The sequence below is a fragment of the Aliivibrio sp. S2TY2 genome (assembly GCF_028765525.1).
Lineage (GTDB): Bacteria > Pseudomonadota > Gammaproteobacteria > Enterobacterales > Vibrionaceae > Aliivibrio > Aliivibrio finisterrensis_A.
Map to the genome: position 1 here is coordinate 288,358 of NZ_JARACS010000002.1, position 57,671 is coordinate 346,028.

Annotated in this window: 59 protein-coding genes (2 of these 59 only partly in view); 22 read left to right on the forward strand and 37 right to left on the reverse strand. The window is 38.8% G+C overall.

All coding sequences use genetic code 11. From position 1 onward, the window contains the following. Positions 1-85: the final stretch of a helix-turn-helix transcriptional regulator gene (locus PVK63_RS05095; protein ID WP_151653776.1), read on the forward strand. Its footprint begins 659 nt before the window's first position; the window shows 85 of its 744 coding nt (coding positions 660-744); the start codon falls outside the window, past its left edge; the stop codon is at positions 83-85. Between the two features lie 61 nt (positions 86-146). On the opposite strand, the gene luxG is transcribed toward PVK63_RS05095, so the two are convergent. The 6 genes from luxG to luxC all read right to left on the reverse strand — a co-directional run bounded on the left by luxG (position 147) and on the right by luxC (position 6,573). Continuing rightward, positions 147-857, reverse strand: coding sequence for a flavin mononucleotide reductase LuxG (gene luxG, locus PVK63_RS05100; RefSeq protein ID WP_151653774.1), 711 nt, complete (start codon positions 855-857; stop codon positions 147-149). Between the two features lie 20 nt (positions 858-877). Continuing rightward, positions 878-1,999: a long-chain-fatty-acid--protein ligase LuxE gene (gene luxE / locus PVK63_RS05105; protein WP_274439951.1), complete on the reverse strand. Its 1,122-nt coding sequence runs from the start codon at positions 1,997-1,999 to the stop codon at positions 878-880. Positions 2,000-2,072: 73 nt separating this feature from the next. Beyond that, on the reverse strand, positions 2,073-3,053 hold the full coding sequence (gene luxB / locus PVK63_RS05110) for a luciferase subunit beta (RefSeq protein ID WP_274439952.1): 981 nt from the start codon (positions 3,051-3,053) through the stop codon (positions 2,073-2,075). A gap of 40 nt (positions 3,054-3,093) precedes the next feature. Then, on the reverse strand, positions 3,094-4,158 hold the full coding sequence (luxA, locus tag PVK63_RS05115; protein WP_151653768.1) for a luciferase subunit alpha: 1,065 nt from the start codon (positions 4,156-4,158) through the stop codon (positions 3,094-3,096). 39 nt (positions 4,159-4,197) lie between these two features. After that, the gene (locus tag PVK63_RS05120) at positions 4,198-5,121 is read right to left on the reverse strand and encodes an acyl transferase (protein WP_274439953.1); all 924 of its coding nucleotides are present in this window, start codon (positions 5,119-5,121) and stop codon (positions 4,198-4,200) included. Between the two features lie 15 nt (positions 5,122-5,136). Beyond that, a complete protein-coding gene (gene luxC, locus PVK63_RS05125) occupies positions 5,137-6,573 on the reverse strand; it encodes a long-chain-fatty-acyl-CoA reductase LuxC (protein WP_274439954.1) in 1,437 nt (478 codons plus the stop codon). 210 nt (positions 6,574-6,783) lie between these two features. Here luxC and PVK63_RS05130 point away from each other — a divergent pair, with 210 nt between their 5' ends. After that, on the forward strand, positions 6,784-7,524 hold the full coding sequence (locus PVK63_RS05130) for a LuxR family transcriptional regulator (protein WP_274439955.1): 741 nt from the start codon (positions 6,784-6,786) through the stop codon (positions 7,522-7,524). A gap of 69 nt (positions 7,525-7,593) precedes the next feature. Here the strand turns inward: PVK63_RS05130 and PVK63_RS05135 are convergent, their stop codons facing one another. Both PVK63_RS05135 and PVK63_RS05140 read right to left on the reverse strand, forming a co-directional pair. After that, positions 7,594-8,406 (reverse strand): mechanosensitive ion channel family protein, encoded by an 813-nt coding sequence (locus tag PVK63_RS05135; protein WP_151654106.1) that lies wholly within the window; start codon positions 8,404-8,406, stop codon positions 7,594-7,596. Positions 8,407-8,584: 178 nt separating this feature from the next. Then, complete coding sequence (locus tag PVK63_RS05140; RefSeq protein ID WP_274439957.1) at positions 8,585-8,779, reverse strand: hypothetical protein; 195 nt, start codon at positions 8,777-8,779, stop codon at positions 8,585-8,587. 317 nt (positions 8,780-9,096) lie between these two features. On the opposite strand from PVK63_RS05140, the gene PVK63_RS05145 reads away from it, so the two are divergent. From PVK63_RS05145 to PVK63_RS05155, 3 genes are read left to right on the forward strand one after another with little or no spacing between them, the layout of a single operon-like run. After that, positions 9,097-9,834 carry a nucleoside recognition domain-containing protein gene (locus PVK63_RS05145; protein WP_130043571.1) on the forward strand — a complete coding sequence of 246 codons (738 nt, stop codon included), beginning with the start codon at positions 9,097-9,099 and terminating at the stop codon, positions 9,832-9,834. Then, positions 9,834-10,301 carry a YjiG family protein gene (locus PVK63_RS05150; protein ID WP_130043570.1) on the forward strand — a complete coding sequence of 156 codons (468 nt, stop codon included), beginning with the start codon at positions 9,834-9,836 and terminating at the stop codon, positions 10,299-10,301. The genes PVK63_RS05145 and PVK63_RS05150 overlap by 1 nt, the downstream gene beginning before the upstream one ends. Positions 10,302-10,310: 9 nt before the next feature. Continuing rightward, the gene (locus PVK63_RS05155) at positions 10,311-11,435 is read left to right on the forward strand and encodes a M20 family metallopeptidase (protein ID WP_274439958.1); all 1,125 of its coding nucleotides are present in this window, start codon (positions 10,311-10,313) and stop codon (positions 11,433-11,435) included. A gap of 73 nt (positions 11,436-11,508) precedes the next feature. Here the strand turns inward: PVK63_RS05155 and PVK63_RS05160 are convergent, their stop codons facing one another. After that, positions 11,509-12,309, reverse strand: a complete 801-nt coding sequence (locus PVK63_RS05160) for a helix-turn-helix domain-containing protein (protein WP_274439961.1) — start codon at positions 12,307-12,309, stop codon at positions 11,509-11,511. Between the two features lie 33 nt (positions 12,310-12,342). Next, entirely contained in the window at positions 12,343-12,861 is a 519-nt protein-coding gene (locus PVK63_RS05165; RefSeq protein ID WP_130043561.1) for a YbhB/YbcL family Raf kinase inhibitor-like protein, read from the reverse strand. Positions 12,862-13,217: 356 nt separating this feature from the next. Here PVK63_RS05165 and PVK63_RS05170 point away from each other — a divergent pair, with 356 nt between their 5' ends. Genes PVK63_RS05170 through PVK63_RS05180 form a run of 3 tightly spaced genes read left to right on the forward strand, consistent with a single transcriptional unit; the run spans position 13,218 to position 15,336 of the window. Then, entirely contained in the window at positions 13,218-13,607 is a 390-nt protein-coding gene (locus PVK63_RS05170) for a nitrous oxide-stimulated promoter family protein (protein WP_274439962.1), read from the forward strand. Then, positions 13,604-14,485 carry a LysR family transcriptional regulator gene (locus PVK63_RS05175; protein ID WP_130086237.1) on the forward strand — a complete coding sequence of 294 codons (882 nt, stop codon included), beginning with the start codon at positions 13,604-13,606 and terminating at the stop codon, positions 14,483-14,485. The genes PVK63_RS05170 and PVK63_RS05175 overlap by 4 nt, the downstream gene beginning before the upstream one ends. Positions 14,486-14,499: 14 nt before the next feature. Then, entirely contained in the window at positions 14,500-15,336 is an 837-nt protein-coding gene (locus tag PVK63_RS05180) for an SGNH/GDSL hydrolase family protein (RefSeq protein WP_274439964.1), read from the forward strand. 88 nt (positions 15,337-15,424) lie between these two features. Here PVK63_RS05180 and PVK63_RS05185 read toward each other — a convergent pair whose 3' ends face one another. Together PVK63_RS05185 and PVK63_RS05190 are read right to left on the reverse strand one after the other, a co-directional pair. Continuing rightward, on the reverse strand, positions 15,425-16,084 hold the full coding sequence (locus PVK63_RS05185) for an HAD family hydrolase (protein WP_274439965.1): 660 nt from the start codon (positions 16,082-16,084) through the stop codon (positions 15,425-15,427). A 175-nt stretch (positions 16,085-16,259) separates the two neighbouring features. Beyond that, positions 16,260-16,874, reverse strand: coding sequence for a LysE family translocator (locus tag PVK63_RS05190; protein WP_130086234.1), 615 nt, complete (start codon positions 16,872-16,874; stop codon positions 16,260-16,262). Between the two features lie 77 nt (positions 16,875-16,951). On the opposite strand from PVK63_RS05190, the gene PVK63_RS05195 reads away from it, so the two are divergent. Then, a complete protein-coding gene (locus PVK63_RS05195) occupies positions 16,952-17,476 on the forward strand; it encodes an outer membrane beta-barrel protein (protein WP_274439967.1) in 525 nt (174 codons plus the stop codon). A 74-nt stretch (positions 17,477-17,550) separates the two neighbouring features. Here the strand turns inward: PVK63_RS05195 and fruA are convergent, their stop codons facing one another. The 3 genes from fruA to fruB are packed head-to-tail and all read right to left on the reverse strand — an operon-like array spanning position 17,551 to position 21,446. Next, positions 17,551-19,293 carry a PTS fructose transporter subunit IIBC gene (gene fruA, locus PVK63_RS05200; RefSeq protein ID WP_130086232.1) on the reverse strand — a complete coding sequence of 581 codons (1,743 nt, stop codon included), beginning with the start codon at positions 19,291-19,293 and terminating at the stop codon, positions 17,551-17,553. A 29-nt stretch (positions 19,294-19,322) separates the two neighbouring features. Next, positions 19,323-20,306, reverse strand: a complete 984-nt coding sequence (gene pfkB / locus PVK63_RS05205) for a 1-phosphofructokinase (protein WP_274439969.1) — start codon at positions 20,304-20,306, stop codon at positions 19,323-19,325. 3 nt (positions 20,307-20,309) lie between these two features. Beyond that, a complete protein-coding gene (gene fruB, locus PVK63_RS05210) occupies positions 20,310-21,446 on the reverse strand; it encodes a fused PTS fructose transporter subunit IIA/HPr protein (protein WP_274439970.1) in 1,137 nt (378 codons plus the stop codon). A 294-nt stretch (positions 21,447-21,740) separates the two neighbouring features. Between fruB and cra the strand changes: the two genes are divergently transcribed. Next, positions 21,741-22,718, forward strand: coding sequence for a catabolite repressor/activator (gene cra, locus PVK63_RS05215; protein ID WP_274439971.1), 978 nt, complete (start codon positions 21,741-21,743; stop codon positions 22,716-22,718). Between the two features lie 61 nt (positions 22,719-22,779). Here the strand turns inward: cra and PVK63_RS05220 are convergent, their stop codons facing one another. The 5 genes from PVK63_RS05220 to PVK63_RS05240 all read right to left on the reverse strand — a co-directional run bounded on the left by PVK63_RS05220 (position 22,780) and on the right by PVK63_RS05240 (position 27,923). Beyond that, positions 22,780-23,172, reverse strand: coding sequence for a hypothetical protein (locus tag PVK63_RS05220; protein ID WP_207216106.1), 393 nt, complete (start codon positions 23,170-23,172; stop codon positions 22,780-22,782). Then, positions 23,173-24,330 carry a hypothetical protein gene (locus PVK63_RS05225; RefSeq protein WP_274439972.1) on the reverse strand — a complete coding sequence of 386 codons (1,158 nt, stop codon included), beginning with the start codon at positions 24,328-24,330 and terminating at the stop codon, positions 23,173-23,175. Beyond that, positions 24,327-25,178: a DUF4123 domain-containing protein gene (locus PVK63_RS05230; protein WP_130043550.1), complete on the reverse strand. Its 852-nt coding sequence runs from the start codon at positions 25,176-25,178 to the stop codon at positions 24,327-24,329. Before PVK63_RS05230 ends, PVK63_RS05225 begins: the two co-directional genes overlap by 4 nt. After that, complete coding sequence (locus PVK63_RS05235) at positions 25,157-27,259, reverse strand: type VI secretion system Vgr family protein (RefSeq protein ID WP_274439973.1); 2,103 nt, start codon at positions 27,257-27,259, stop codon at positions 25,157-25,159. Before PVK63_RS05235 ends, PVK63_RS05230 begins: the two co-directional genes overlap by 22 nt. Before the next feature lie 145 nt (positions 27,260-27,404). Further along, positions 27,405-27,923, reverse strand: coding sequence for an Hcp family type VI secretion system effector (locus PVK63_RS05240; RefSeq protein WP_045104268.1), 519 nt, complete (start codon positions 27,921-27,923; stop codon positions 27,405-27,407). Positions 27,924-28,305: 382 nt separating this feature from the next. Between PVK63_RS05240 and PVK63_RS05245 the strand changes: the two genes are divergently transcribed. From PVK63_RS05245 to PVK63_RS05260, 4 genes are read left to right on the forward strand one after another with little or no spacing between them, the layout of a single operon-like run. Beyond that, entirely contained in the window at positions 28,306-29,022 is a 717-nt protein-coding gene (locus PVK63_RS05245; protein ID WP_443111680.1) for a DUF1538 family protein, read from the forward strand. Next, positions 29,019-29,810 carry a DUF1538 domain-containing protein gene (locus PVK63_RS05250; protein ID WP_130043547.1) on the forward strand — a complete coding sequence of 264 codons (792 nt, stop codon included), beginning with the start codon at positions 29,019-29,021 and terminating at the stop codon, positions 29,808-29,810. Before PVK63_RS05245 ends, PVK63_RS05250 begins: the two co-directional genes overlap by 4 nt. 23 nt (positions 29,811-29,833) lie before the next feature. Next, the gene (locus PVK63_RS05255) at positions 29,834-30,184 is read left to right on the forward strand and encodes a P-II family nitrogen regulator (protein ID WP_130043546.1); all 351 of its coding nucleotides are present in this window, start codon (positions 29,834-29,836) and stop codon (positions 30,182-30,184) included. Next, positions 30,181-30,579 (forward strand): CBS domain-containing protein, encoded by a 399-nt coding sequence (locus PVK63_RS05260; RefSeq protein WP_130043545.1) that lies wholly within the window; start codon positions 30,181-30,183, stop codon positions 30,577-30,579. The genes PVK63_RS05255 and PVK63_RS05260 overlap by 4 nt, the downstream gene beginning before the upstream one ends. A 54-nt stretch (positions 30,580-30,633) precedes the next feature. Here PVK63_RS05260 and PVK63_RS05265 read toward each other — a convergent pair whose 3' ends face one another. After that, complete coding sequence (locus PVK63_RS05265; protein ID WP_274439975.1) at positions 30,634-31,770, reverse strand: DUF3103 domain-containing protein; 1,137 nt, start codon at positions 31,768-31,770, stop codon at positions 30,634-30,636. Positions 31,771-32,004: 234 nt separating this feature from the next. Here PVK63_RS05265 and PVK63_RS05270 point away from each other — a divergent pair, with 234 nt between their 5' ends. Beyond that, positions 32,005-32,481: a transcriptional regulator gene (locus tag PVK63_RS05270; protein WP_274439976.1), complete on the forward strand. Its 477-nt coding sequence runs from the start codon at positions 32,005-32,007 to the stop codon at positions 32,479-32,481. A 52-nt stretch (positions 32,482-32,533) separates the two neighbouring features. Here the strand turns inward: PVK63_RS05270 and PVK63_RS05275 are convergent, their stop codons facing one another. The 7 genes from PVK63_RS05275 to PVK63_RS05305 all read right to left on the reverse strand — a co-directional run bounded on the left by PVK63_RS05275 (position 32,534) and on the right by PVK63_RS05305 (position 39,567). Then, positions 32,534-33,715 (reverse strand): hypothetical protein, encoded by a 1,182-nt coding sequence (locus tag PVK63_RS05275; protein WP_274439977.1) that lies wholly within the window; start codon positions 33,713-33,715, stop codon positions 32,534-32,536. After that, positions 33,712-34,332, reverse strand: coding sequence for an energy transducer TonB (locus PVK63_RS05280; protein ID WP_274439979.1), 621 nt, complete (start codon positions 34,330-34,332; stop codon positions 33,712-33,714). Before PVK63_RS05280 ends, PVK63_RS05275 begins: the two co-directional genes overlap by 4 nt. Continuing rightward, positions 34,332-34,736 carry an ExbD/TolR family protein gene (locus tag PVK63_RS05285; protein WP_274439980.1) on the reverse strand — a complete coding sequence of 135 codons (405 nt, stop codon included), beginning with the start codon at positions 34,734-34,736 and terminating at the stop codon, positions 34,332-34,334. The genes PVK63_RS05280 and PVK63_RS05285 overlap by 1 nt, the downstream gene beginning before the upstream one ends. Then, entirely contained in the window at positions 34,733-35,242 is a 510-nt protein-coding gene (locus PVK63_RS05290; RefSeq protein WP_130043539.1) for a MotA/TolQ/ExbB proton channel family protein, read from the reverse strand. Before PVK63_RS05290 ends, PVK63_RS05285 begins: the two co-directional genes overlap by 4 nt. Continuing rightward, entirely contained in the window at positions 35,242-36,597 is a 1,356-nt protein-coding gene (locus tag PVK63_RS05295; protein ID WP_274439983.1) for a MotA/TolQ/ExbB proton channel family protein, read from the reverse strand. The genes PVK63_RS05290 and PVK63_RS05295 overlap by 1 nt, the downstream gene beginning before the upstream one ends. A 1-nt stretch (position 36,598) precedes the next feature. Next, on the reverse strand, positions 36,599-37,366 hold the full coding sequence (locus PVK63_RS05300; RefSeq protein ID WP_274439984.1) for a DUF3450 domain-containing protein: 768 nt from the start codon (positions 37,364-37,366) through the stop codon (positions 36,599-36,601). Between the two features lie 101 nt (positions 37,367-37,467). Then, positions 37,468-39,567, reverse strand: coding sequence for a TonB-dependent siderophore receptor (locus PVK63_RS05305; protein WP_274439985.1), 2,100 nt, complete (start codon positions 39,565-39,567; stop codon positions 37,468-37,470). Positions 39,568-39,925: 358 nt separating this feature from the next. On the opposite strand from PVK63_RS05305, the gene PVK63_RS05310 reads away from it, so the two are divergent. After that, positions 39,926-41,017, forward strand: coding sequence for a NapC/NirT family cytochrome c (locus tag PVK63_RS05310; protein WP_130043535.1), 1,092 nt, complete (start codon positions 39,926-39,928; stop codon positions 41,015-41,017). Positions 41,018-41,027: 10 nt separating this feature from the next. Further along, the gene (locus PVK63_RS05315) at positions 41,028-43,481 is read left to right on the forward strand and encodes a molybdopterin guanine dinucleotide-containing S/N-oxide reductase (protein WP_274439986.1); all 2,454 of its coding nucleotides are present in this window, start codon (positions 41,028-41,030) and stop codon (positions 43,479-43,481) included. A gap of 74 nt (positions 43,482-43,555) precedes the next feature. On the opposite strand, the gene PVK63_RS05320 is transcribed toward PVK63_RS05315, so the two are convergent. The 7 genes from PVK63_RS05320 to PVK63_RS05350 all read right to left on the reverse strand — a co-directional run bounded on the left by PVK63_RS05320 (position 43,556) and on the right by PVK63_RS05350 (position 51,373). Further along, complete coding sequence (locus PVK63_RS05320; protein WP_130086215.1) at positions 43,556-44,089, reverse strand: porin family protein; 534 nt, start codon at positions 44,087-44,089, stop codon at positions 43,556-43,558. Positions 44,090-44,283: 194 nt separating this feature from the next. Further along, entirely contained in the window at positions 44,284-45,675 is a 1,392-nt protein-coding gene (locus tag PVK63_RS05325; protein ID WP_130086214.1) for a histidine kinase sensor domain-containing protein, read from the reverse strand. Positions 45,676-45,691: 16 nt separating this feature from the next. Beyond that, positions 45,692-46,357, reverse strand: a complete 666-nt coding sequence (locus tag PVK63_RS05330; protein ID WP_130046693.1) for a response regulator transcription factor — start codon at positions 46,355-46,357, stop codon at positions 45,692-45,694. 91 nt (positions 46,358-46,448) lie between these two features. After that, positions 46,449-47,495: a potassium channel family protein gene (locus PVK63_RS05335; RefSeq protein WP_130086213.1), complete on the reverse strand. Its 1,047-nt coding sequence runs from the start codon at positions 47,493-47,495 to the stop codon at positions 46,449-46,451. A gap of 50 nt (positions 47,496-47,545) precedes the next feature. Then, on the reverse strand, positions 47,546-48,472 hold the full coding sequence (locus tag PVK63_RS05340; RefSeq protein ID WP_130086212.1) for an aminoimidazole riboside kinase: 927 nt from the start codon (positions 48,470-48,472) through the stop codon (positions 47,546-47,548). Between the two features lie 56 nt (positions 48,473-48,528). Next, positions 48,529-49,902 (reverse strand): PTS transporter subunit EIIC, encoded by a 1,374-nt coding sequence (locus PVK63_RS05345; protein WP_130086211.1) that lies wholly within the window; start codon positions 49,900-49,902, stop codon positions 48,529-48,531. 10 nt (positions 49,903-49,912) lie between these two features. Further along, on the reverse strand, positions 49,913-51,373 hold the full coding sequence (locus PVK63_RS05350; protein ID WP_130086210.1) for a glycoside hydrolase family 32 protein: 1,461 nt from the start codon (positions 51,371-51,373) through the stop codon (positions 49,913-49,915). A gap of 198 nt (positions 51,374-51,571) precedes the next feature. Between PVK63_RS05350 and PVK63_RS05355 the strand changes: the two genes are divergently transcribed. Next, the gene (locus PVK63_RS05355) at positions 51,572-52,588 is read left to right on the forward strand and encodes a LacI family DNA-binding transcriptional regulator (protein ID WP_130086209.1); all 1,017 of its coding nucleotides are present in this window, start codon (positions 51,572-51,574) and stop codon (positions 52,586-52,588) included. A 7-nt stretch (positions 52,589-52,595) separates the two neighbouring features. On the opposite strand, the gene PVK63_RS05360 is transcribed toward PVK63_RS05355, so the two are convergent. Together PVK63_RS05360 and PVK63_RS05365 are read right to left on the reverse strand one after the other, a co-directional pair. Further along, positions 52,596-53,069, reverse strand: coding sequence for a methylated-DNA--[protein]-cysteine S-methyltransferase (locus tag PVK63_RS05360; RefSeq protein WP_130086208.1), 474 nt, complete (start codon positions 53,067-53,069; stop codon positions 52,596-52,598). A gap of 14 nt (positions 53,070-53,083) precedes the next feature. Beyond that, positions 53,084-53,377, reverse strand: coding sequence for an ArsR/SmtB family transcription factor (locus tag PVK63_RS05365; RefSeq protein ID WP_130086207.1), 294 nt, complete (start codon positions 53,375-53,377; stop codon positions 53,084-53,086). 106 nt (positions 53,378-53,483) lie between these two features. Between PVK63_RS05365 and PVK63_RS05370 the strand changes: the two genes are divergently transcribed. From PVK63_RS05370 to PVK63_RS05385, 4 genes are all read left to right on the forward strand, one after another. Further along, the gene (locus tag PVK63_RS05370) at positions 53,484-54,404 is read left to right on the forward strand and encodes a permease (protein WP_130043523.1); all 921 of its coding nucleotides are present in this window, start codon (positions 53,484-53,486) and stop codon (positions 54,402-54,404) included. A 196-nt stretch (positions 54,405-54,600) separates the two neighbouring features. Further along, complete coding sequence (locus PVK63_RS05375) at positions 54,601-55,128, forward strand: DUF3087 domain-containing protein (protein WP_130086206.1); 528 nt, start codon at positions 54,601-54,603, stop codon at positions 55,126-55,128. 125 nt (positions 55,129-55,253) lie between these two features. Next, positions 55,254-56,132 carry an NAD(P)-dependent oxidoreductase gene (locus PVK63_RS05380; RefSeq protein ID WP_130086205.1) on the forward strand — a complete coding sequence of 293 codons (879 nt, stop codon included), beginning with the start codon at positions 55,254-55,256 and terminating at the stop codon, positions 56,130-56,132. 492 nt (positions 56,133-56,624) lie between these two features. After that, a protein-coding gene (locus PVK63_RS05385) for a sugar ABC transporter substrate-binding protein (protein WP_130086204.1) crosses the window boundary here: on the forward strand, positions 56,625-57,671 show its 5' portion. It continues 87 nt past the right edge of the window; only the first 1,047 of its 1,134 coding nucleotides appear in the window; it begins with the start codon at positions 56,625-56,627; its stop codon lies beyond the right edge, outside the window.

Here is a 57,671-nt window from a genome sequence, read left to right on the forward strand (position 1 = left end):
TTCTCAAATAAAGCTCAGTGCAAATAACCGTTGCCAAAGTATCTCAAAAGCTATTTTAACAAGATCAATGAGCCCTTTGTATTAAAGAATACTCTGGCTACTAAATATTACTGTAGCCAAAGTATTAGCATCTGATAGCGTCTTAATCAAAGGTAAGCAAATGCATCTGCAAACATCTGCTCTGATCTGGCTTTTTTCTCAGATATTAATTGTTCTTTCGCAGCTTTAGCCATCATAAATGGTCCACATACGTAAATATCAAATAATGTAAGATCAGTAAAATCCTCCATCACTGCATTTAAAACTGTTCCTCTTTTTCCTAACCACATGTTTTCGCAATCTTCGAGCACAACGGGAACATAGTGTAAATTATTATATTTTTGTGATAATGCTTTTAGCTCTTCATCCGCATATAAATAATCTCTATTTTTTACTCCCCAATAAAGATAAATAGGCTGCATCAACTTTCTATTTAAACAGTTTTTAAGGATACTATTGATATAAGATAATCCAGTGCCACCCGCTATTAATAATAAAGGATTAGAGCTATCCTCTCGCAACCAAGCATCACCATGAGGGGCATCTATTTCAAAATTAATTTTTTTCTCAAACACATTTAAGAAAAATTCAATTATATTGAATGCACTACTTTCATCGGAACTACCAATATGTAATTCAATACTTCCAATATCTGTAGGGCAATTAGCAATAGAAAATGGCTGTTTTTTATTATCTTCTATTTTAATAAAAATATATTGCCCAGCTTTAAATACAATAGGGTGGTCTGGTGTTACCTTTACTTTATATATATTTTTATTTACGGATTCTATTTTTGACACCTTACAATTAACCAACATATACGCTCCTTATAATAAATCTATTTCATTGCTGTTGCCATAGATAGAGCACAGCCTTTTTGAGCTCTCGTTTGTAATCTTCTTACAATCTCAATCGTTGTACCAGGGTATGGATCTGGCGCTGTAATATTATGAATAATACCAATATCATCCGTCAGAATAAACGCGGGGTAACCTGTAGATGAAGCGTCCATATAACTCAATAAACCTATCTCCCCATCAGCAACAGGTTCCAATGTTTCCGGATCTAATGCTCTTGCATAGACCCAAGGAGGTACATGCTTTCGCTGATATTCATCTTCAAAAAAACAAGTATTTAGCTCAACTTGGTTAAATGTATCACGAATCTGATTCACATCACTTAATTGAAAAGTATTCATCAAAATTTGATTAAATTCGTCTCGATTTAATGAATCACTTTGGTTTGATTTCCACCCACCACCAGTAATAATATACAATCGACTACCAGCATTAAACTCAATACGATTTTCTTTCATATACTGGCATAAAAGATACACAAAATAAGGCGGACCAATTAAACAGATATCTTTTTTTGTATCATAAATACGGAGTAAGTTATCAATTGTTTTCTCAAAGTTAATTTTATCATCACTAACTGTAAATTCTGTCGGATATAACAATTCAACTAAGCTCATCACATATTTAAACCAAACATTGTTAGTATTAAAACGATCTGGTCCTAGATTTACTAACTCCATTTGATGATCAAACCAATCTCCAACATATTTCATACCAAAATTAACCGATCCAAGCAATCGTTCAATACTGAGTCGATCACGACCGATATAACTTTTAACACCACTGGTTCCACTACTTGTATACCAGTTTTCTATTTCATTCTCATCTGCAGTATGTACTTTCAATTGTTTAAAAACAGATGTTGGGAACACGGGAATATCATCGAGATTATGAATGTTTTCATTTACATGTTGAGTGATACAATAATTTCGATAAGTTTCATTTCGATTATAATGAAAGTGAAATGCTTCCCTCACCAACCTATCTTGGATTACTTTTTGTTCTTTAAATTCCCATTCTTTTGGTGAGCTCATAAATATAAGATCATCTATCTCTGAACTTGCTATAATATTATTCTTTGCAATAGGTACTTGAATTTCCATATATAATCCATATTATCAATATAATAACTAGTTAAAAAAATAACGACAGCGTTAATCTGCCATTATTTTATTATCATGAAAGGTTTTTATGTATTTTCTGATTTACCATATCAATAACAGCCTTAACATTATCTTGACTTCCCATTGATTCAAACGATAAAAGAATATTTTTAGCTCCTGTTTTTTCTATTGCTAATTTAGTCGAATCATAATAATTGAATTCTGTTCCAACTGCATTTTCTTCAATTATGGAATTAATCTTTTCTAACGGGTTAATATTTGGATATGTTTCTATAATATAACTTTCCAAATATTGCCTAGCCTCTTCACGAGCAATATCTCCATCAACATTCAAATTAACAATAATCGTTAATTGATGATCTACTTCTGAAACATCGATACCGTAATGTTCTGCTGTATTATTATAAAGAGTCGCGTAGCTTTCTTTTACGGCAAGGCTATCTTCCCATTTAAATATTAAAGGCAACGATTTTTTAGCAGCCCATACAACAATGTCGTTACTGGTAGCTGTAACATACTGTTTAGGCCCATTTACACTAAAACAATGAGGGTTTATTGACACTTTAGGAAAGTCAAAAAAATCATTTTGCGCATGGCAATAACCAGTGATTAAAGCTTCATTAATTATGTCATAACATGCCTCAAATTGTTGCTGCTTAGAGGGGATATGACGCTTAAAAAATTCCATTTCAAAATTACTTTCGCTATCGCTCAGTCCTAATATAAAGCGTCCTTCAGACATTTGGTCTAATAAACTTGCTTCCTCAGCAATTCGAACCGGGTGATGAGTAGTAATAACTTGATTTAATGACCCTATTTGAAGTTGAGTTGTCATTCCCAATAAAAAACCTGCAGCTGTAATTGGTGCACCTACAATACCATTTGTCGAAAAGTGGTGTTCATTAACAAAGACGGTATCAAAATGATATTTCTTTGAATCAATGAACGACACGGTATTTACCATATTATCTAAAACATCTTCTGAAGTAGCGTTATTATTTTGGAAGTTAAGAAAAAATAAGCCAAATTTCATAATAAATATCCTTGTTGTATTTAATACTATGTATAAACAATTACTTTGGGTCTTTCAGGAAAGGAGCAACTTGTTTCATAAATCGCTCCATCGATGCCACGATTTCTTCTTCACTGCCATTAGCTTCAAAACCACAAGTAATATTGCTAATACCTGTTGCATCAATATCACGTTGGATAATTGCAATACATTCCTCAGGAGTCCCTACGGGGTTTATTTCATTGCTATAATCGACTCGTCTATTTGTATTAGTATGACCTTGTAAAACAAAATCACGCCATTGTCCTTTATGATAGTCATAGCCACGAGTTTGATTACTATCTTTAAAGATGTTGGTAGCATTAACATATGAATCGTACCAATTAGTTAAAAATATTCGGCACACTTCACGCGCTTTATCTCCAACATCGTCAACAGAGCATATAAATGTCATTGAATGATCTATTTGAGTAATATCATGACCATGCTCCAAAGCTATTTCATTATAGAGCTCCATTTGAGCCTTCTTTTCATTCGTTCCGATGATCCAACTAAGAACCATAGGTAACCCCTGTTTTGCTAGCCATTCGGTCGTACTAGCTGACTCAGCAGTCATACATGTCGGAACTTTTTTTGAATATACTTTAGGGTAGATATTAACTTCTGGAAACTCAATATGCTCACTGTTTGAACTTATTTTTCCCGTTTCTAAACTCGTCATGATCATATTATGAAAATTTTGAGTTATACCACGTGAGTCTTCCATATTGACACCAAAAACACGAAAGTCTTTATGATACAAACCTCGAACAACACCAAAATTAAAACGACCTTTAGATAATTGATCTAGTAACAATACATCTTCTGTTTGTCGCACGGGATGTGCTGTTGGAATCACTACACCCATTGTTCCAACATTTAATGTTTTCGTGCGACCAAGTAAATTTGCCGCCGCAACAAACAGATTGCCAGTGAGACCGAATTCAGTAAAATGGTGCTCAAGAGTCCAGTAGGTATCAAATCCAAGCTCTTCAGAGGCAACCCCTAGTCGAACAAAACGATCCATTACTTGCTTATGTGTTTCACCTGGTGGCTGATATGAGAAACAAATATTTCCAAACTTCATAGTATCTTCCTTTACTTTTATATAATGAGTTATCTAACTTTACGCAAGTTCGAGAGATTCATTTTCAATTTGATTTTTTAATCGACGCTCTTTTACCGTTACACTTGTTATGTCTTCAAATTTCGGCTCTATAATTTCGACATCAAGGTCTACCGACTGACAGTCTAAAGCGATGGCCGCTTTCGTCACTGATTGATAGAAATTTCTTAGCACTACTAAGTTTTCCCCTAAGTCATGAGAGCTACCAATTAAAGAATACAATTTAGCTTTCTTTGAATTAATGTTATTCATAAGCTCCAATACTTCATTCTGTTTGACCCAATTATCATCATTAGCAGTAAAAGCAATAAATGGAATGTTTATGCCTTTTACTTTATTTATTGTCGAGCCTAATGTGTCCCAGTTATATTTAAAGCAATCAGTCACAAATATTTCTGAGCCCAAATTGTGCCCTTCAAAATCGAGATCTTCAGGCAACTCTTCAATAGCTAATTGCAGATAATCATATTTTAAAGCTCTCTCCAACGTATCTCGCAAATTAACAACACCGACAGCCGTAACTAAAAACGACAAATCAATTTCATTAACAACTTCATAAGCAATTCGAGCAGATAGACTGGCTGCAATCAGGCCTAACTTATTAATATTTCGACCGTTAAGCCACTCAATAACGGTAAGTAAACTCTCTTTACCTATCGACATAGAGAACTCATTAATATTACCGCTACTTAAGCCTACGTGGTGAAGTGAGTCATAGCGAATTACACGAAAACCATTGCAAGATAAATATTCAGCTAAACCTGCAAAATGGTCCATGCGACGGGCAAAACCAGATGCAATCAAAATCGTATTATTCTTTTTAATTGTATTTTCTTTTGGTAATGTTTCCCAAACTCGAACCACCTTACCATTATCAAGCGGAATGACATGATCTATTGTTGAGGTATTATTTATATTTTCCATATAATTTCCTTTTTATTACGGGACAAAGACTAAAAATTTGTCTTCTTCTAAATAGCGAGTTTGCTCTATTTTTATAGCTACATCTTTTGTTGTATAAGTGTGTGGTCTTTCTTGAGATACATATTTGACAAGACGTTGAAGTGGACGCATTCCATCATGAGAGCCACCAACACGAAACACATTATTCATACCCGACTCTATAATGCGTTCCGCTCCGTATTGAGCAAGCTCATCTCTATATTTAAATGAAGACTCCCATGGTGCAATTGATACTGTTTGAGTTGTATTTTTATTAATAAAAGGAAGTATATCTTCAAGGCAAAAAACTTGATGGATATATACTGAGCGAGATAATGGTTGATTACCAAATGCACCTAAAGGCGATTGAATCAGTAGCCAATTTTGATTTTTCCCTTTCTTTACTTGATAACCAGAAAATAAGCTTTCTTTCTCAGTTAAAGTAAAAGCTGCTTTTTCATCAAAATTCTGTAAGCCTTTCGGTAATATTTCTGCGTAAAAATTTAATTGTTTTTCTAACTCATTAATAAACAAATCCAATTGCTTACCTATGTAATAAATATTTTGTGTTGAGAAACATGCTTGTTGGTCATAAAAACAAATATCATGCGCAGCCCCTATTGCGGCAGCGGTTAGATCTTTAGGATCATCAATTATGGTTAAACTTTTCTTCGGCCCAAATTTCAAAATATCAATATGATGAGGAGAATGCTTTACTGCCCATTTAATGGCCTCATCCCCACCCCAAGCAATAACAACATCCGCATTATTCATTATTCTTTGTGGTAATGACATATCTTCACGGTGTGACCAGTACATGACCGACATAGAACGTGTAATTGGATGATCAGCATTTACATCAATAAAACTTGATACCAAAGCCGTTGCGGTAAAAGGGTCTGCCGCAGATGTTTTAATAATGCATTCATTTTTAGTTAGAACAGCCCGTAGAATAGAGGTCACCCCCGACAAAGGGACATTACCTGCTAACAAATGCACAGATTTACCTTTTGGCAGTGCTTTGATATAACAATCCCCTTGAGGCAACCATTCATCAGTAATGTGCAACGAGCCTAAATCATGTTGAACAATATCATATAAGGCACTTTTAGAGCATAGTAACATTGCTATCCAATTTGCTTCTAACTTAGCCATTTCTTCCGAATAACCAAGAAATTTCACCAAATCTCTAATATAAGTGCGTCGACGGTTATATTCTTCACTTTTCCATCGTTGTCCTACTGTATATAAAAAATTAATAATTTCATTTAATGTTAATGTATTTTTACTTCTATTTTTAATAATTAAATCAACACTATCGTGATCAAGAATAGAAAGATATACTTTGTTATGGTTAAATAACACCTCTCTTTCAGGTTGATCTGGTTTATCTTGAATTACACCTGAAATAATTATGGGTATATGCTTATTCATTATTTTCCTATATTTTAAATATGTAACTACATTATTTAATTACTTAGAGTTTAAAAAATAGCAAATCTACACCTACAGTAAACCTGCGCTATATTACAGGTAAAAATCAAATCGTGATCTAGATCACGGCACACATAATAAATAAACGTGAAATTTATTTTTCTGCTATATATAATTTAATTAACAATGATAGTCAGCTAGAGATAAAAAATGGAAAACTTAATTCAATGCAATACTATTAATATGGTAATTGACAAGATCAATAATTCAAAGAGTAACACTCACCTTAATCAATGTTTACATGATATTACTGATATTCTCGATTGTAATTACTATCTATTTGCTATTATTTCTAAAAAATCAATGATAAAGTCAGATATACTGATATTTGATAATTACCCAAAAAATTGGCGTAATCATTATGACAAAACCAACTTAATTAAACATGACCCTGTTGTAGATTATTGTTTTTCAAATCACTCTCCTATCCATTGGAATGAACTTGAAAAAAAAGAGCATAAATTAAATAAACCTAATGTTATTCAAGAAGCTCAAACATCAGGATTACATTCAGGATTTAGCTTCCCAATTCATTCTATAAACGGAAGTTTTGGTGTAATTAGCTTTGCTCATTCAAGTAAAGAAAAAAACGTTAATCACGCTTTTCATACTGCCTGTATACACATCCCAACTATAATTCCAATCTTATTAGATAGCTTTCACCGAATTAATAAAAATAATACTAATAAAGATTTAACCAAAAGAGAAAAAGAATGCTTAGCGTGGGCATGTGAAGGGAAAAGTTCTTGGGAAATATCAAAAATACTAGGTTGTGCTGAACGTACAGTAACGTTTCATTTAGCTAATTCACAGACAAAACTTGATACAACAAATCGCTGTCAAAGTGTTTCAAAAGCTATATTGACAGGAGCAATTGACCCTATGTACTAATATAAATTATTAAATCATATATGGTATAGCTTGTACTTTCCTACAATGTAAAATACAGTAAACCGTATTCTATATCGAACCTTTATCTACTTCTTTAGGAAAGCGTTCGTGATACATTTCCATAAAGTCTTGTCGAATTAACTGCTCTAAATGTGATGCTTTTTCTGTCGGGCAGAAAACCATATAATGCACTTTTTGATCGCCCATTGAGGTTGTAGATATATGGATATGAGGATCTGCCCCTGGCAAATCTACGCCAGCGTGTTTCTCAATCACACCATTATATCTCTTAGCCACTTCGATAAAATCTTCACAATGCACATCAATTTTTTGTAATAACTCAGGGATCATTGGATACAGATTATCAAACTCTCTCACACAGATAGAAAAGTTATGATAGACATAGCGCTTCATGAAATTGAGGTTTTTTACTGGGTAAGTAAAAAACATACTATTGGGAAGAGTGGCGGTTTTTCCGGTGTAATCGTATTGACCATGGTGTAAATCGATTTCTTGAATAACGGTTGCCATCATATTGTGTTCGATAACCTCACCACACAATGTACCGACTTCTATCCAATCACCAATTCGAAATGAACGCGAACTAGCACGTTGAATTGAACCAGTAAAACAAAGAATAATCTCTTTAGAGGCAACAACTAGCGCAACAGCAATCGCCGTAACGGATAAAGCAAATTCATTAATCTCTGATTGCCAAAGAATAAATAGAATAATAACAATAAAGGTGAATGAACCATTCTTTGTTCGTGAGATCCACTTTCGCTGATCTTCGGTTAAAAAAGGAATATCTCCTCTGATCCGTTTAACGGCATAATGGCGTAATAAAAAGATAAAGCTAATAATTAACACACTAAAAATCATTTTATGTGCTAATAAAAAATCTATGACTAATAACAGTCTATCCACGTCTACCTCTTCTATTTACCGCTGCTTTCTTAAATCAGCGGTAAATATCCCATAGGTAAGCGAGAATTTCATCCCTATCGCTCCATTTCCTCGAACTTGATTCACTTTATCTTAACCAACTTATCTTGATTGATTAATAATTCGTCACATCTGAATATTCACCTTCAATGATTCTTGATTTTTTTCCTTCCGAACCATCCATTTTTTTGCTTTGTGTTTTTGACATAATAAAGCCAACAATACTCAATCCAACAGCAAAAAACAGACTTGAAACAAGAACAAAAAAGCCAACAAACAAAGCAACTATCGTTACAAATAACTGTTTCATATTTTTACTCGCTCTTATAAATGAAGTCTCACTCTATCAGCTCATTTCTGAACAGAAGATGAACAAGGCTATCTTGAAAAAAAAGATTTAATAAACAACCCTCTACCAAAAATAACAAAATATGATTTTAAACAACAAATCAACAGAAAACTCTACAATTTCAGATAGATCACAAAATAATAATCTTCATATACAGAATATTACTTTTAGAAATAGTTATTGATACGTATCAAGTCCTATAAGCCAGATTAACGCACAATACCACTAAATAGTTAACCACTTACAATTTCTAATCTTAACTTTAAAACGAGGTAATTATGACTCAATCGACTGACAAAGATTCTAAAGTCGGTATTGGCAGCTACGTGGCTCTCGCCTTCGCTGTTGTATTTTTTTCTGGCTTAATGCAATCTAATGAATGGTACGGCGTACTCGACTTCACTACATTAAATGGTTCTTTTGGTAGTGTCGCTTATTCTGTTACTGAAACTGTAGATGGCGTTCAAGCGGCAACAACTTCTTTCCGTGGTAAAGGCGGTAGCGGTGCTCGTGACGGTTTCATCTTTGCATTAACTCTTATTCCTACCGTTATGTTTGCATTAGGTATGATCAACGTTCTTGAGCATTACGGTGCACTTAACGCAGCTCGTAAACTGCTTACACCTCTTCTACGTCCTTTAATGGGTATTCCTGGTAACTCTGGTTTAGCTTTAATCGCATCATTGCAAAGTACTGATGCGGGTGCGGCGATGACTCGTCAATTAAAAGACGAAAAGCACTTAACTAAACGCGAAACAGACATCTTCACGATGTTCCAATTTACTGCTGGTGCAGCAATTGTAAACTTCTTCTCGTCTGGTGCGGTGCTATTTACATTAACGAATCCTGATGGTTCTTTAGCGGTTCCTTCTTCTATCGGCCTGGCTGTTGTTGTTATGTTTGCTTTCAAATTTGTTGGCGCAAACTTATTCCGTATTTACCTAAATATTACTGAAGGTAAAGAAGGCCAAGACGATGACAAACAAGACAAGAAAATGACTGAGGAGACAGCATAATGAGCGACGTTAAAGCAAAAAAACCAATGGTGACAGACATCTTCGTTGAAGGCGCTAAAAAAGGCTGGGTTATTGCCACTACTTCAACCGTTCCTAACGTACTAATGGCGTTTGTAATTATCAAGGCTCTTCAAATTACGGGTGCACTTGATTTAATGGGCTCTATCTTTTCTCCAATCATGGCTATCTTTGGTCTTCCTGGTGAAGCAGCAGCAGTATTAATTGGTGCTTGGATGTCAATGGGCGGCGCGGTTGGTGTGGTTATCACTCTGTTTGACCAAGGTATTCTTAACGGTACTCACATTGCGATTCTTGCTCCTGCGATTTACCTAATGGGTTCACAAGTACAATACATGGGCCGTATCATGGGTCCTATCGGCACTGAAGGTCGTTACCTTCCTGTTATGATTGCAATCTCGGTATTAAATGCATTCGGTGCAATGTTTGTTATGAACATGATTCTATAAGGATTTAAGATGAATTTTTCTCTAAACGATTACCTAGAAGAACTCCGTCCACTGATTGATGTGGATTGCGGTACTTACACGCTTGATGGTATCGAATTTATTGCAAGCAAAATGGCAGCTAAATACGAAGCGATGAACGGTTGGTCTGTTAAACGTGTAGATTGTGGAAAAGCGGGCGTTGGTCTTGAAGTTCGCAATAAGCCTGACGCTGATCATATCGATGTAATGATGATTGGCCACATGGATACGGTTTTCCCTGTTGGTACAGCGGCAGAGCGTCCAATGTCTTTAGATGCTGAAAAAGCCTATGGACCAGGCGTATCTGATATGAAATCTGGCCTATTAAACGTAGTTTATGCACTGCGTAATCTAGACCAAGCAGTATTAGATAAACTGTCTATCTGTGTATGTATGAACCCAGATGAAGAGACAGGATCGCTAGATTCAGTTGATTGGATCCAAGAAACAGCTAAAAAAGCGAAAAATGTATTAGTTGCAGAAGCGGCTCGCGCTAATGGTGGTTTAGTTAAAGCACGTAAAGGCATGGCTAATTACAAAGTAACCTTCAGTGGTAAAGCAGCTCACGCAGGTAATGAACCAGAAAATGGCCGCAGTGCAATCACTGAAATGGCAAACTGGATCTTAGCAGCAAACGCAATGACTAACTTTGAGTCAGGCACGACATTGAACGTAGGTGTTGTTGCTGGTGGTGCTGGCGCTAACATCGTTCCTGATTCAGCAACCGCTGTGATCGATGTTCGTTTCTGGGATAACGCAGAATACGACCAAGTTGATACTACATTAAATGGTATGACTCAAACGCCGTTTGTTGATGGTGTTTCTATTAAAGTAGAACGTGAAGCATACAAACCATCAATGGTGCCATCAGTACAAACTGAAGCATTAATGGCGATGGTTGAAGAATCAGCACAAGAGCTTGAAATCAGCATTAACTGGCAAGAAGTGGGCGGCGGCTCTGATGCTAACAACACGGCAATCTTAGGCGTTCCAACGTTAGATGGTTTAGGCCCTATCGGTGCAGGCTTCCACAGTGCTGATGAGTACTTATTGCTTGAATCAATCGAACCACGCATTAAGTTGTTGATGAGTGTGCTGACTAAGTTAGCTAAGTAGTCCTTCTACTTATTAAGGGTTAAAAATAAAAACAGCGAGCCTAAGTGCTCGCTGTTTTTTTTGTTTCTTATGTTCAATACACCACTGTCTTCATATATTGCTTAGGTGTCATACCAAACTGCTGATGAAAACGCTGGCTGAATCGACTTTCCGATTGATAACCACACTGCAGTGCTAAATCTAACTGGCTTTGTTTCTTTTCTTGCATTAATCCCAATGCGTGACTCATTCGAACATTCGATAACACTGTTCTAAAATTGGTGCCGTCTCGCTGTAATCGACGGATCAGCGTTGCGCGGCTCATTGAAAAATCATCGCATACGCTTTCTAATTGATACGCTTCTGCTGGATCTTTAGCAAAATACGCACTCAGTTCATTTTGAAAAGAAGCAAACGTGGGTGAGAATAAAACATGCAACACACCCAATTCTGCCAATTGCTGATATAAAGCCAGCAAGTGAAATTGCTGTGTTTTAAAGCTTAACTTTTGGGTATTCATATCGGTTAAGAATGTAAATCCATAAGCTAGCAATGGGGACACTGTGATCGCATGAGTATGTAAGCGGGTGCTTTCATTTTTTTGGCTCTCTTCTAACATATCTTTAGGCGGAGTTAGAAAAAAACAGATCTGAACAGAATAAAAGTTATCTGTAGAAGATTTATTAATAAAATTTAGGCCTTGGTTGGCTGACGTAAGCAACCAAGAGTGTGAATCGATATCAAATTGTTCAGACTCTTGAAATACGGTTTTTACGCCAGATTTAACCCAAATAATACTAGGGGCATAAATATGAACATTACGTAAATGTTGATCACTCTGACCAGAGTAAGTTTGCACTCTAAATACCGGTTCATTCAACATTACTTTATCCATTTTATCCCCCTATTTTACCAATTTAAATTCATATTAGCGCACGTATGTCGCGGTTAATACGGCTTTGTCTAATGCCATGCTATTTAGAGTATAACCAACTACCGCAGGTGAAATATCGGCAGGTAAATCGATTTTCTCTTGTGGTAATGCCCACACTGTATATTGATATCTGTGCATACCATCGCCAGCAGGAGGACAAGCGCCACCATAGCTCATAGTGCCAAAGTCATTTTTCGTTTGTAATGTATTTTTCATTGCCGAACCTTGTTCAACACTACTTACGCTTGCAGGAATGTTAAGCGCTAACCAGTGCCACCAACCGCTACCTGTAGGTGCATCTGGATCAAACACAGTAATAGCAAAACTCTTTGTTCCTTCTGGCGCATCTTTCCAGCTTAGTTGTGGAGAGATGTTGTCACCAGTACAGCCCATGCCTGAGAAGGTAAATTTGCTATTCATCAGTTGACCTTCATGGATATCAGTACTTGATACTTCAAAAGCTTGGCTAGAGAATGAGGCAAGAGTAAGTAATACTAATAATGCTTTGTTCATAATAATTTCCTTCACTGTTTTATAGAGTGTTCTAAGTAAGTACAGGACCATTATTATTGATTCACTCACTATTAAATTACCATAAAGTATCAAATACAAGTTAATATTAATTAATTTTGATACTTTCCGTTTTTTTGTGAGATTGTGATTTACTTAGCCCCTTTTTTATAGAGTCAAAGAAAAAGCCACTTAGCACGAAACTAAATGGCTTTTGGCGCATACACTTAGGAGCAATATGCTTTGGGGGATAAGGAAATACTAAGCCATAATTCATTTATGAAAAAGTGAACACTTCACCCAATTTCATTTCCCCTTTATACTAGATCTATTACGATGTTTTAAAGCGTGGGCAATAGATGAAAAGCAGTCATATTCTACTTGGTAAACTCAACACTGAGTTTAAAACTGTCTCTGCAATGATTGAGATTTATTGTAAGAAAAACCATCACTCCGAAGCACTGTGTAAAGAGTGCCAGCAACTGATGGATTATGCTGAAGTTCGTTTAGATCGTTGCCCTTACGGCGAAAACAAACCCACCTGCAATACTTGTCCTATTCATTGTTATAAGCCTGAACCTAAAGAGCAAATGCGTTTAGTGATGCGTTTTTCTGGGCCACGAATGCTATTAAAGCACCCCATTTTAGCTATCCGCCATTTGCTGTCTGAGAAAAAAAATATCAATCCTAAGCCTTCACCAAATTGCTCTAACCGCCATATCCGTTTACAAAAAGGGGAGAAAAAATGAATTGGACTTTAGATCAACTCAACGCTTTTGTGACCTCTGTAAAATGTGGTTCATTTTCTGCTGCGGCACGCAAAATGGGGAAGGCGCAATCGCGAATTAGTACCGCAATTGCCAATCTAGAAGCCGATCTTGGATTTGATCTCTTCGATAGAAGTGCTCGCTTACCGGTTTTAACTCAAGATGGCGAAGACATGTTTATTGAGGCTCAGGCAATTCTTGAACAGTGTGAACGCTTACAAGCCCGAGCTGATACCGTCGCCACGGGTGAAGAGATTGCATTAACCGTTGCTCTTGATGAAGCCGTTCCTATTGATGTGTTTGAGGATTTCTTTCAAAAGTTATCTCTAAAATTTCCATTATTAAAGCTGACGATCATTAATGGCTCTCAAGCGGATATTGCTGAATGGGTCGATGATAAAAAAGCAGATCTTGGTTTTCTATTTCGCGTAAATACCTTATCTGACTCTTTAGAATATCTGTCTCTTGGTTTTTTTAACCAAGCGCTTATCGTTTCACCACAACACCCATTAGCTAAAATTGAAAAACCGACATTGGTGCAATTAAATCAACACCGTCAATTGGTTATTCGAGATCGCGTCGGCCACTCACATGAAAAAGCCATCTCAGCCAATCACTGGTATATAGACAGCTATTACTACATTACGGCCTTGGTGATCCGCAATGTTGGATGGGCGTTGGTTCCTGAGCATGTTTTAGAATCAGACTGGTATCGAGACCAAACTACTCGACTGTCGGCTTTTCATATCCCTGATGCATTACAAATTGAGATCGGGGTTGTAAAGCGTCGTGACAGTGGCATGGGAAATGTCATGGAATGGATGCTTGATGAAATTGAACATACGTTTGAAAAATTATAGAAGATGAATGAATAATGAAAGCTCAATTAAAGACCTATCTACTCAATAATGAATCTATCGATTTATATGATCTTTTCCACCAGTTTCAATCAATCTCTGTATATGCGTTAATCAACGAGCTGCACGCTTTAAAAGACGAGTTACAGCTCTCTATCAAACTGAGCTCTCTTGTTTCTCAAATTGATGGGTTATTACCAAAACTGAATACCATCGAGGATCCAACACAACAAATTGAGTTCCTTTGCAAAGAAATCGATATCGCTCAACGAGGACATAGCATGAGCCGTTATATTCATTTAGTAGACTCTCACCAAACTTTCACGCCAACCGTTGATGTGGTTTTATTTGGGGATTCGATTACTGAATGGGGCCCATGGCAAGATGTATTTACTCAAATTCCCCATGTGAATCGCGGCATTGCAGGGGACACTACGTTTGGAATGCTACGTCGAATAGAAACAACATTAGCCGTTAAGCCTAAACTCATTTCAATCATGGCAGGCATTAACGATTTATCTCAAGGATTTTCTGTTGATTCTGTTTTTGATAATTACATCGCAATGCTAATTTATTGGCAAAAGAATAACTGTCCTGTATTAGTTCAAAGCACTTTGTATTGTGGCAATAGACTCGCTCATTTAAACCCAAAAGTTACGGACTTAAACTCTCGTTTAGAGTCTTATTGTCAGCAGCATAATATTGATTATTTGAATGTTAATAAGATCCTGAGTCCTAATGGCTTCTTATCGAATGACTTTACCTGTGATGATCTGCATTTAAACGCTAATGCCTACTCTGCTTGGATTAACGTTCTTCAACCTAAATTAGACGAGTTATTAGCTAAGAACTAAATAATAATTTCCAAGAACTAAAAAAGGCGACGCACTAAACAGTGAGTCGCCTTATTTATATTTCAATACTAATTAACTCAAAACCAACTTAAGCTTTGCGGGTTTTTAAATCAACCAACACATCAATCATAGAAGGTAGGATTTGATGACCAAGTTTAATCACTTCTGCACTTGGTTCTACTAGATCTGGAATTTGATAGGTGATCATATTTGCTGCTACTGCGGCGTGTGTTCCGTTATTAGAGTCTTCAAACGCAAGGCAAGCATCAGCAGAAATACCTAAACGTTCTGCCGCTAAGAAATAGATCTCTGGGTGTGGTTTACCATGCTCAACTTCACAACCTGTTGCTAGCACATCAAAGTAACCATCAAGACCTGCTAATTCCAGTTTTTTAATCGCAATATCATGCTGTGTTGATGTAGCAACCGCCATTGGGATTTTATTCGCTTTTAACCATTCTAAAAGCTCAATAACCCCTTCTTTTACAGGGATTGCTTGGTGCTTAACTACTGCCGTGTAACGCACTCGCCATTCTTGGTTTAATGCTGGGTAATCTACACTTGGGCCATAACCCTCACGGAAAAGCTGTTCAATTCGTTTTGCATTACAACCAATAATAGAAAGATACAGCTCTTCAATAAAGGGAACATTTTGAGCTTCACACGCCTCTTTAAAGATCCCCATACACACACGTTCTGTGTCTAATAGCAGTCCATCCATATCGAAAATTGCAGCTTGAAACGTCATGAGAAACCTTATGTATTAATAACAAAAAATAGAATAACTTTACGTATAAAATGACAATGCTATACGTTTGAGAATGTTCATACTAAGCTAAAACTATTGGATAAAAAAGTGAACTCTTCTTTTTAGCTCACTTCCTCTTTTAAATTAAACAAAATAAAGATTGTAGAGTAATTTACTACGCAGAAAACACCACTCGAATAGCAAGAAGAATAAGCACAAGACCAGATAGGCGATCAATCCATTTAGCTTGATTTCGAAGCCTATCTACAATCTTAGGAGCCGATAATAAACAACTAATTATTGTGTACCACAACCCATCAACAACAATAGGTGTAATAACAATAATTACTTTGTCTAACGGTTCAATACCAACAGCAACAAATTGACTAAACAGGGCTAAAAAGAACAGGGCAATTTTGGGGTTTAACAGTGAAATCAATAAACCTTCTTTTGCTGACTCAATAATCGTAACTTGTTGTCCCGATTCAAGCCTTGCAGCAATTCCACCCGTGGAACGCAGAGCGCCTAGACCTAAATAAGCCAAATAAGCAGCACCTAAATAGCTTATGCCTTTGAATAGCATTGGTGATTGCTGCAACACTACCGCTAAGCCAATAACGGTAATAAAAGCGTAACAGCCTATACCGATTGAATGCGCCCAAGCGGCTGCTATACCATTAATTCGCTTACCGGATAAAGTATGTTTCGCTACCGTAGCTAAGCTTGGTCCTGGAGACATAGCTCCCAGCAATGAAACCAAAAATAATGTAAACCAAATAGTTAATGTCATTTCTTCTTTAATTCCTCTTTACAACATTGTCTCATTCACAATAAAATCGCACATTCGGTTAAATAGACGAGTTTATAATGAAAAGGTTACTACCACTTTTGTTGCTAGGGGCAACTGCATCAGCGCAAGCAACAGACACTTTACACCAAATCTATATTCAGCCAAGTCTTGCAAACCTAAAAATTGACGGTTCCCATGGTAGCGCTTTAATGACTCAAGTGGGTTATAACTATCATTTCGCACCAATGCTTGCGATGGATCTAAGTTACTACATGACAGCATCAATCAATGATATCGCAATTAATGGTGATAAAGCATCAGCTACAGGCGCTACTATTGCCGCTAAAATGTATTTCCCTATGTCTTATTATGGTTCTTTTTATGGGAAGTTTGGTTTAAACCACACCAATGTTGAATATCAATATAAAGAAGGCAATCAAACATTAAAGCAAGAGGCGGTATCAACTAAGCCCTATCTTGCGGTAGGTACCATAATGAGACTGTTTCCTTCCACTACCTTCAATATTGAATATCAATACATGCCGCTAGCTTCAGATGATTACATTTCATCTATTGGTGCAGGTGTGAACTTTATGTTCTAGCTTTAAAAAAGCATAAAAAAATGGGCGCTTCCAATCATCTTGGAAGCGCCCATTTTATTTATATAGTGTGTAAGTTATGCAGCTACTGCTTCTTTCGCATCCGCTTTATTTTTCAAGAAAGCGTAAGTAAAACCAGTTACCGCAGTACCAGCGGCAATTGCGACTAAGTACATGAACACTGGCGTAATCGCGTTTGGAATAAGAAGTACGAACAGACCACCGTGTGGAGCAAGTAGTTGAGCACCAAACAGCATAGATAGACCACCCGTTAATGCACCACCCGCCATACAGCTTGGAATCACACGCATTGGGTCTTTCGCTGCAAATGGAATCGCACCTTCAGAGATAAAGCATAAACCAAGTACAAATGAGGCTTTACCTGCTTCACGCTCACCCGCTTCAAACTTGTTCTTAGCAAGGAATGTCGCTAAACCCATACCTAGCGCAGGAACCATACCAGCTGCCATGATAGCCGCCATTGGGCCATACGTTTGTGAAGCCAGAAGACCTACACCAAATGTATATGCGGCTTTATTTACTGGACCACCTAAGTCGAAACACATCATACAACCAAGAATCACACCCAGTAATACTGCGTTAGTTGAACCCATATTATTTAGGAACTCTGTCAGCGCAGACATGATGCCTGATACAGGGCCACCAACAACATAAATCATTACCAAACCAGTGAACAAACTCGCCACAAATGGAATGATTAGAATTGGTTTAAGCGCTTCCATTGATTGAGGAAGAGATACTTTATCTGCGATGAATTTTGCAGAATAACCCGCAATGAAACCCGCCGCGATACCACCAAGGAAACCTGCGCCAGTTGAGCTAGCCAACATACCACCAATTAAACCTGGCGCTAGACCAGGACGGTCAGCAATTGAGAACGCAATGAAACCAGCAAGAACAGGGATCATCAACGCAAATGCCGCGCCACCACCAATGTCCATTAATGTTGCAGCAATAGTACCCGGCTCTTTAAATGCTTCGATACCAAATACAAATGACAATGCAATCAATAAACCACCCGCAATAACAACAGGAAGCATGTGTGATACCCCTGTCATCAGGTGTTTGTACATGCCTTTTTTCTCTTCGGTTTGAGAAGATTGCGCTTTACCTGATGATTGGAAAACAGTCGCATCTGAGAAGGCTTTATTCATCTCTTGTTCTGTTTTCTTCAGCGCTAAACCTGTGCTTGTTTTATACAGGCGTTTGCCATTAAAGCGATCAAGGGCAACTTCGATATCCGCTGCGATGATGACTAAATCAGCCTCGGCAATTTCTTGGTCAGTTAACTGATTTTTTGCACCCACAGAGCCACGAGTTTCTACTTTAATAATGTGGCCTTGGCGTTTACCTTCTTCTTCTAGCGCTTCAGCTGCCATGAAAGTATGAGCAACACCCGTTGGACATGCCGTAATCGCTACAATTTTCTTAGGTCCTGTCGCGTCAGTCGATGCCACTGCCTCTGAAACCGTCACTTCAGAAGCGGTTAGTTCTTTTGCATTATTTACTGCATTTTCTAGCCAAACTTGCGAGTTAATTGCACATTCAGAAATTGAACCTTGGTGTACTTTTTTACCAACAAAGCGAGACGTATCAACCACCGAATTTGCGGCAATAACAATTACATCCGCCGTATCAATGACTTCTTGAGTTAACACCTCAACGGGTAACACGCTTGATTGACATTCAATCGTCGCTTTCCAATTTAGTTTGGTTGCTGCTTGTTCTAATAAACCTGCTGCAATGATGCTGTTTGCTACACCGCTTGGGCATGCAGTAACGATAGCTATATTTTTCATAATCTGTCCTTAAACTAAGTCTAAACGCATTACTGCACGTTTGTAGAAATAGGGTTGTGTAGGGTTACTTGTTTTTGTAATTCTTTTACGTCTTCGACATTTGGTACGCCAACGCCAACCTGCGATACCGCTAAAGCAGATAAAGCGGTAGCAAAAGATAAGATGTGTGAACGAGCCCAATCTTGCTGCATGTGCCCCCAACAAAGACCAGCAACTAATGTATCACCAGCACCAACGGTACTTACTACGCTCATCTTTGGCGGTTGCGAATACATCCATTCTGGTTGTACTTCATCATTCTTACCAAGCCACATTACTCCTTTTGAGCCTAATGACACGACGATATTTTCAATGCCTTTTTGTGCAAGATCTTGAGCCGCTTGCTGACACGCTTCTGGCGTTTCTAACTCACGCCCAACAAATTCAGATAGCTCTTCATCGTTTGGTTTAATTAACCAAGGGTGAGCCTCTAAACCTGCTGCCAATGCTGCACGACTGCTATCAAATAGGACTTTTTTACCCATTTTATGCAGCTTTTCAATCCACTCAGCACACAGCTCAGGAGAAATACCTTTTGGTAAACTGCCTGCTAATACGAAAAATTCATGTGTTTTAGCTAATTCAAATAAACGAACTTCAAACTCGGCGATAGCCTGCTGTGATACTTCAACTCCTGGGAAATTGATGTCACTCACTCGGCCATCTTGCTCTACTAATTTCACATTAATACGCGTAGCGCCATCGACACGAATGAATTCATCGTTAGCTTTCATCTCTTCAAACAGTTGGCAGAATAACTCTTCATTATCACGGCCTAGAAAACCAGTAACGGTCACCTCTGCACCTAAGTCAGACAGTACTTTAGCAACGTTTACGCCTTTACCCGCCGCATGAAGTGAGCCTTTACTAACTAAACTCACAGAGCCAACCGATAACGCATCTAAACTGCCTGTTAAATCTAAAGCAGGGTTTAGTGTGATAGTAACTACTTTGCTTTTTTGATTAATGCTCATCAATTAACCCTCGCCTAAACCAGAAGCAATCGCAGCACCAATGCCTGCAAGCGCTGCTTTTGCATCTGAACCATCTGCTGTAAATTGCAGTTCATGACCGTGTTTAACGCCAAGCGCAATCACTTTCATTAAGCTTTTCGCATTCACCGCTTTTCCGTCACCATTTACGTTTAATACGGTGATTTTTGATTCGTATTTTTTCGCTTCAGCAACAAGCATTGCGCCCGGGCGAGCGTGTAAACCGTGTGCATTTTTAATTTTAAAGGTTGCGGTATTATCAGCATCAGCACTTACTGCTGTTTCTTCAGTAGAAGTAGAGAACATCGCCAGTAACTGCTCAGACGTTGCAGATAGAATCGACTCTTGCTGCTGCTCAGCAACCACCTTAGTGATCGTTGTTAAGAACGATTTATGAGAGGCGTTACAAGAAGCAATTGCAATCAAACCTTTAACAGGCAAGCCATTAAATTCGCACCCATTTGCTGTCGTTACGATAGACATACCAGAGCGTTTAACGCCTTTGTCAGTACTTACCAACCATAAACCTTTACCTAGATGCGTAGGCTCTTTAGTTACTAACTCTGCAACAAATTGGCTTTCTGCATTACCACTGTTTTTTAGTAAACCACCTGCAACCGCACTCATTTGGATCATATCGCTTGCAGGGAATAATAATTGGATAAGTGATGCATCGAAATCGGCTTCAAACTGCACTTCACCGTTAAGTAATGCAATGATGTCTGCTTCTGTTTTTGCTTGTTTTAGCTTCTCTTCTACACCATCTGCAGAAAGGACTTTAGTCAGTTGCTTTAAAATACCTAGGTGTTCATCTGATTTAGCCGCAATACCAATAGCCACATAAACCACGTTACCATCACCCCAGTTAACACCTTGAGGAAAATGATGAACAGCCACGCCTGTGTTATTGACTAAATCACGGGTGTCTGTTGTACCGTGTGGGATAGCAATACCATTACCTAAAAACGTTGAGTTCTGTTGCTCACGATTTAGCATTCCGTCTACGTACTTCTCTGCAACTAAGCCTTTTTCTGTTAGTTGTTTTGCAATCGCTTTAATTGCCGTTGTCTTATCCGTTGCTGCTTGTTGCAACGTAATGTCATTCTTTGTCAATGTCAGCATGGGTCTTAGCCTCTCGCTTGTTTATCTGTAATTTGTGCTCTGCTGAATCACCGTTTAAGCGTTGCTCAAGTAAAGCTTAATCGATTCAGCAAAACAGTTAAAAAAAGTTCAGCAAATGCTTTCTACTTATGAATACGCTTCATAAAAAGTAAAAATAACGTAAATATCACGTTTTTCAAATTTGCTGAATCCTTTCAGCTTTTATACTGAAACGATTCAGCATATAATTCAACTCATAAAATGATTGGATCTAAATTTATATGATCCGACCCACAGAATTTAAGGATCTTACCCATGACATTAGATGAAATAGCCAAACTTGCTGGCGTCTCTAAAACCACTGCAAGCTATGTCATCAATGGTAAAGCACAGAAATATCGCATCAGCGAAAAGACACAATTAAAAGTCATGGCTGTGGTTAATGAACACAATTACCGCCCTGATCATGCCGCATCTGCATTGCGCGCTGGCAGTAGCCGTTCGTTTGGTTTAATCATCCCCGATCTTGAAAACACCAGTTACGCCAAGCTGGCTAAACTTTTAGAATACAACTCTCGTAAAGCGGGTTATCAAATTTTAATTGGATGCTCTGATGATGATCCTGAAACCGAAAAGAACGTCGCTCATGCTTTAATCAGTCGCCGTATAGACGCCTTGTTTGTTGCAAGCTGTTTGCCCGATGGCAGTGATTACTACTTTGGTATTCAAGAAAAAGGCACGCCAATTATTGCTATTGACCGTTCATTAGATGACGAGCATTTTGGTTGTGTGATCAGTGAAGATTTTGACGCGGCTTACGAGTTAACTAAATCGGTAGTTAATGAAAACGTAAAATCAATCGGCCTAATTGGTGCATTACCAGAGCTGAATATTTCTCGCGAACGTCAGTTAGGGTTTGAAGCAAAGGCAAAAGAGAAAGGCTTAGCAAGTATCACTGGCTATGGGGAACACTTTAACAGTGAGTCTGGAAAAGCAATTTTTGAACAGTGGGTAAAAGATGACACAATTCCAGACGCGATCATTACGACATCTTATATTTTGCTTGAAGGGATTTTAGATGTACTCATTGAAAAGCCGGAGTTAATGACCAAAATAAAACTAGGTACCTTTGGTGATAATCGTTTGCTTGATTTTTTACCTATCAAAGTAAACTCTCTACCACAGCAATTCGAACTGATTGCTGATAGTGCTTTAGCATTAGGGTTAAATGCCTCAGCAAAGCGTTATCAAGCAGGGATTGAGTTAATTCCTAGGAAGATTGTTATTCGCTAGTAATGAACTGGCTGTTACGGCAGCCAGTGTTAGCTTGTTTAGTATGATATACAATACTTAATTAAATAATATCGAAAGTTTTAGCTATTAATAGACAAAAAATAAAAAGAATATAGCTCCATACCCCTAAAACATTGACCCACATAAAAACCTTAAATTTTATAGAATCAGTTGTTACACGCTTACGAATGAATGGGTACTTAATCCAATAATCAAAGCATCGACTGCCTATTTCCCAAGACATTTGATATTGAGGCCGCATATGCCCATTTTTGTCATAATATTTATCAAGGTCTTTTGCTAATTGCTTATCAATAAAAATAATATGTTTAAAACTTCCCAGTGAAACAGTTGCACTCATAATCATACCAGGAACAGACCAAGCTATAGCATATCCAGCAAAAATAGAGCCAGGAACCATAATCAATAATTCCCACCATACTGCATCCGACATTTATTCCACCATCCATTCATAAAAATCGTACATTCCATCACCAACCGCTTTACCTGTCGTCGAGCCAACAATACCACCAGCACCTCCGCCAACAATCGCACCACCAATAGCAGCAAGAGCAAGTACAGGGGCGGAAGCAGTAACACCAACAACAAACAATACAGTACCTACTGCTAGTCCTACACCGACAGTCCCTCCTTTAATACCACCATACCATCCACCAACAAACCCAGCGACTTCACGAGTCGTTGTCTTACCACAATCACCAGACCTATCAACCTTACACGCCTGATAAATATTATCCATTGCACTATTCGCACCAATTAATAAACCGACATACCCCAACCCTCTAGAGGCTGAAATGCCTATCGCTATATTTCCGATACGCTTACCTAACTCTTTCACATATCCAGTTTTTAATATTTCATCAGCATTATGAATAACTGACTTAGTCGATAACTTCAAATTACGTTTAATTTGATTATATATTGGCAATTGAACACTACGTTTAGAAAGCACAGCAAAAGAACCATCAAGCTTTTTAAATAGCTCTGCTCGCTCAGCAACAAATGACCCATAATTCACACCACCAATTCTACTTGCCATCGCAACTTGTGAGGCATACAAATCATTTATCTCAAATAAAATACCATTAATATTTTTAAGGTTTTGTTCAACTAGGGCTGAAGTTGCCCCAACCCCTGTAGCCACTTGAGCATAATAATCCGTTGGTAAACCATCTGATTTAATACGCTCCCATAATTGATGAGAGAATAAGTCAAAGTGACGATGAAGAGTCGCAACCTCTTCATCCAGTAGCTTCCCTAGCTCTAAACTGGCAATTTTTGCTTCCTCTATAAGCTCATTAAACCAACTCTTTTTTCCTTCTGTTTTTGGTTCCACTGTCGGGAGTATTACAATTTCTCCCTGACGAACAGGCTCATTTAAGTGAGTATTATACTTTTTAATAAGGGCTTTATGTTTATCCAATGTTTCTTCTGTATATAAGCTAGAAAACAACTCTTCTTGCGTTTGAGTTTTATCTGCCTGCATCCAGCCTAAATCAAAAATCTCTGTCTGACATACAGGTGTTCCCTCTCCGCTTACCGCACAGTCATTACCGTTTCCATATTTTTCATCAGGTAAAGTAATCTTCATGATATTAGCTCCTGACTTTTCACTTGTTGATGAATTCCTTTTATCCGCTCAGTTAATGAGGTGTCACTTTGCTCTAACTTTATACTCATCCATTGAGGCTCTTTTTCTAAACAACCCGTGTCAATTCTCATGCGTAAATACCCTTCGTATTCTTGTGCCATTGTTGGATTGTATTTATCCGCATCCAAAAGAATATCCATAGCTTGATGTGACGGTGGTAAAATTGGTTGATATTGATGAGCAATATCCTCTAACAACTGATATTTTCGAATCTCATCCATTAAAGCAAGTTGCGTATTATCAATAACAATTGGATCCTCAGTAAAGCTATGTACATCTTCTGACAATTCAGTTGATACAGAGCTTTGATATACGAACCAAGAGTTGTAGTGATGCCACTGAATAGCTAAAACACCGTTAAACATTTGCTCAAGCTGCTCAGGTTTTAATGCCAACAGCACACTTGGTAATACTCTTGGATCAAAAAATCGTAATGTCGCTTTATTTCCCGATTCTTTAATAATGGTATAAGCATATAAAGCCTGCTGCTGAAACGCTTTAAAATCGAGAGAAGATGAGAATACACTCCCTGATGGCTGTGCAATAAACCGATTCAAAAAATCATCACGGCTTTCATTACTCGTTAATTTAATAATAATTGGGCTACGCGCTTGAAACTCATGGCCTAATAGATAATCCCATTCAAGAACTGGATTTTGTTGATAAACATACACTAACAGATCATCAAATAGGCTAGGTTCAATAATAGCGTATCTATTATTATTCATTGGTTGATATTCAAGATGTTTGGTTATTGAATAATCATCTAGTTTGAATGTACGGAGCATGTTCCTTCTCCATCACAATTACACTCTTCAACAATTGCACTTCCGGTAGTGACTTGCTGCTGATAATTGGCGACTTCTAACACTTCACCATCATAAGATGTCCTATTCGCAGCATTAGAAACTTCCCCAGCCTGCTCAACTTCTTTCCCCATTGGTAACACCGCAACTTTTCCAGCATAACCGCTGCCACTTCCTGCGCTACCGCCTGAGTTTAGGTTAATTGCAGAACCAATAAGATGAACGCCTGCTGGGTCGATTTTTACTACACTGCCACCGGCTTTAATGGTGATTTCAGTTCCTGCCTCTAACACTATTTTTTGCCCTGATTTTAAGTGCAATTCAGAACCAATCTCTTCTAAGCGTTTTTTACCTACTTTGCTATGAACAGAGCCATTAACTTGATGATGAGAATCTCCTTTAATGGTTTCAAACTGACTACCACCAACGGTCGTATTTCTATTGTTTTTTATCTCATTAAATTGATTGTTATGTACAATCTTATGCTCATCGTTAAAGACTTCTATTGTGTGATCATTTTGGATCTGGCTATCCATGTCTTTTGCTGCATGAATATAAATTTGCTCGGCGTCTTTTTTATCTTCAAAACGCAATTCATTGAAGTTTTCACCACCTAACGAACTTGAGGTTTTAAAGGTGCTGCGTGTTTTATGCTCAGGTAAAGTATATGGAGGCTTATTATCGCCATTATAAAGAGACCCGGTAATGATTGGTTTATCTGGATCACCGTGGATAAAGCTAACAATGACCTCATGCCCTATTCTTGGCAAAATAAACTGTCCATATTGATTGCCAGCCCAGCCTTGAGAAGTTCGTAACCAGCAACTGGTCTTTTCATTTCCTTGGCCGTTTCTATCCCAATGAAACTGCACTTTTACACGACCATGCTCATCACAATAGATTTCTTCATTTTCAGGACCCGTGACTATCGCGGTGTCGACATTATGGATCAGTGGTTTTGACTTTTGTATCGTCTTAAAAGGCATCATCCAAGGCGTACAGCTAAATGAGGCGTGGTATTCTGAGCCGCCATCGGCTAATTCTTCAAGTACCTGGGGCTGCCTTCCTGAATGCGTCACGTGTGTTAATAACCAGATATCGTTCCATTCTGGGTTTGGGTGTTCTTGAATAGGCTGGAAATAGCCAGCGGTTAACTGCGCACAATCACTTTCGCCTAATAACTCAACAGTGCCTGTTCTTTGTTGCTTTAACCTTAATGACGCGTACTTTGTGGCTTTTTCTGATGACAATTGGTTACTAGGGTATTGGTAATGCTCTAACGCTAATTCAGATGCACATTCACCTTGATCATCGTTCTGTCTTTTTCCAATTGGGGAGCGAGTTGGTGTTTCAAAATTATAGTCTTTTACTGAGACCTTACCCGTGTTCACTTTTTGTTTTTTTATTAAGGAAGTAATGGTATTACTATCTTTAGTCATTCCATTATTAGCCACCACACACAATGGCGCTAATTCTGTATGTATTTCTGGCCCATCAGAAATGATCAATTTTGAACCGGTATCAGTATGCTCAAAATAACTAATAATCCCTTCTTCAGACATCAATCGTTGAACAAAATCTAAATCAGATTCACCATATTGAACACAATACTCTCTCGGCTCATGGGCATTAAATAACTCAATATCAAAATGGTTAGTTAAAATTCCGGCTTGTTGGTAAATCTCGGCAATTATGTCAGGAACCGTTTTGTGTTGAAATACTTGAAAATTGGTTCGATAAGTAAGTAATGAGAAAATAGGCACTAATGACAATCGATAAGTGCTATAGCGAAACGAAGTATTAAGCTGTTCAATTGATTCGATGATCCCATGAACATATCTAGGCGTATATTTTGTATTATTTTGGTTATTGTGATGTAAGGTTAAGCAAACAGGTAATTGCAACCACTCCTCTAATTTTAGCTCTGGGTCTTCACACACAAAAGTGACATCGAATTGATACAATGAACCAAGTTGTTCATGACCAGAGAACTGATAAACCTGTAATGGAATATCAATGGTAGCGACGGCTATCTCAAATTGAGCTTGGTTTGCATCCTGCATAATGATTCATCCTGAAACACACTTATTTAGTAATACCAACGGCTTAACTCATCAATAAATTGGTATCTCGTAAACACAAAAAGGGAGAGTCATCATAAACAGCTAGGGACGTTTATGATATTGACTCTCCCGAAAATGCGAGTGGTTACGCTTTCATTGCTGTACGCCAGTCATCATTACCAGATGTACCTGCGACTTCGTGCGTCCAATCAATAGCACGATAGGTCATAAATACATCTTCTAGATGTGTGAAATGCGCTTGTGCTGGATCTTGACAGTTTGGCATTGATGCCGTGATATCAACGATAATCGCATCATGCAGAACCGTCGTAAAATAATGCTCTTGTGTACCTGTTGCTGAAGTACGGTACCATTTGATTTCAACTTTTGGCAGCTTCTCACCTGATGTTAATGCGTTATACATTAATGGTGATGCCTTATCGAATACTTTTGTAATACGTACTGGCTTATGCACACGCTGACCAGTAGGTTGACCAGATTGAGGATCACGAGGTAATAGAACTTGATGCTCAAAACCTTGTACCAATACTTCATCTTCATGGCCTTCTTGGTAAATGTTACCTACTGAATCTTCAGTAAAAGTGCCTGCTGTGATCAATCCTTGTTTTTCGCCTTCGATACGCATATAAGCTGGAGTTGGCATACTATCTTCCTTTTTAATAAATATGAATTAATGTTCACTACTCCTATTGCCAAAGACATGCCATTTTTATTATTCAATTTAATCAATAAGTTAATATCATTATAAATAAAACCTTCTCATTTAAAGTTTGAAAAACAATCAATGTATTGCATATTTCAATCAAACTAAAAGTTGTGCCAATTTAATTCGACATTCATACCAAATAGAGTCTTTTGGATCTGTCTCGCAAAATCCACCACTCCAACTTAGTTAACATTTTGAAATATTTTCTTTAAGAATAAATTGAAATCTACTTTTGATCACACTCTTGTTTTAATTCGTACAGTATAAAGAATATACATACAGAGACTTAAAGGGAGAATAAGTGGACGCCATTAAAGCAATGTTAATTACCATGCTTGGAAGCTTTCGTGATCTTCTACCTATTATTCTAGTCGTCGCCTTCTTCCAATTGGTCGTACTTCAAGAGCCTCTGCCCAACTTAGGCTCTATACTCTTTGGTCTCGTACTCGTCATTTTTGGGCTTACCTTCTTTATTTTTGGATTAAAAATGGGGCTGTTTCCCATTGGTGAATCGATGGCAGAAGCTTTTGCCAGAAAAGGAAGTGTCAGTTGGCTATTGCTGTTCGCTTTTTGTCTTGGCTTTGGTACCACTATCGCAGAGCCGGCACTCACAGCGGTAGCGGCAGAAGCTGCTGAGGTCGCCGCAGAAGGCGGAATGATCCCGCATACAGAAAACGATATGGCTGATTATGCCAACGGGCTACGTTTGACCGTCGCACTCTCGGTTGGTTTTGCCATTGTGATTGGGGTGTTACGTATTTTAAAAGGCTGGCCAATCCATATTATGATTATCGGTGGTTATATTATGGTGGTTACTCTTACATGGTTCGCACCTGAAAACATTATTGGTATTGCTTATGATTCTGGTGGCGTGACGACATCTACCATTACCGTTCCCCTAGTTACCGCTCTTGGCGTTGGTCTTGCCTCTACCATTAAAGGGCGAAATCCTATGCTTGATGGTTTTGGTCTTATCGCTTTTGCTTCGTTACTACCTATGATTTTTGTCATGATCTATGGGATGGTATTAGCATGAACAGCCTGATTCTATTTTTTGAAACCTTCCTATCAACCATTCGTGATGTATTACCGATTGTCGTTATTATTTTTGGCTTCCAATTTGCGGTATTGAAAAAACCAATAGCCAATTTACCTAAAGTCATTCTTGGCTTCTTTTACGTAATTTTAGGGCTATCTCTATTTTTAATGGGGTTAGAACTCGCGCTATTTCCACTTGGTGAATCAATGGCAGCTCAATTAACCGCACCTGATTTTATCTATGAAGGGAAAGATTTATTAATCCAAACCTTTGATTGGGTCGATTACTATTGGGTTTATATTTTTGCAGCGACGATTGGTTTTAGTACCACTATTGCTGAGCCATCACTCATTGCTGTTGCTATAAAAGCCAATGCAGTTTCTGGCGGCAGTATAAGTATTAATGGACTACGAATAGCCGTTGCTTTAGGTGTCGCCTTTGGTATCTCGCTAGGAAGTTATCGAATTGTGGTTGGGGACCCAATTCATTATTACATTATGGTGGGCTATGTCATTGTGGTTATTCAAACCTTTTATGCCCCTAAAATGATCATTCCATTGGCTTACGATTCTGGTGGTGTAACAACCTCAACGGTCACCGTACCTTTAGTAACCGCACTAGGATTGGGTCTTGCTTCAACGATTCCCGGTCGAAACCCGATGATTGATGGTTTTGGTTTAATTGCCTTTGCCAGTTTATTTCCCATTATTTCTGTTATGGCGTATGCACAAATCAGTGCTTATAGAGCCAAAACAAAATCCAGTTCTCAAGAAAATACGAATTAATTGATTAATTTAGGAGAAAGCCTATGCGCTTTAAATTGTTACTCGCTTTTGTAGAAGAAGCAAAAACTAATGCGGTTCTCGATGCGGCGCGTAATGCAGGAGCCACTGGTGCAACGGTTATTAATCATGCCCGTGGAGAAGGTCTCAATAAGAAAAAGACTTTCTTTGGCCTAACACTCGAGGTTCAAAAAGATGTTTTATTATTTGTCGTTGAGGAACACCTTGCTCGCTCTATTTTAGAGACCATCAATGATGTCGGAGAATTTGATACTGAATCAGGTCAAGGTATTGCCGTTCAAATTGACATTGAAGATGCCGTCGGCGTTGCGCATCAAGTTGAAACATTAACCAAGGTTGTAGAGGAAAAGCTATGAATAAAGTAAAAGTAGAAAATGTTATGTCCAACACTTATGTCATGGTTGATGGACTAATGACCGTCGCTGAAGGCATTCAATTAGCTAAGCAGAAGCAAGTAAAAGCACTTATCGTAAAAAAACGTCATGATGATGATGAATACGGCATTGTCTTAATGAACGATATCGCCAAAAAAGTACTTGCTCAAAACCGTCCAACAGAGCGCACAAATATTTATGAGATCATGACAAAGCCAGCACTTTCAGTATCACCTGACATGAACGTAAAATATTGCGCTCGATTGTTTGAACGTTTTGGAATAAGCCGAGCACCAGTGATTAAGCATGGTGAAATAGTAGGGATGGTGAGTTACAACAATATTGTGTTAAATGGCATGGCAGAACTTAGTCATTAATAAAAAGTGACTTAAAAACATTAGCCTTTAAGTCACTGTTATTATAATAAATAGCTATTCAGTTTTTGGAATAATTAACGGTGCAAAGTCCGCGGTTGCGTTGTTTCCTGCACCTGAATGATCAGTATATTCCGTGTCTTTCATTATTGTATAAAACACATCAACAAAATCGTCATCGTTAACGAATAAATCATCAGGAAGTAATGCAATAATTGCACTCGTCATTTGAGGAATTATCAAATACGCTTGTGCTTCTTTATCTGGTATTGTTGCCAAGAAGTCACTGGCTGCTTTTAAGATGGTTTGTGCTAACTGTTTATAATCCGTTTTATCGTCTTGCTCCATTAAAATGATATCTGCAGCCCCCCAACGATAACGATCCCAAAAAACCATGATCTGATTTGCAGGGTATGATTGCTCTGCGTAATCTAAATAAGGCATCTCAATCACATCAATCGTTGGTTCGTCTCTTTCAGGGCTCACACCAGACACAATGGCGTATATCTCAGCCTTACCTGAGATCCAAGGTTCATGGTCATCTTTTAACTGAATTTTCTTTAAGATAGTGGTATTAATTTCAGTTGGTTCCACAGCAGATCTTAACATCGCATAAGGCGCTGGCTTCGTTTTTTTACCTGGCTCGCTAGATTGCAATGCTTTAAATTCATCACGCATTAATGCTAGACCAGCTTTCAGCTCTTCACGGTTATTAGTATCAACCACTAATACTGGGCGCTCTGGAATATCGTAAACGTCTAAATAGTGAAGATTGCCATCAATATCATAAGCTTCGATGTATTGCCATTCGCTCTCTGCTCCTTCAGGTTCAAAAGCAAACAATGGGCTTTGTCCTGCTTGCCAACGAGCCAACATACTTGGATCAGCTAAACGTAACTCAAGCAGTTCATCAGTATATTTTTCTAAACCGCGCGCTTGGATCTCGCTTTTATTCGCAGTGGTCATTGCAGCCATAAAAGTTCGAACCTGCGGTTGAGGCTTAGTTTGAGTTGATAAATCAGATAATGAAGCGCTCATTTGATACTGATTAATGGTACTTTTTAAATTGTTTTCTAATTGTGGAAAAGCACGGCTTAACTCCTGTGCTAAAGCACGCTTAGATACATCATCTTGCGCCGTAGCCAAAGCTGGAGTCATCAAGCAAAATACGAGTAGCGCTGTTAATTTGTTCATACAGCATTCCTTATTTATAGTTATTGTATTGATTTTGAATCCATTCGAATTTGTCCTTACCCCAACCATACCAAAAATGAGACAAAATTAAAGTCAATACTCTAATTTATCTTTTTAATGAACAGCATCAGAAATAAGACACCGTAAAATTACGAATACAGAGTGAACTCAACTTGGCATGTTGTACAAAAATAGACCAAACTATTTTATAAGTGCAGATGAAAAGAGGCAGGAATGATATTAAATACGTGGTTAGCTTCAATCTCAGATTGGTATCAAATGGGAAGAACAGGGTCAATAACCATGCTTGAATCACGACTCTATTCAGCTCCTGATTCTGTGTGGGGGCCACATTTGACAGAAAACCAAAGTAAAGCCATTGCTTGTTGGCTAGATGGTTGTTTAAGAGTGTTTGAATATGCAAAATACCAAGATCCAAACAAGGCATATCAAACACTGCAATATATTGCAGCGAAGTTAGAGATGACCGCCTTTTCTCCAACAACAGATATAGAAATAAAAGATTGGGGCTTGAAGCGATTACAACATATCACCGTATTACGTTTAGAGTTTTGTAATCAACAACAAGACCAATCTATTTGGGATAAAGAAGCACACACCTTAATTGATATGCATGTGAAGCTAATGGCAAGCATCTCGTGGAATGAAGCTTATAATGAAATCAGTCAAGACAACTCAATAAGACACTAAAAATCTAGATATCTTGTATCTTGACTAAAATTCGCCATCACTTTATCTTTTATCAGCTTTCCATTTTTCTCAACTGCGACAGATATTGTATCCACCCTTTTGCTTCATTGGATGGTGTAAAGTCATTGGCTCGTTTTGCATTCACAAGGGCCAATTCTAATTGATTCAATTTATAATAAGCACGAGTTTTCGCTAATGCTACGTCATCGGTTTTATTGTAGTCCTTTACTTTATCAAGGCTTTTTAGCCCTTGTTGATAATAACCTTCTTGGATTTGAAGCTGTGCTACCTGCCAATAATATTGATCATCAAACTTTGCTGCTTTTTGCCAAGCAGTAATTGCTTTATCCCACTCTTTTGCTGCCTGCCAATAAGTTGCTTGCGTAACTATGACTTCTTTATCTGTTTCATACTCTGCTAATTGTGCCATCACTTGCGCTGCTTTTTCAGGAATACCACGCTGTGCATACAATTGAGCCAAAATTTTCAACTCTAATTGGCTTAATTCTATTCCCTGTCGCTCTGCAAGAATTAACGTATCTAATGCATGTTTAGGCTGATTTAGTCGTAATTGAATGCTCGATAATTGCTGCCACCAACCCGCTTGATTTGGCTCTAATACGATCAACGCATTTAATGTTGGAATGGCTGATTTCCAATGCTTTAATTGCAGTTGAGCTCCAAGTTTTAAAACCAATAACTGGCGATCATTATTTCGCTCTTTATATTTACCCGTATGTTGATGCTGCTTTAATGCGCTAAGCACCTTTTTCCATTCTGATAATTGATAATGTGTTTGGGCAATTCGAAACCACAAATCCCCTACCTTTTGTTTTTCTGGCACCGTTTTCGTTAATTGATAATAATGCGGTAATGCCTCTGCAAAGCGTTGTTCTGTCAATAACAGATCCGCTAACATACGTTGTGTTATCCACGCTTGTTCATCCACTAATTGCTGGCTGTTTACTGCAATTGATAAAGACTTTACCGCAGCCTTACTGTTACCATTTTGCCAATGAAAAACACCTAACATTCGCTGCACATAGGCTTTATCATAAGGTTGTGATGGTGAGAGATCAGCCAGAACATCAATAGCTTGCACTATTTTATCTTGCTGCTGCAATTGAATGGCACGCTGTACTTTTGCTGCATTATATTGAGTCAGTTGTTGTGCTTGTGCGAGTTCACTAAACATCAAAACAACACTAAAAATAGAGACTATTAATTTCATCATTTTGCTAAGGTAAACTCCAATTTTACGGTTTGCCCAACTTGAGAAATGGCTTTTCCATCCAATACTTTTGGTTGATATTTCCACTTTTTCAGTGCCTTAACTGCTTCTCTTTCAAACATTCTTCTCGGTTTTGCGTCTGTGACTTTTACATCGGTAGGGCGACCTTGCTCATCAATGGTAAATGACATCACAACAAAACCCTCTGCGCCTCTTTTCATCGCTTTTGAAGGATAACGAGGTTCCACACGGTATAAAGGCATGGCCTGTTGATTGCCCGTAAAGTCCGCGAAATTTGGTGCGCTGATGGCTAAGCCAGAAACACTTGAATCCAAACCAATCAATGGCATCGAACTTTGTGGTGTTGCCATTGCCGTTTGTGTTTGAGCTGCCATTGGCGTTGCTTGTGGCGGAGGCTCTGGCGTATCAGGCTTTTCAGGCACACGGCGTTGACGGCGCTGCACATCTTGCTCTTGCTCAGCCATTACCATATCAAAGCGGATCGTTTCACTGCTCTCTGGCTTACCCTGAGATCCGTTATCCACCATCCACGCCATGAAGGTGAATAAACCAACCGTCATAGATATCGCAATTGGCATGGCTAAAAATAAACGCCACATTAGTGTTTCTCCGCAGCCAACGCGATGCCTTTAACACCAGCGCCTTTCGCAGCATCCATCACTTTCACGACCGTACCGTTATATGCATGTTCATCGGCTTGAATCACTAATGATGCTTCTGGTTGTTCAAGCAATAAATGCTCTAACGTTGCTTGCACACGCTCCGCATCAACCATACGTTTATCAATAAAGATGTAGTTGGAAGCTGTGATTGCGACAAATATCCCTGCGTCTTTTTGGCTTGATACGTTACTGGCTTGAGGACGATTTACTTCTACGCCAGATTCGCGCACAAATGAGCTAGTAACAATAAAAAAGATCAGCATGATAAATACAATATCTAACATGGATGTTAAATCAATTTGTGCTTCTTCTTGATGTGAAGATCGACGGCCAAGTCTCATGACTGACTCCTTAATGCTTTTTCTAATTGATGTTCTTTACGACGACATACCTTTGCTAAACGGGCATGAACAAACATACCCGCTAACGCCGCAACCATTCCGGCCATCGTCGGTAATGTAGCGAGTGAAATTCCCGATGCCATCAGCTTAGGTTGACTACTGCCTTGGTTTGCCATTACATCAAATACGGAAATCATCCCAGTAACCGTGCCTAACAAACCGAGCATTGGGCATATTGCCACTAGCACCTTGATGAAATTTAAATATTGGTTTAATTGAAGGTGCGCTTCGCTTATCCATCCATCTCTAATGGTTTTTGCATACCAAGATTCATGATCATTACGTTGCTGCCATTTCTCTACCCATACTTTTTTCTGTGCAGGAAAAGTAAAGGCTAAGAAAAACACACGTTCAACCACCAACAGCCAACACATGGCCACAATGGCAGCCAACCACCATAAAATGGGGCCGCCTTGTGTCATAAAATGTGAAAGAAAAGCCGTCATTACGCTGCCATATCCATTGCGTTAGGTTGCGCTACTTTTTCAGCCTGTTCAGCCACTAAGCCTAATCCTTGTTTTTCAAGAATAGTTCGAATGCTTTCAGCTTGTGAGCTTAAGATATTGTGCGTCAATAACAGAGGCATTGCTGCAACCAGACCTAGTACCGTGGTTACTAGAGCCATTGATATACCGCCCGCCATCACTTTTGGGTCTCCATTACCAAACTGAGTAATCACTTGGAATGTTTCGATCATGCCAGTAACCGTACCTAAAAGCCCCAACATTGGTGCTAAAGCCGCTAATAGCTTAAGCATCGACAGGCCTTTTTCTAATCCTTGTTGTTCATCAACAATGGTTTCGAGTAAACGCAATTCCAGAGCTTCTACTGAACGTTGTTTTTCTGCATCATAAACAGCAAGTACACGGCCTAATGGGTTTTTACCCAGTTCTTGTGGCTGTTTTAATTGCTTTCTAATTTGTTGGCGAATAACAAACAATCTCACCCCATTAAAGAGTGAAATAATTAATCCAATCAGTAATAAACCAATAATGATTTTACCAACCACACCACCCGCTTGAAGGCGCTCTTTCATTGTTGGTGTATTAGCTAATTGCTCTAACATAATGCCACGAGACGGATCGCTTGCCATCATGATGGTTTGCTGCCCTTGCATTTCAGATAAAATAGCGAATGTTGGCATAAGTTCTGGCTGTTGAGCATAGTAAGTAGCAACTTGCTTTTTATTGTCCCACTGCAAGAAACCATCGTCACCAACCAGTGCCATATTACCTAAGCGATAAGCATTTATTGATTGACGATGACCAGAACCATTAATCATTGTTACCGTCGTCGATTCTAACTCTGAGCTCGCATTAACTTGTTGAGCCATGGTCTGCCATAAACCTGTTAATTGAGCCATTGAAGGCAAAGACTTAGCCGCAACAATGTCCGAAATTAACTGACGATGTTCTACATTCACTGCTCCTGAAACCGAGCTTTTTAGCTCCGAACCCACATCCTTTGCGGTTTGTCTTACCACACCAAACAACTCGCCTAAACTGCCCGTTTCTAAATGCAGTTGCTGCTCTAACGTCGCGAGTGTTTTTTCATTTTTACTAAAGATAGCGCTTAATTCATCACTTTCTTTTTGCAGTTTTTTTCGCTCTGCAATCAATGCATTTCGTTGTGCTTTTAAGCTTTGTTCTGTTTGCTTAAAACCAGACTCTCTTTGTGCGTCATGCTGCTTTTGTGCGTGACTTGCTTGTTGTGTTTCTTTCAACAATTCAGAGTTTGCTGTAGCGGCGTTAATAGAAAGACCAAACAGTGAAATCGCTAAAATCAATGGCTTAATAGTCATGTTATTTCACCTCTTTTAGTGATAAAGACACAGGAAGAACCAATAAACTTGGGGCAACTTGCTTATAAGCGACAGAGTAAGCTTTGGCTAACTCATCATTAAATTTAGAATCCAATGATTGCCATTGATGGGTGTACGTATTCCAACTCCAATATTGAGAAGCATCAAGGCGACGAGCGACTAACGAAACACGCCCTAAATGCAGCATATCCGCATCAATTTTCTCATTACTTTCAACCGTAATTTGTGTTTGGTATGTTCCTAACTTTGTGCCGTAATCCATTTCTATCTGGTAAGCTTCAAGAAGTCGACGGTACTTTTCGGCATCGCTTACATCTGCTCTTGTCATCATATGTTCAAGCTTTGCAATACGCTGTAAACGCTCTTCTGTTTTAATTGGCTTATCTTGTTCAACTGCCGTGTTCAGGCCAGATAACATCTTATACATTAAAGGAACGACGCCTTGTCTTGTGTCTTTAATAGTATCAATTTGGTCATCTAAACTCGTCATTTCTTGTTGCTGACTATTCACTAAACCAGTTAAGTGATCACGGTATACTGCGAGGTTTTTCACTTCTTCTTGAAGCTGCTCAATCTCTGCTTTATAAGCTAACGTTGCTTCTGAGCTTTTATCAATTTTTGCTTGGCTCACAGCAGAGGCTGTATTCGATTTATTTTCGATAGATCGTGCTTGATCAAGCGTGGTTGCCTGAGCGGTTGTGATCACGGTTGCTAATGCAATACCGATACTGGTTTTTAGAATATTCATATTTATCAATTTCTTAGTTCTTTATTTCTTAAAAGAAAGTTTGTATTTGAATAAACGCACTAAAGGGAGACCGAAGCCTCCCTTATTTTTAATGCGCTAAATTAGTATTTAACTTGTAGTGTCGCCATGTAGTTTCGGCCCTCACCAATAACAACATTTTGTGCACCATTTTTTGCATAATCATCACCAGTTGAGCCACCACCTGCTAGGTAATCGGTATCAAACAAGTTTTCAACATTAAAACGTGCTACAAAGGTTAAATCTTGATCGTATTTAACTGTATGTGAAATACCTAAATCAAAGCGTGTGTAACCGTCCTTCTTGAAGGTATTTGCTGCATCTCCGTAACGTTCACCAACATAAATAGCACCTAAATTTGCATCCGTATTATTTGTGAAGGCATAACGAGACCAAACACTTGCAGAATATTCAGGCACATCAGCAGGACGATTTCCTTGGTAATCTTCATGCACAGTGTATTCTGCATCTAGATAAGTCGCTGAACCGCTCATAGAGAAACGCTCTGTGATAAAGCCTTGAACCGAAAGCTCTGCACCACGGTGAACTTGTTCACCTGCTTGAGTTTTCTCATCCATACCATTACTCAATTTCTTATCTACCGTTGAGTTTTCTTGCGTAATGTCAAACACTGCACCAGAGACAAATAATTGATTATCCATCAACTCCCATTTGGTGCCCAATTCATACAATCTTCCACGTAGCGGATCTAATTGTTGTCCATCATTTACATAATTATTACCTGACACTTCACCTTGCATTTCAAAGCTTTCAGAGTACGTTGCGTAGATAGAACCTGTATCTGCAGGGTGGAAAATTACCGCAAACTTAGGAGATACAGCATCTTCAGCTAAACCTTCTTTAAGCTGACGGTCATAACGAACACCGGCTAACACCTGCCAATAATCATTAAACGTGATCATATCCTGAGCGTAAAATCCCCATGCATCGTATTCTGAATGTGTATCCTTCACTTTCTTTGCAGGGTCTATTTCAGGAGCAGGTGTAGAGCCACCCACGTTTACAGTTGATCCTTTCAATGAATACTCTAGACGATCATAGCTATAGCCTAACCAGTTGCTACCAAACAACATTTGGTGACTTACGCCTAGTGCATCAAATTCACCAATTAAATCAACACTTGCGGTTTTAAATACCCAGTTATCTTTACGATCACTTCCGCCTTGTTTATACGAGCCATTTGAAAGGTTATACGTCTCTTCTTTAGGAAAGCTCTCTACATCATGACGATTAAAGTCTTGATGATTAAAGCTTGCATTAACACGCCATACATCAGTCAAGTTCGCAGCAATATCAACACCGACATTTTCGACATCATTTTCGATGCTTGACCACTGAGCATCCCAAATGAATTTATCACCACCAATGGTTTTTCCATCTTTAATGTAGGCACCAGAATCAACACTGCCGTCGTCAATCGTACGGTCATAATGGAAAGAGATTGTCACATCTTCATTAATGTCATAATCAAGGAATAGGCCACCAACAAAACGCTCTGTAGACGGTATCGTTCCGTCACCGTATTGACGCCATGAGTTGTATGTTTGTTTAGATATGACAGCACGACCACGCAATGTTTGCTCATCATTTAATGAACCGCTTACATCCGCTGTTGTACGAGAATTATTATTTGAACCAATATCCTGGCTAACACTGACTTGGGTTTCATAGGTTGGCTTCTTAGCAACCATATTCACTAAACCACCAGGTGCAGATTGACCATATAATAGACCTGATGGACCTTTTAAGATCTCGACACGCTCTAATAATTCAATTGGCTGACGGTAATGTGACCAATGCTGTTTTCCATCACGCAAAAAGCCAGAGCTGCTACTTAATTCAAAACCTCGTAACGTAAATTGTTCACGGTTACGTGTTGTTGCACCAGCGCCAATACTCGCATCATTCTTCAATACTTCACCAAGCGTACTTGCGCGTTGCTCATCAATAAGCTGCTCGTCAATCACGCTCACTTGCCCTGGAGTTTCTAACTGAGTCGCTTCCATACGCATGGATGTTGAGTTTGTATCTGCTTTATAACCATAGTCACGACCAGTAACGACCATGTGCTCATCAGTAGTTGAGGTCTCTGTTTCAGCGTAAGCAAGAGGGGTAGACAAAACTGCACCAATAACAAGAGCCAACTGACTTTTAGAAAACATATTCCATTATCTCCAAGTATTTTTAAAAAGGGTGATAAAAACCTGAGATGGAATATAAATGATAATTGTTACCATTTGCATTAAATTTACATTCTTTGCATTTGTATAGAAACGTCACTCAATTTAAACCAATAACGATAATGTGTAACAAAATCAAAGCAAGATAATTACACATCTCCCTCTCCTTTTTTATGTAAAACAATGTTGAGATTTGAATAGTAATTAATAAAACTCTCAATTTTGAGTAAGCGGTTACATTTTTTGAAATATCTACTCTTTTCTTGCACACAATTAACACCAAAGTGGTAATATTATTCATTGACCACACAAAGAATGTGGCTAAATTAAGGATCATATTATGAACAAACGCTATATCGCTTTAATCGCTGCCGTTGGCATTGCCATTGGTTGGATAACCTTGGGCGGTACACAAGCCGTACTCCACGCAACATCAACCACTGAATTTTGTGTTTCATGCCACACAATGGAAAAACCATTACATGAATATCAAGGTTCTGTTCATTTCAGTAACCAAAAAGGTATCCGTGCCGAATGTGCTGATTGCCACATTCCTGAAGAACCAATTGATTACCTAATTACCAAAATCCGTGCGTCTAAAGACATCTATCACGAATTTGTTACTGGCAAAATTGACACAGATGAGAAATACGAAGAACACCGTTTAGCGATGGCTGAAACCGTATGGGAACAAATGCGTGCAAACGATTCTGCTACTTGTCGTTCTTGTCACAGCTTTGATGCAATGGAAACTTACGACCAATCAGCAAGTGCACAAAAAATGCATGTTTACGGAAGAGAAAACAACCAAACCTGTATTGATTGTCACAAAGGCGTTGCTCACTTTGCACCACAAGCCACATTAGATACGTCTGCATTTGACCACCTTTTTGATATGGCGAAAAACACTAAAGCTGATGCTGAAAAAGTCTACCCAATTGAAAGCATCAAAATGGCTGACCTTGCGACAATTAACCCTACCGTTGAACTAACGACTGTTAGTAACGATGAAGGCAAACGCACTGTTACCGTTTCTGGTTACCAAATGAAGGGCGCAGAATCGGTTATCTACATGGGTGAAGGCCAACGTTCAATCATTGCGACTCTTACTGATACTGGCATCAAAGCGCTGACATTAGGTGAAGCAAACACAGATGCTTATGGCAACGAATGGCGCACCGCAGAGCTAACAGGCACAATCGAATCTCCTGTTCTTGCATCTAATCAACCACTATGGGATTACGCAGAAGAGCTAGATAACGTCTACTGTGCAACATGCCACGCGAAAATTCCGGCAAATCACTTCACGGTTAACTCTTGGGGTCCTGTTGCAAAAAGCATGGGCGCACGTACTGATATCTCTGAGCTAAACCTTGAGATCTTAACTAAATTCTTCCAAAACCACGCGAAAGACGTGGCAAACCATAAATAAGGGAGTGACTATGACTACTATTACTCGTCGCGGCTTTTTAAAAGGCGCAGGTGCATCTGCTGGTGCATTAGCGATCACGTCTATCGCTCCGTTATCTGTAAACGCCTCTACACTTGGCCGTACAGATTCATTAATTCTAACCGCTGGTCGTATGGGTCCATTACTTTGTGAAGTCAAAGATGGTCAACTTATTTCAACCAAAAGTGGCTTAGCGCAAACCGTACCAAACAGCTTACAACAAACGGGGCCATCACAGGTTTATACTAAAGCCCGTGTTAAATACCCAATGGTTCGTAAAGGCTATTTAGAAAACCCAAGTAACCCTCAAGGGGTTCGTGGTAGCGATGAATTCGTACAAGTATCATGGGATGACGCTTATAAGCTAATTCACGAACAACACATGCGTATTCGTGAAACTTACGGACCTCAATCTATCTTTGCAGGCTCTTACGGTTGGCGATCAAGTGGCGTATTACATAAAGCTCAAACACTACTTCAACGTTACATGAGTATGTCTGGTGGTTATGCTGGTCACCTAGGTGATTACTCAACAGGTGCTGCTCAAGTTATCATGCCTCACGTTGTGGGCTCTATCGAAGTGTATGAACAACAAACGACTTACCCTGTTATTTTAGAAAACAGTGAAGTGGTGGTGTTGTGGGGCTTGAACCCAATTAACACTTTAAAAATCGCATGGTCTTCAACGGATGGTCAAGGCCTTGAGTTTTTCCATCAACTGAAGAAATCAGGCAAAACCGTTATTATCATTGACCCAATGCGTTCAGAAACCGCGGAATTCTTTGGTGATAAAGCACAATGGATCGCTCCTAACCCACAATCCGATGTAGCGATGATGATGGGTATTGCTCATCAATTGGTTAAAACACAACAACACGATACTGAATTCCTTGCTAAATACACTGTAGGCTTCGAGCAATTTGAAGCGTACTTAATGGGTAAAGAAGACGGCATTGAGAAAACCCCACAATGGGCTGAAGCGATCTGTGGCGTTCCTGCAAAACAGATGGAACTACTGGCTAAGATCTTCAAAGAAAATCGCACCATGCTAATGGCTGGTTGGGGTATGCAGCGTCAGCAACACGGTGAACAACGTCACTGGATGCTGACAGTTTTAGCTTCAATGCTTGGTCAAGTTGGCTTACCTGGCGGTGGTTTTGGTTATTCATACCACTACTCAAATGGCGGTAACCCAACACGTGACGCAGGCGTACTACCTGCAATGTCTCCATCGCTAGGTGGCAGTTCGGCAGGTGGTAATGATTGGGCTATTCAAGGCTCAGTTACCGCTTTCCCTGTTGCTCGCATTGTTGAATGTTTAGAAAAACCGGGAACAGAATACCAACACAATGGCCATACGCTAACTTTCCCAGAGCTGAAAATGATCTGGTGGGCGGGCGGTGCTAATTTTACCCATCACCAAGATACCAACCGTTTGATCAAAGCATGGCAAAAACCTGAGATGATCGTTATTTCAGAACCGTACTGGACTGCAGCAGCTAAACACGCGGATATCGTTCTACCAATTACGACTTCATTTGAGCGTAATGATATGACGATGACAGGCGATTACTCTAACCAGCATCTTGTTCCTATGAAGCAAGTCGTTGAGCCACAAAACGAAGCACGTAGTGATCTTGATGTATTCGCTGATATGGCAGAGTACCTAAAGCCTGGCGGTAAAAATGTGTATATGGAAAATAAAACGGAGATGGAATGGCTTCGTGATTTCTATAAAACAGCACAACAAGGTGGCCGTAACGCACGCGTACCTATGATGAATTTCTCTAAGTTCTGGGAAGCGAACAAGCTTATCGAAATGAAGTGGAATGCAAAGAATGCTGAATTTGTGCGTTTTGGTGATTTCCGTAAAGATCCAATCATGAATCCACTAGGCACGCCAAGTGGTAAGATTGAGATCTTCTCTAAAACTATCGAAAGTTACAAACTGGATGATTGTCCTCCACACCCAGTATGGATGGAACCAACCGAGTGGATGTTTAACTACACGGATGGCGAACTACAGTTAATGACATCGCACTCAGCACACCGTTTGCACAGCCAATTTAACTATGCGGATCTTCGTAAAGAATACGCGGTACAAAACCGTGAGCCGATTACGATTCATCCAGAAGATGCAAAAGCACGTGGTATTAAAGATGGCGATTTAGTTCGCGCTTATAACCAACGTGGCCAAGTTCTGGTTGGTGCTTTTGTTTCTGATGGCATCAAAAAAGGCAGCGTATGTATCCACGAAGGCGCATGGCCTGATTTAGATCCTAAAACAGGTATGTGTAAAAACGGCGGACCAAACGTATTAACGATGGATATTCCAACCTCTCGTTTAGGTAATGGTAACTGCGGTAACTCAGGTGTAGTGAAGATTGAAAAATACACGGGTGTTGCACCAACATTAACCGCGTTTATGCCACCAATGAATGGGTAATCTTATCGTTATCACATAGTATAAAAAACTGGAGGCTCATTGCCTCCAGTTAATAAATACCGCATTACCATAAATTAAAATTTATAACTTGCCCCAAGCATAAACTGGTTAGCTTTAATGATTTCATTATTAATATTTCGATACTCAACGTTAATACCAAAACCTGAACTGAAGCGACTTTCAAAACCTAACGATGCCTCAAAACCCACTTTGGATTCATCTTTAGATACATCATTTATAGTGTAGTCAACTGTATATTTATTTACCCCTAATTTAGTATAAATATAATTATTATTTATTAGTGGATATTGCAAGAATACACTCACCTTTGGACCAGAAAAACTTGCATCTTTTATTTCTGAAACTTCCCCTACAATAATGCTGCCAATTCCACCCATAGAAGATGTCCATCCACCTTCAAGTCCAGCAAATGGCGTTAACATATAACGGTAATAGGCATCAATATTAAATGCATCACCGTCATTCGTGGTTTTATTTAATTCGAACGTTTGATTCCCATAGCCAACATTTGCACCGATAACATGTTCAGCAAATGCATTAGTCGAAATTAAAGTAATACATAAAATTGATTTAACTATATTTTTCATACAATGACCTAAAAAATTAAATATGTTTTTCAACCTTATTTATACCTCTAGATTATTAATCTCCATAGAACTATATCAATATGAAAATTGATATACATCAAACTTTAATGATAATCATTACCAATTAAATATTGCTAAATAGATTAAAATATATTGAGAGTTTAAAAAGCTTTAATAGATAATGAGATTAGTCCCTAAAAAACAGGAAACAACAGTGAGATCCTCAAACCGCCCTCTTTTCTATTCTCAGCCTTCACTTTTCCTTTCATTACTGACATGGCTTCTTTAACAATCGCGAGCCCTAAACCATAACCACCCGACTGTTTATCTCTAGCTGATTCTAAACGGGTAAATGGAGAAAATATGTCTGACAATTGATGTTCAGGAATACCCAATCCATCATCTTCTACGATAACAGCAACATACTTTTTATCTTGCTCTGTATATGGCGTCACTAGCACCTGAATCGTCGCTGCTTCACCAGCATACTTAATTGCATTGCCAATCAAATTACTGATAACGCGAGTCACCAAACGAGGATCTGCCATCACCGTAGGAATAGGTTGTGTGGCTGTCATTTCTAAGCGTTGATTTGGCTTTAAATCGATGCGACGTTGAGCCACTTGAGCACTGCAGTGACTCTCTAACATTACCGCTTGTAGTTTTGTAGAGTAACGTGCGTTTTCTAACCGGCTAAACTCTAAGATCTCACCCACTAATTCATTCATCTCATTGGATTCGTTCTCTAACCTATCCAATAAATGTTGATGCTCGCTGTCTACTTTCTTTCTTAGTAAATGCAACGCCAAATTATGTCGTGCTAATGGCGTTCGTAATTCATGAGAAACATCACGGATCAGTCTCTGCTGCTTTTCAGCTAAAGAGTGGATCTCATGGGTCATATTATCAAAGTCATGAGCTAGCTCGCTAAACTCTCGAACCGAATGTCCAATCTCTTCTCCCACTTTAACGTCAAAATCACCTTGCGCTAATTTATGACTGACTTCGCGTAATTTAGCTAATGGTTGTTGTAAATAGTGAGCAATAACCCAAGAGAACAATCCTAGGATCAATCCTGAAATAACGAACTTTATAATGCCAAAATAAAGGGGGAAATCTTTTGCAGGATGATACTGATATGGCATTTGAATCACTATCGTCAAACCATCTTTTAATGGAATACCAATAATCGGGCGATTCACTTCATTATCTAATTGGGTATCTAATGGACGCAAATATTTCAGTTTAAATTCAAAATGAGGATGCATATCACGATGAGTAATTGGTCGTTTATTTTCATCAAGAACAAAAAGATAATACTCTTGTGCTCTTGCCCAATCGGCTAACTCATCCATGTCCCCATCTTCAATCATCACATTTGCTTGGTCAGCCAAATCTAACATCTTGGTTTGGATGGATGCAGGAATACGCAACATTGATTTCATTAAGGCAATTTCAGCCAAGCTTTGTAGCGATATGATCAAAAACAAGCTGACTGCAAACGCACTAAATAAACGAAACGCTAATCCATTTTTATGCTTACCTACAAAAGAGGGACAAGCACCAAACCAACGAAACATTTTCATTCAACCTTACCCATCATCAGCTATTAACCGTTTTGATAAAGCTATATCCACGCCCACGAACGGTTTTAATGTGTTGTTTAGATAAACCAGATTGAAGTAATTTACGACGAATATTACTGATGTGCATATCTAGGTTACGATCAAACGGGCACAGCTCTTTTTTAAGGATATTAATTTGAAGATCAGATTTAGACACTACTACATCAGCATTCTTAATTAGATATTGTAGTAGTTCTGACTCTGTTTCAGTCAATGGTAAGCGTAAGAATTGCTCTGCAAGATCTTCCGTTGCTCCCACGTAATTTTGGCGCTGACGCTCTAAGCCGACACGACGTAAAATCGCCGTAATACGCACCAATAATTCAGGGACGTTGAAAGGTTTTGCGATAAAATGATCGGCACCAGCCTGCAAGCCATCAAGCATAGAGGCTTCATCGCCTAAAGCAGTAAGCATTAAAATAGGGGTAGCAAAGCGCTGACAAATACGTCTAGCCACTTGATAGCCATCTAATTTTGGTAACATGACATCAAGCAACACAAGATCAACTGAATGTGTCTGAATAAACTCTAGCGCACTTTCGCCACAATGCACGCAATCAACATCGTAGCCTTCATCTTGTAATACTTCTTGTAATAAATTGCATAACGCAATGTCGTCATCAACCACTAAAATACGGGACACGTTTACTCACCAATTAAATGAAAATCGTTCGCATTCTAATCTTGAGAAAAGCCTTGTGCAATAGAACTTTTTACAAAACCCTCAATAACCTTTAATTAAGTATGGTTTTCTGCCAATTTAAATCCACAATACGTTCATCTGCAATGTAATAAATCACATCACCAGAAACCAATTGTGTTTCCAAACTTGGGTTAACTTTACAGCTCTGATCTTTTTGTTGAGTTGCAATAATCGTCGCTTCATGTTGCTTTTTGAAGGATGAATACACCGATTCCAGACTAAAACTATCAAGCCCCTTGGGTACTTCAATGGAATATTGAGTTTGCCCCTCATGAGCACTGACTAACTCAGAGTGAATAAAGCTTGAGCCCTTATCCATTACTGATTTTGCGACTAATTCTGTTGATAATGATGAAATACACTCTGAGTTTGGGCAGTACTTATGCAACAAATCACGCTTAATTGAGTCTTCAAAGTGAGCGACTAAATGGGCATCGCTGTTTTGCTCGGCGACAAACAAACTAATGGTTAACGTTGCATCATCCAAATCGGTATCAACAATCACTGCGCTGGCTTTTGATAAGTTTGAGCGTTCCATCTCTGTTGCATCGGTAAACGAATTCACTCGTACAAAATGCACGTCAGCACCAAATGGCGATTCTTCATATTCACAAGACACCACGACAACTTCACGACGGCCTTGCTCTTCACGCTTTAGCATTTCAATCAAATGAGGGGTTCTGGCGCTATTAATACCAATAACAATAATGTGATTCTCTAAGTTCAAATTTTGTTTCCCTCTTCGGTTTGTACGCCAAAAATCAGTAAAGAAGACCGCTATTCGACCCACAGACAGTGCAAATAGTCCCACACCACATGGAATAATAAACAAGGCAGAAAAGAGTCGACCATGATCGGTAGTTGGGCTTAAATCACCATACCCTACGGTACTACTGGTGGTAACGATATAGTAAAAAAAACTGGATAGGTTATCGGTTAAATGAGGTTCATTAGCCAAGGTTAACCCTAACCAACTTAATGCGACGTAACTGATAAGAAGGAACATCAGCGTATACATATTAATCGCCATAAAATGCTTATTAATTACGTTAGCAATGACTCTTAATAGTGCGTGCATTGTTATTCCTTCATCGTCCATAATTCACATCAGTGTAACGTACTACAAAATTAACGTATACCTTCTAGTTTTAATAATGCTTGTTGGGTCGGAAGTGCTGTCATCGCTCCTTTTTTCGTCGTTGCCAATGCTCCGCAAATATTGCCCCAACGAATGGCTTTTTCAATGACGTCAATGTGCTTCCAATCTGAGTGTTGAGCTAACTGAGCGACAAGACCACACACAAAAGCATCTCCTGCGCCAGTTGTATCTACAACACCTACAGATATACCGGTCATAATTTGCTGCTTACCATCAAACACAACTAACGCGCCTTTAGCTCCTAGAGTGATCGCCACTAAAGGTATGTTCAGTGATTCAATAGACGCTAATCCTTGTTGTAAATCCGTAGTATCAGTTAAAAACAATAACTCTTCTTCAGAGAATTTTACTACATCAGCTAACGAGACGGCTTTCATCACAACATCTTTAATCTCGGATGGATCTTTCCAAACTTCATCACGTAGATTAGGGTCAAAACTGATAAATCCACCCGCTGCTTTAATCGAAGACAACGCATATAATGTCGAACTTCGACTTGGTTCATTTGCCAGTGAAATAGAGCAAGTGTGTATCCACTCATCTGATGAAAATGAAGGTACGTCCGACTTTTCAACAAATTGATCAGCACTTGGCTTTACCATAAAAGTAAAGGTTCGCTCACCAGTGTCATCAAGATCAACGAGAACGGTAGAGGTTCGTTGCGCTTTATCAAGCTGAAGATGAGTAACATCTACCCCTTCAGAGTTTAGTGTTTCATGCATAAAGCGACCTAATGGATCTTCTCCAACACGACCAAAGAAGGCACAATCGCCACCTAAACGAGCAATACCTACCGCCACATTTGCAGGTGCACCACCTGGGCATTTTAGATACGTTGTCGATGTTTCAGGGATCAAATCCACTACGGCATCACCCGTTAGCCATACTTTATTCATCTTTTTTCGCTCTAAAAAGGCCCCGAAGCCAAACTATCGGGGCTCTAATCGTTAAATTAGTTTGCTCGTTTAATTGGATTATAAATTCGAGTTAACATGAATGCAGTTACAAATGCACTCGCAATAACCATTAGGTAACCCAATACCGCAGTCAGTGAGTGTGAGTACAATAAGATACCTGGAATAAAGGTAATCCCCATACCTGTAGCACTAATATTTAATACATAAGTAACTAAGCCACCGACAGCACCACCGACCATACCAAATAAGAATACTTTACCGTACTGAAGGTTTACACCAAAGAGTAGTGGCTCTGTGATACCAAACAGTGTCGACATTGATGCACCGTACGCATTGCTCTTTTTCTGTTTGTTCTTCAACAATGTCGCTACTGCAATTGCTGCACCAAATTGCCCCGCCATAGACGCTGTGCCTAACGGTTGTAGTGGGTTCAACCCTGTGTCATTTAATAAACCAATTTCAATCACACCCAACGCATGATGAAGACCGGTAATCACAATCATTTGTTGGAAAGCAGCATATAAGATGTAACCAATACCTAATGGAAGATCAAGCGCCAAACGCACCAGTGATGTACAACCATGCTCAATACTTTGCAATAAAGGACCAAAGCCAAACAAGATAACCACAATAGCAATGGTGATGGTCATAAATGGCGTAACAATCAAGTCCATACTTGTTGGAACATATTTTCTCAGATTGCGTTCAAGATAAGACGTAAACCAACCAGCGAAGATAGCAGGTAAAACCGTGCCCTGATAACCGACTAATGGGAAAGAGAGTCCAAATAAAGTGACCATCATCGGTTCTGCGCCACCACTTGCTACTGCCCATGCATTAGGCAATTGCGGTGCAACCATCATCAAACCTACCACGATAGCAATAACTGGGTTGCCACCAAATTTTTTCGAGGCTGAAAAAGCAATCAATACTGGTAAGAAGGCAAAAGCGGTATCGGTTAACATGCTAAACAGTGCTAATAGCTCAGGTGAGAATTCCACACCAGAATGCAGAAGCATGCCACGTAAACCCATTAACAAGCCAGTTGTTACAAGCGCAGGGATTAATGGAACCAAAATATCCGCCAAAGTACGAACTACTTTTTGGCTTGCAGTCATGTCAGAGAAAGCATCTTGCTTAAAATCTCCGCCTTCTGCTGCACCGCCCAACTTCTGTTTTAATGCATTGTAAACGTGAGTCACTTTACCCGTTCCAATAATAAACTGATGCTGACCTGATTGATAAAAGTAACCGCTGATCTGCTCAATTGCTTTGGCCTCATCAACATTAACTTTATCGTTATCTTTTAAGATTAAACGTAAGCGTGTAGCACAGTGTTCAGCGTTTTTAATGTTGTCGATTCCACCGATACTATCCAGTATCTCATTGGTAATAGCGTCATAATTCATAATGTTATACCTAAATTCCATTCACATATTGTAGGGTTGCTTTTATTTCAGCAGGCTCATCAAAAGTTATTTTTAAGTATTGGTTTCCTTTTGATGGGAAAAACAGTGACGTAAATACATTACATCCTTGGTCTGAAAATATTTCGATAATACTTTGATCACAAAATAACGTCAGATTTTTACTTTTTTCAGTTAATGTACAAGAACGAATTGATCCAAACTCATACTCTTTTTCATTATGATCATAATTTGATCTATCTAGTATTAGTTGTTTACTTTTATTATCAACCGTAAATAAAAACTCATTATTAAAGTCGTCAAAAATAATCACTGATATATTTTCAGATTGGCTACAATCAATATCTAATAAAAAGGACAATGACTCTAATTTGATTATTTCCTCAGTCTTTATATTTTCATTTATTAATACTGAATTCAGTTTACATTCATTAATCGGTTCTAATTCTTGATAAAGTTTATTTTCTTTAATCGACAGTTTTCTTGGTGCAGTTAAACAGTTAATCCAACCGTATTGTTCTGATGGTAAACCATCGTCTGTTCCTGCCCATGCGATTAATGTTGGCTCATTTGGGTTGTTGTTCATTGTTTGCGGAGCATAGAAATCAAATCCACGATCAAGCTCATCCCAATGAGTCACAGTAAAGGTTAGTGATCCCCAATCAATGCGACCAATGCAATACACTACGTTATAACGGTTATGAAATCGCTCTTGTTTTGGTGAAATACCTTGTGGAGAAAAGATAAGTACATCTTGACCATCTACCTCAAGTAAATCGGGACATTCAAACATATAAGCTTCATTAAAATCCGCATCAATATCAATTGACAGTTCACCTTTTAATACCCAATTAACTAAGTTATCAGAGTAATAAACAATGATAGACCCCTTTAAATCGGCCTCTCTTTGAGCCCCAAGCAGCATGTAGTAAACGTCACCGTCTTTAATGATTTTTGGATCTCTTACATGGCCCGTATACCCTTTAGGGAACGACTTTATAATTGGATTGTGCTCTGATTTTATTACTTGATTCTCTTTATCTAAAATAGCGACGCACTGATTTGCATCACGCTCTTCGCCATTTTTCACATTACCCGTATAAAATAAATACGCAGCAGAATCCTCAACAAAAGCCGCACCAGAATAAGCGCCATGTGATTCATAATTTTCTACTGGCGTTATTTTACTTCCGTGTTCATTCCAAGAATATAAATCGTTCGATATTAAATGCATCCAATGCTTCATGCCATGAAAAGTACCAAATGGATACCACTGGTAAAATAAATGATACTCACCATTAAAATAGCAAAACCCATTTGGATCATTTAATAATCCATGTGGTGGCGTAATATGTAATTGTGGTCGATATACTGTATTGCAACGAATAGCATTAAACTTTTCATTGTCTTGCTCCGTTGCAAAATTAATCGTTTTATATTTATCTAAATCCACAGTGATACCCAATCATTAACTTGTTGAGTTGATAATAGAGTCTCGTCTTCATTTTAGAAACCAATAACAAGTAGCAATAGATAAGTAAGTTATCATTTACGTATATTGACTAAAAATATGTGATGTAACACAAAAACTTGTTACACAAATAAACGTATGATGAGCGCCACCACCAAATTGTCTTTCAAGAGATAGAAAATGACCATCAGAGACATTGCTAAATATTCAGGCGTTTCTATCGCTACGGTATCAAGAGTGATCAATAACAATGGTAAGGTATCTGACGCCGCACGGTACTCAGTAGAAGCCGCGATTACTAAGTTCAATTACCAAAAACCAGAGCCTAAGAAAAAGAAAGCAACCAAGCTGTTTGGTGTAATTGTACGTAATATGAGCAATCCGTTTTTAGCTAAACTTATTGATGTCTTAGAAGAGGAAGCTTATAAGCACGGACGCAGTATTCTGTTGTTCAATAGTCGTAATAATTTAAAGCTTGAACAGACGTTTTTAGAAGAGTGTAAACATCATAATGTGGATGGGGTATTTCTTATTCCTCGATCCTTAAAAGAACAACACATTCGCCCTCTTCAAAGCCTGCCATTTCCTGTGATCTTATTAACGGTGACCTCTCCACTCTGTTTGAGCATTGGCACGCACCATAAGCATGGTGGTAATTTAGTCGCAGAGCATTTTATTAAGCAGGGCTATCGACGCATTGGATTTGTTGGCAGTACAAACCAACAATCTGACCGCTTTATTGGCTTCCAAAATACCCTATTAAATAAAAGCAGAGAACTTAACGAGGAACGTATTCTCACGCCTTATACTGCAGAGTCTTTAAAAGAGTTCGTACAAAGCCACATACTAAACTCAGATACACCATTAGAAGCACTCTTCTGCTCTGATGATATTTCAGCAAGTCATGTTCATAACCTGCTTAATAACACTAATCTAACTAAACAAATCGAGATAGTTGGTTTTGATGACACCTTTATTGCACAATCACTCGGGTTTTCCAGTGTTCACCAACCGATGCATCAAATTGCTCTTCGTGGCTTTGAATTAATGCTTGATGCCCTTAAAAGGGAACACATAGAACAAAGTCGTATCAACAAACCATTAGAGTACTTATTAGAACCCACATTGGTATTGAGATCATCTCCCATGATTACGGCACAAGACCGCCCTTATGAGATCCTCAAAGAAGCAAATTAACTTTATATTACGATTTCGCCTCTAACTCTAACAATGCTTGTTTGATATCAACTCCACCAGCATAGCCCGTTAAGCTACCATTTTTACCAATCACACGATGGCAAGGAACGATAATAGAGATAGGATTTTTACCATTAGCCCCACCAACGGCTTGAGACGCCTTTGGGTTACCTACCGCAATAGCAAGATCTTTATAGCACCAGGTTTCACCGTAAGGGATTGTTGTTAATGCTTTCCATACCTTATTTTGAAACTCTGTGCCATTTGCCGCTAATGGAATAGAAAATTCACGACGTTCGCCGTTAAAATATTCCTGCAACTGAAGAACGGTCAATTTCAAAATAGGGTGCTCATCTGCTTGCGTTCCAAAATCACTTAATTCCATCTCATGACTTTCAAACCAAACACCAAGTAAGCCATCATCATTCGCGTTGGCAGTCACAAGACCTAACGGGCTTTCAAATTGAGTATACACATTCATTTCATTATTCCTTTTTAACATTCTTCATCAAAACAACATTCGTCTTGTAAAAAACCAATCACTGAGGTCAACTTCTCATATTCAGCCACACAAAACAGAGTTCTGCCTTCACGACGCTGCGAAATTAGCCCTGCAGAGGCCAAACCTGATACATGATGAGACAGCGTAGAACCCGGAATATCCAATTTTTCTTGAAGTCCGCCAACAGCTATTCCTTGGTATCCCGCTCTCACTACGCTTTTATAAATGGCTAAACGTGTTGGATGGCCTAATTCTTTCAGTGCTTTAGCAACAATCTCGATATCCATGATGCGTCCTCATTAAATTTATATTTCGATAATACTAGAAATAACTTGATCACGCTAATCCTTAAGTGTATATTTCGACTATTCCAGAAATATAGAGATTTGAATTATGTTTACAATTACTCAAGATATGGTGATGGACACCTTAAACATGTTCGCTTTTTTAGCGGCAGAATTAACCGTACTGTTCCTATTAATTAGCTACCTTGTTGGTGTCTTACAGGAATACATTCCACCAGCAAAGATCCAAAGTATTCTGAGTGGAAAAAATGGCCGAGGCTATATTGTTGCCGGTTTGCTTGGTGCAATTACCCCATTTTGCTCATGCTCAACCATTCCTTTTTTGAAAGGTCTGCTGCGAGCTAAAGCCGGTTTTGGCACCATGATGGTGTTCTTATTTGCAAGTCCACTATTAAACCCAATCATTATTGGTCTGTTCGCGGTAACGTTTGGTCTTAAAGTGACGGTGTTCTACTTTGCTATTGCAATGGGTGTATCAATTATTGCAGGCTACACGTTAGAAAAACTGGGCTTTGAAAAATACGTAAAAGAAAGCGCGTATATCGCACCTGAACCAAAATGTTGTGGTTCAACCTGTGGCGCTGCGAAAAAAGCACCTCAAAGTAAATGGATGAAAATTTGGAACAGTACTTGGACTGATTTTAAGAAAGTATTGCCTTATTTAATTGGTGGTATTGCTCTTGGCTCAATGATTTATGGCTTTATGCCAACAGAATTCGTTGCTAGCGTGGCAAGTGAAAATAACCCATTTGCGATTCCAGTCGCGGCAGTCATTGGTATTCCTCTTTACATTCGTGCTGAAGCGGTTATTCCACTAAGTGCAGCACTAGCAGCAAAAGGAATGAGTCTTGGCGCAGTAATGGCGTTAATCATTGGCAGTGCAGGAGCAAGTTTAACCGAAGTGATTTTGCTTAAATCTATCTTCAAGAATCAAATGATTGCAGCGTTCTTAGTGGTCATTCTAGGTATGGCAATTGGTGCGGGCTTCTTGTATCAATTTATCTTCTAAAGATTAAGTACCTTAAAAATAATCCGCAATACTAACAAAGCCATATCACTCAATTTGATATGGCTTTTTGTCTTTAACATCATCTATTTCTTGATAAAACTTTGATGACACTAACGGTTACTCTTTCTTAATTCCAATTTCATTTCGTTTTGCACTACACTTCGTCTTCTACTTACTTTAATCGAGAAGATATACCATGAAGATCTTAACTATAGACAAAGACACGTATCGTAAAAAAACTAACTTGGTCATGGTAGGTTTTGTTGGCTGCCTTGCCGTATTAGCCATTTTATTTGGTTCGATTCTTATTGCGTTATTTGGCTCAGAAGGCATTACTGAATCAGGTTCTACTGGCAATTTTCATCTAAATGTTCTTGGTGTTATCTTAGCGGTCATAGCAAGCTCTTTTATCATGAATAAAGTCAAAAGCCATCCCTATTTTGATGAGATAATGTACGTATGGAAATTAAAACAAGTCCATAATCGTATCTATCGTAAGCTAGCAAAAATTAAAGAAAAAGCAGCTAGAAATGATCACGATTCACTGTTGATCCTCGCTTTCTACTACACGACTCAACAACAAGTCTTCACCTTGGATAACAACACCCTTACCATTACAGCAGTTCAAAAAAGCTTAAATGAAGTATATGAACAAGCAACAGAAATGAACTTTACGCTTGATCTTGATGATTTTACTGTCGACTTGCTAAATAAATATCAGTAACAAACACAACGCATCATTAATTAATTTCATAACAAGATTACAAGCAATCTCAATATTGACCTATGTCAAATGGTTACAAGCTGTGTTTTAATCGCTAATAACAACAGCACATAATAAGGAATGACATGGAAATCACTAACGTTAGCTTCATTGGTTTGGGCGTAATGGGCTATCCAATGGCTCGCCATTTAAAAAATGCAGGCTTTTCAACCACGGTATATAACCGCACTGAAGAAAAAGCAAAGCAATGGGCTGCGGAATACCAAGGTCAGTCCGCCGCTACTCCTCGTGAAGCATCAGAAGGCTCAGACATCGTTTTTGTTTGTGTGGGTAATGATGACGATGTTCGTAGCGTGATTTATGGTGACGATGGCGTACTTGCAGGCCTAAAACCTGGCGCTATTTTAGTTGATAACACCACCACATCAGCCACTCTAGCGGTTGAACTGGCGAAAGCGTGTGAAGCACAAGGTAATCAATTTATTGATGCGCCAGTCTCTGGTGGTCAAGCCGGTGCTGAAAACGGTGTATTAACCGTGATGTGTGGCGGTAATGAAGCAGCATTCAATATCGCAAAACCTGTTATCCAAAGCTTTGCTAAAGCGATTACTCTTCTTGGTGAAAATGGTCAAGGGCAACGTTGTAAAATGGCAAACCAAATCTGTATCGCAGGTGTGTTAAAAGGCCTAAGTGAAGCACTAATTCTTGCTGAAAAAGCCAATCTAGATATCGATCTGGTGGTTGATACGCTAAAGCATGGCGCAGCGGGTTCATGGCAAATGGAAAACCGTGCAAGCACTATGGCACAAGATAAATTCGATTTTGGTTTTGCCATTGATTGGATGAGAAAAGATTTAGGCATTTGTCTAGATGAAGCAAAAGATCATGGTATTAAACTGCCATTAACTGAAGAAGTCGATCAAGAATATAAAAACCTGCAAGAACAAGGGTTAGGTCGAATGGATACGTCTGTACTAATCAAAGCGGTTAAAGCAAAAGTATAACCTCATAGAAAACCATAATAACGTAAAGGGTGAAGATAATTATCACCCTTTTTTATTGTAAGTCCGCCACTTAATCTCCCCTTATTTTTCTCTTTTTGTCATGAGCTAACCTGATCTTGTGATCCAAGATTACTTTTGTTTACCCTACCCATTTTTCTCTTTTTTTCATCTCGTCCTACAGACTGTTATTGCCTTCACGTTTTTCACTTATCAAAGACCATGAATACCTTAGATATCGTTGCGGTAGATAACATTTATCTATGTGATATGCATTTTATCTATGGCTACCTAAGATAAATAGCATTTCACCGTATACCACCAAAGACCTATGATTATCTCAATGACGTTAGCCTTATAAACAGGCAAACATGTATCGCAGGAAGCACTCTAGAGAGACCGCTTAATACTAAATATAAGCTGTTGATACCATTAAATTATATACCAACGTGATTTTATCGGTTTAAACCTCTCCCCCTATTCAGGAGCAATAAAATGATTAAGAAATTATCGCTTGCCGTTTCAGCTGCCCTATTACTAAGTAACACTGCAATGGCTGCAGAAAACATCGTTATTGGCGTTGAAAAAAGCTATGTCCCTTACTTCACAGAACTTGCAGAGCAGTTCAATAAAGGTAAAGACTTTAAGGTTGAAGTAGCAGCAACAAGCATGTTTGATTTACTGGCAGCGCTACCCACTCAAAAAGGCAACATTGCTGATATTTTCATGATCCCAAATGACCGAATCGGTGAGTTAGCGGATCAACATTTAATTGCTCCAACCAATTTTACCGTTAATGGTTATACCGATGCCGCTACCAATGCATCAATCTACAATGGTCAAACCTACATGCTACCAATGTCTACAGATACAACGTTATTTCTGTATAACAAAGACATGATAAAAGAAGCACCAAAAACACTGAAAGAAATCCCGCCATCAGAGTGGGCGGCAAAATTTACTGATTTCTACTTCACTGGTGGCCTATTTATGTCTAATGGCGGCTACATCTTCAAAGACAATAACCCTCAAGACATTGGCTTAAATACACCTGACGCAATCAAAGCGGGTTTAGCTGCTCAAGGGTTATATAAAAGTGGTGTGAGTCACTGGACTCTAATGCAAGATGACACCGTTGCTTATGACATCATGATGAAATACTTCATGGAAGGAAAAGTAAAAGCCATTATCAACGGTCCATGGGCAATTGCTGATATCGAAAAAGCGGGCGTTAATGTTGGTGCAGCACCTATCCCAAGTTGGGATGGCAGCCACCCATATAAAGCCCTAACAGGTACAAAAGGGATGACCGTTAACGGCTACAGTGACAACAAAGAAGGTGCTCGTGCCTTTATTGAATTCCTAGCAACGCCTGAGAATGCAAACAAATGGTATTCAGACACACGTGAAGTCTCACCTAGCCTATCGGTTAATTACAAAGAAGGCTCTCTACATAAAGCCATCTTTGATGCGACAAACATCGGCCAACCTATGCCAAGCATCCCAGAGTTCATGAAAGTGTGGGGACCAATGAAAACGGGT

What these genes read in the sequence shown, in the direction of transcription:
- luxG (WP_151653774.1), bottom strand. Translation starts at nt 857, where the DNA reads ATGTTGGTTAATTGTAAGGTGTCAAAAATAGAATCCGTAAATAAAAAT.
- luxE (WP_274439951.1), bottom strand. Translation starts at nt 1,999, where the DNA reads ATGGAAATTCAAGTACCTATTGCAAAGAATAATATTATAGCAAGTTCA.
- luxB (WP_274439952.1), bottom strand. Translation starts at nt 3,053, where the DNA reads ATGAAATTTGGCTTATTTTTTCTTAACTTCCAAAATAATAACGCTACT.
- luxA (WP_151653768.1), bottom strand. Translation starts at nt 4,158, where the DNA reads ATGAAGTTTGGAAATATTTGTTTCTCATATCAGCCACCAGGTGAAACA.
- PVK63_RS05120 (WP_274439953.1), bottom strand. Translation starts at nt 5,121, where the DNA reads ATGGAAAATATAAATAATACCTCAACAATAGATCATGTCATTCCGCTT.
- luxC (WP_274439954.1), bottom strand. Translation starts at nt 6,573, where the DNA reads ATGAATAAGCATATACCCATAATTATTTCAGGTGTAATTCAAGATAAA.
- PVK63_RS05130 (WP_274439955.1), top strand. Translation starts at nt 6,784, where the DNA reads ATGGAAAACTTAATTCAATGCAATACTATTAATATGGTAATTGACAAG.
- PVK63_RS05135 (WP_151654106.1), bottom strand. Translation starts at nt 8,406, where the DNA reads ATGATTTTTAGTGTGTTAATTATTAGCTTTATCTTTTTATTACGCCAT.
- PVK63_RS05140 (WP_274439957.1), bottom strand. Translation starts at nt 8,779, where the DNA reads ATGAAACAGTTATTTGTAACGATAGTTGCTTTGTTTGTTGGCTTTTTT.
- PVK63_RS05145 (WP_130043571.1), top strand. Translation starts at nt 9,097, where the DNA reads ATGACTCAATCGACTGACAAAGATTCTAAAGTCGGTATTGGCAGCTAC.
- PVK63_RS05150 (WP_130043570.1), top strand. Translation starts at nt 9,834, where the DNA reads ATGAGCGACGTTAAAGCAAAAAAACCAATGGTGACAGACATCTTCGTT.
- PVK63_RS05155 (WP_274439958.1), top strand. Translation starts at nt 10,311, where the DNA reads ATGAATTTTTCTCTAAACGATTACCTAGAAGAACTCCGTCCACTGATT.
- PVK63_RS05160 (WP_274439961.1), bottom strand. Translation starts at nt 12,309, where the DNA reads ATGGATAAAGTAATGTTGAATGAACCGGTATTTAGAGTGCAAACTTAC.
- PVK63_RS05165 (WP_130043561.1), bottom strand. Translation starts at nt 12,861, where the DNA reads ATGAACAAAGCATTATTAGTATTACTTACTCTTGCCTCATTCTCTAGC.
- PVK63_RS05170 (WP_274439962.1), top strand. Translation starts at nt 13,218, where the DNA reads ATGAAAAGCAGTCATATTCTACTTGGTAAACTCAACACTGAGTTTAAA.
- PVK63_RS05175 (WP_130086237.1), top strand. Translation starts at nt 13,604, where the DNA reads ATGAATTGGACTTTAGATCAACTCAACGCTTTTGTGACCTCTGTAAAA.
- PVK63_RS05180 (WP_274439964.1), top strand. Translation starts at nt 14,500, where the DNA reads ATGAAAGCTCAATTAAAGACCTATCTACTCAATAATGAATCTATCGAT.
- PVK63_RS05185 (WP_274439965.1), bottom strand. Translation starts at nt 16,084, where the DNA reads ATGACGTTTCAAGCTGCAATTTTCGATATGGATGGACTGCTATTAGAC.
- PVK63_RS05190 (WP_130086234.1), bottom strand. Translation starts at nt 16,874, where the DNA reads ATGACATTAACTATTTGGTTTACATTATTTTTGGTTTCATTGCTGGGA.
- PVK63_RS05195 (WP_274439967.1), top strand. Translation starts at nt 16,952, where the DNA reads ATGAAAAGGTTACTACCACTTTTGTTGCTAGGGGCAACTGCATCAGCG.
- fruA (WP_130086232.1), bottom strand. Translation starts at nt 19,293, where the DNA reads ATGAAAAATATAGCTATCGTTACTGCATGCCCAAGCGGTGTAGCAAAC.
- pfkB (WP_274439969.1), bottom strand. Translation starts at nt 20,306, where the DNA reads ATGAGCATTAATCAAAAAAGCAAAGTAGTTACTATCACACTAAACCCT.
- fruB (WP_274439970.1), bottom strand. Translation starts at nt 21,446, where the DNA reads ATGCTGACATTGACAAAGAATGACATTACGTTGCAACAAGCAGCAACG.
- cra (WP_274439971.1), top strand. Translation starts at nt 21,741, where the DNA reads ATGACATTAGATGAAATAGCCAAACTTGCTGGCGTCTCTAAAACCACT.
- PVK63_RS05220 (WP_207216106.1), bottom strand. Translation starts at nt 23,172, where the DNA reads ATGTCGGATGCAGTATGGTGGGAATTATTGATTATGGTTCCTGGCTCT.
- PVK63_RS05225 (WP_274439972.1), bottom strand. Translation starts at nt 24,330, where the DNA reads ATGAAGATTACTTTACCTGATGAAAAATATGGAAACGGTAATGACTGT.
- PVK63_RS05230 (WP_130043550.1), bottom strand. Translation starts at nt 25,178, where the DNA reads ATGCTCCGTACATTCAAACTAGATGATTATTCAATAACCAAACATCTT.
- PVK63_RS05235 (WP_274439973.1), bottom strand. Translation starts at nt 27,259, where the DNA reads ATGCAGGATGCAAACCAAGCTCAATTTGAGATAGCCGTCGCTACCATT.
- PVK63_RS05240 (WP_045104268.1), bottom strand. Translation starts at nt 27,923, where the DNA reads ATGCCAACTCCAGCTTATATGCGTATCGAAGGCGAAAAACAAGGATTG.
- PVK63_RS05245 (WP_443111680.1), top strand. Translation starts at nt 28,306, where the DNA reads ATGTTAATTACCATGCTTGGAAGCTTTCGTGATCTTCTACCTATTATT.
- PVK63_RS05250 (WP_130043547.1), top strand. Translation starts at nt 29,019, where the DNA reads ATGAACAGCCTGATTCTATTTTTTGAAACCTTCCTATCAACCATTCGT.
- PVK63_RS05255 (WP_130043546.1), top strand. Translation starts at nt 29,834, where the DNA reads ATGCGCTTTAAATTGTTACTCGCTTTTGTAGAAGAAGCAAAAACTAAT.
- PVK63_RS05260 (WP_130043545.1), top strand. Translation starts at nt 30,181, where the DNA reads ATGAATAAAGTAAAAGTAGAAAATGTTATGTCCAACACTTATGTCATG.
- PVK63_RS05265 (WP_274439975.1), bottom strand. Translation starts at nt 31,770, where the DNA reads ATGAACAAATTAACAGCGCTACTCGTATTTTGCTTGATGACTCCAGCT.
- PVK63_RS05270 (WP_274439976.1), top strand. Translation starts at nt 32,005, where the DNA reads ATGATATTAAATACGTGGTTAGCTTCAATCTCAGATTGGTATCAAATG.
- PVK63_RS05275 (WP_274439977.1), bottom strand. Translation starts at nt 33,715, where the DNA reads ATGATGAAATTAATAGTCTCTATTTTTAGTGTTGTTTTGATGTTTAGT.
- PVK63_RS05280 (WP_274439979.1), bottom strand. Translation starts at nt 34,332, where the DNA reads ATGTGGCGTTTATTTTTAGCCATGCCAATTGCGATATCTATGACGGTT.
- PVK63_RS05285 (WP_274439980.1), bottom strand. Translation starts at nt 34,736, where the DNA reads ATGAGACTTGGCCGTCGATCTTCACATCAAGAAGAAGCACAAATTGAT.
- PVK63_RS05290 (WP_130043539.1), bottom strand. Translation starts at nt 35,242, where the DNA reads ATGACGGCTTTTCTTTCACATTTTATGACACAAGGCGGCCCCATTTTA.
- PVK63_RS05295 (WP_274439983.1), bottom strand. Translation starts at nt 36,597, where the DNA reads ATGACTATTAAGCCATTGATTTTAGCGATTTCACTGTTTGGTCTTTCT.
- PVK63_RS05300 (WP_274439984.1), bottom strand. Translation starts at nt 37,366, where the DNA reads ATGAATATTCTAAAAACCAGTATCGGTATTGCATTAGCAACCGTGATC.
- PVK63_RS05305 (WP_274439985.1), bottom strand. Translation starts at nt 39,567, where the DNA reads ATGTTTTCTAAAAGTCAGTTGGCTCTTGTTATTGGTGCAGTTTTGTCT.
- PVK63_RS05310 (WP_130043535.1), top strand. Translation starts at nt 39,926, where the DNA reads ATGAACAAACGCTATATCGCTTTAATCGCTGCCGTTGGCATTGCCATT.
- PVK63_RS05315 (WP_274439986.1), top strand. Translation starts at nt 41,028, where the DNA reads ATGACTACTATTACTCGTCGCGGCTTTTTAAAAGGCGCAGGTGCATCT.
- PVK63_RS05320 (WP_130086215.1), bottom strand. Translation starts at nt 44,089, where the DNA reads ATGAAAAATATAGTTAAATCAATTTTATGTATTACTTTAATTTCGACT.
- PVK63_RS05325 (WP_130086214.1), bottom strand. Translation starts at nt 45,675, where the DNA reads ATGAAAATGTTTCGTTGGTTTGGTGCTTGTCCCTCTTTTGTAGGTAAG.
- PVK63_RS05335 (WP_130086213.1), bottom strand. Translation starts at nt 47,495, where the DNA reads ATGCACGCACTATTAAGAGTCATTGCTAACGTAATTAATAAGCATTTT.
- PVK63_RS05340 (WP_130086212.1), bottom strand. Translation starts at nt 48,472, where the DNA reads ATGAATAAAGTATGGCTAACGGGTGATGCCGTAGTGGATTTGATCCCT.
- PVK63_RS05345 (WP_130086211.1), bottom strand. Translation starts at nt 49,902, where the DNA reads ATGAATTATGACGCTATTACCAATGAGATACTGGATAGTATCGGTGGA.
- PVK63_RS05355 (WP_130086209.1), top strand. Translation starts at nt 51,572, where the DNA reads ATGACCATCAGAGACATTGCTAAATATTCAGGCGTTTCTATCGCTACG.
- PVK63_RS05360 (WP_130086208.1), bottom strand. Translation starts at nt 53,069, where the DNA reads ATGAATGTGTATACTCAATTTGAAAGCCCGTTAGGTCTTGTGACTGCC.
- PVK63_RS05365 (WP_130086207.1), bottom strand. Translation starts at nt 53,377, where the DNA reads ATGGATATCGAGATTGTTGCTAAAGCACTGAAAGAATTAGGCCATCCA.
- PVK63_RS05370 (WP_130043523.1), top strand. Translation starts at nt 53,484, where the DNA reads ATGTTTACAATTACTCAAGATATGGTGATGGACACCTTAAACATGTTC.
- PVK63_RS05375 (WP_130086206.1), top strand. Translation starts at nt 54,601, where the DNA reads ATGAAGATCTTAACTATAGACAAAGACACGTATCGTAAAAAAACTAAC.
- PVK63_RS05380 (WP_130086205.1), top strand. Translation starts at nt 55,254, where the DNA reads ATGGAAATCACTAACGTTAGCTTCATTGGTTTGGGCGTAATGGGCTAT.